Raw genomic sequence first — 55,122 nt, forward strand, 5'->3', positions numbered from 1 at the left:
GAAGCAATCTCGCTTTTGACCGGCAGTATGGCGCTGGCGGGCAGCTTTGGTGACGGTAAGGTCAGCGACGAAGACGTGGCGGCAGGCTTACAGGGGGCCATCGTGAAGGACGAGGAGAAAGATCAGGCCGCTTGGAAGGAGTATTTGGAGAACGTGATGAAAAAACGGGGTGCCTCATGGCGGAGTCTGTACGGTGCATGCTCGGAGATCAACGGGTGAGCGGGGAGCGGGAACCCCATTATTTCGGCATTCGGCATTTGTCTCCAGCCGGAGCTTATCATCTTCTCTCGCTTCTTGACGAGGTAAAGCCGACAGCCGTACTGATCGAAGGGCCAAGCGATGCCGGCGAGTTGGCTAACCAGCTTGTGTCCCGCGGTGTCGTGCCTCCGGTCGCCTTGCTGGCCTATACGGAACAATTGCCCGTGCGAACGGTGTTATATCCGTTTGCCGATTACTCGCCCGAGTACCAAGCGCTTAAGTGGGCAAATCAGAATGGAACACATATCGATTTGATCGATCTGCCCACGGAAGTATCCCTTGCTCAGCTCGAACGTAAAAGGAGATCTTCATCGCCGATCGAAGAAGAGCGGCCGGATTTGTATATGCGGATCGCAGAGCTTTCGGGTGAGCCGGATTACGAAGCTTATTGGGAACGCCATTTCGAGCATTGTCTTGAGCCAGGTGTCTATCGAAGCGCCATCGCACACTTTTCCTCGGAGATGCGGGCCTTGACGGAAGAAGATGAGTTTCGGCTCTCTCCAAAGGAATGGGCTTATAACGAGATTCGCGAATCCCACATGCGGCGTAAGATCCGGGATACTATCGAAGCCGGTCACTTACCTGAGAAGATCGTGGTCATTACAGGGGCGCACCATACGTCAGCCCTATCTTTGAAGTTTCCCGTAATGATGGACGAGGAGCTTGCGCTCCTGCCTCGAGTATCGACAAGAATGACGGTCATGCCCTATTCGTATTACAAGCTCTCCTCGCATTCCGGCTACGGAGCGGGCAACATGGCGCCTGCCTATTTTGAACTGCTCTGGCAGTGCATACGGCAAAGGGAACCGGATCGGCTCCCGGCGTTGTATATGTCCTCGGTCGCGACGCGGCTGCGGGAACAGGGAACATGGCGTTCGACCGCATCCGTCATCGAGGGCGTGCGGCTTGCCGAAGCATTGGCATCTTTGCACGATGGCGTTCGTCCAACCTTGAAGGATCTGCGAGACGCAGCGACAATCCTGTACGGTCACGGGGAATACTCGGTTATCGTGGAGGCGCTGGCGAAGACGGATATCGGCACTGCCATCGGAAGCTTGCCCGAAGGTGTAAGCCAGACTCCTGTACAGGATGATCTTAATCGGGAATTGAAGCGGCTGAAGCTCGAGAAATACAAAACGCTGGTCGCCTCGGATTTGGATCTGGATTTGCGGGAGAACCGCCAGGTCAAATCGGAGGAGTCAGCCTTTCTCGATCTGAATCGGTCTATTCTGCTCCACCGGCTGGCCGTATTGGGAATCCGGTTCGCACGCAAACATCACTCGCGTCAGACGGACGCTACCTGGGCGGAGCATTGGGTGCTTCAATGGTCGCCGGAAGCAGAGATCGAAACCGTCGAATCCACGCTTAAAGGAGAGACCGTCGAGCTTGCCGCTGCTTATGTCATTCACGAGGAACTGCTGGTATGCGCCGATATCTCGGAAGCGGCGAAGATAATCCGCCGCTCCGGCGAGTGCGGACTTCCGCAAGTCGCCGGCCAAGCGGTAGCCGTACTGCAGCAGCTAGCCGTCGATGCCGGTAACTTTGCTCAAATCGCGGAGACAGTCCTAGAGCTATCCATCCTGCTTCAATATGGCTCTGTTCGCCGAATCGATACGGAAGCTTATCTTCCGATTATGAGGCAGCTTTTCCTGCGGGGCTGTCTGATGCTGGTCGAGGCTTCCGGCTGCAATGATGATGCAGCGGCCGATATGATTACCTCGATTCATGCCATGAACGCCGTTGCGCAAGAGCATTATGCGGAAGTTGATGAGGCGCTTTGGTTATCCAAACTAAAGGAGCTTGCTGCTCGGGACGATCGAAACGCGAAGCTGTCGGGCTATGCTTTCTCCATCGTGCTGGAACGAAACATTGCCGGTGAAGAGGATTGTGCGCGTGAAGTAGCTCGCAGATTGTCGCCGGGTATTCCGGCCGATCTGGGCGCGGGTTGGTTCGAAGGGTTATCCATGCGCAATCGGTATGCTCTGTTATCGCGGGATTATTTATGGCGGCACTTGGACGCATATATTCGAGATTTGGAGGCGGAGCCGTTCAAGCGCTCGCTCGTCTTCTTGCGCCGTGCGTTCGGCACCTTCGAACCGCGGGAGAAAGCGAGTATTGCTGAACTGCTCGGAGATATCTGGGGAACGGGAGCGGAAGCTTCCGGCGAAGCTCTGCAGCGCCAGCTTAGCGAGGAAGAAAAGGAGAAACTCGATGAACTTAATGATTTTGACTTCGGAGATCTATAGCCTATGACGACGATGGATTCGGAACAGTTAAAGCGTTGGCGGCTAATCTTAGGAGCCGCAGCGGATGAAAAGCTGCAAGCGGTAAGCGGCACGGTGATGAACGCGCACCTACTTGACGAAGATAGTTTGCTGATGGACGAGGCTTTAGCCGCGATATACGACGGAACAAGCGGCGATTTTGGAGTCAGCGGAGGATCGGGAACGGGGAAGGGGAGTGCTGGAGGCGGTCCGAGATCGGCCGGTCTTGGCTCCTCCTCACCGAAATTGGCGAAGTGGCTCGGTGACGTGCGCTCTTTTTTTCCATCGGATATCGTTTCGGTTATTCAAGCGGATGCCGTTCAGCGCAAAGGATTGACGAGGCTGCTGTTCGAACCGGAGCTGCTTTCGCAGGTGAAGCCGGATATTGGAATGGTGGCCACCTTAATGTCCCTCAGTGGGCAAATTCCGGAACGGACGAAAGAGACGGCACGAGCCCTTGTTCGGGAAGTTGTCGATGAAATCGTGCGGAGGCTTGCCAACGAACTAACCCGTGCGGTGACAGGAGCTCTCAACCGAAGAAGGCATTCCCCACTGCCATCGCTGACTGGACTCGATTGGGACAAGACCATACGAACAAATTTGAAGCATTACGACACGGAGCGCAAGCTGATCATACCGGAGAAAGTCTATTTCTTTGATCGTGCGCGCAAAAGCAAGGAATGGACGGTCATTCTCGATATCGATCAGAGCGGGTCGATGGCGAGTTCCGTTATCTATGCTTCTATTGCCGGTTCTATTTTCGCAAGTATGCCGTCGCTCCATACTCATGTTGTCGCTTTCGATACGGAAGTCGTCGATCTCAGCGAGGCGTGTGAGAATGATCCGGTGGATCTTCTGTTCGGCATTCAATTGGGTGGAGGGACGGATATTAATAAATCCGTCGCCTATTGCGAATCTTTCGTTACAGAGCCGAAGAAGACGATTTTCCTGCTTATATCGGATCTTTACGAAGGCGGCAACCGAACGGAAATGATCCGCAGGTTGAGAGAAATGCATGAATCCGGCGTCCGAACGATCTGTTTGCTAGCACTCTCGGATGACGGTATTCCATCGTATGATGAAGAAGTCGCGCGGAAGCTCTCACAATTCGGCATTCCTTGTTTCGGTTGTTCACCGGATAAACTGCCGGAGCTCATCGAAGGCGCTTTGAAGGGGATGGATCTTCAGCAACTGGCGGAGCGCTTGATGAAAGCTAAGGGATGAGAATCGGATAACAGATAAAGTCGCGGTCATCTATTGATCACCCATGTCACTTCAGAAACACACAAGGAAAGTATGGTCTCTAAAACAGTGCTTCCTAATAATTAATAAATCTAGAAGGCCCAGCGTGTATGTAAATCGCACACACAAGGGCTTTTTTTATTAGGGAGAATATCTATTTTTTAATAAGGAAAACTCACTCACTATAATGTGATACATATAATGGTGTTGTCAGGTGACAAGAACATAGGCCGAATCAGTTCCGCGTAATAAAGGTTATACCAAAATCACTGCGTTGACGAAATACCGAGGGCGTGAGCAATCACGTCCTTTTTGTGGTGAAAAATGGACTTTTTCAGAAAATCGCGAAGAATGAACCTTCGACTAGGCACAAGCATAGTATGAAAAGTAATTATTATGATTTGCGGAGGTCATATCCGTTCGTGTGTCCAGGCATTAGATGGTTAAGAGTTTCAAATCCTTATGGAAATCGCACGGTACTATTCTTGTTTTTGAAAAGGAGAGCAATATCATGCAATATCCAGTCCGAAATCTAAATTCGGGATTTCTAATTGATCAAACAACTGGTTTTTCCAGAAACATATATTTATTAGACTTTAAGCAAGGCGATGTAAACGGAGATGGTATCGTAGATAACATCTATTTATACGGCAATAAACCCGACGGACCATCTGGAGTATTTGCTGACAATATTACACTTAGCATCCAAGATGGATTTTCTAAACAGCATACAACCCTTAATCTTGAGTCCAACTCTGGATATAATGCCAGGCTTTTTCTTGGGGATTTTAACAAGGATCACATAAGCGACATTTTTATTAGCATTGATTCTGGCGGAAGTGGAGGATATGGAATTTTCTATATCTATTCATTTAAGAATAACCATGCACGTATATTGTTCGATTTTAACCAATTCAATCAAGATCATAAATTCAAAGTGAATTATGAAGATTTTTATAAGGTGAGTGTGAGCAGTCCTGAACTCGACGTGCTTTTCATGATCGATATAAGCAACAAAGGCCCTGATTATTTAACGCAATATTACAATGAAAATGGAAAACTAAAACATCCAGTCAGTGGCGAGGTTCTAGCTTTAGGAGGTTTATTTCCGATCGTTACAAACACTAAAAGTATGAGCTATGATTTACTGGCTTTGCAGCGAATTATTGGAACATCAAATGCTGATACTTTAGGTTTTGTCGAAACCCTTTTGACATGGAACGGAAAAAAATTTATTTCCTCAAGAATGACGGTTGCGATATTTAGTACAAAGCTAATTGCACTTTATTAGCATCATTCGGCAGATATGCCGCAGATAGCCTTTCTTATAGGAGCAGCCGACGGTTGGATTGATTATAATTAATCTTTCCATAGATTGTGGATGATCTTAATGTTATGATTATATTGTTATAAAATAAAATGTAACGAGGTGAGGACAATGAAAACAAAAAATATACGTCCTATCCTCATGTTTCTTTTTAGTTAATTTTTTTACGAGTCCATTAGGCTCTGAGGGTAGGATTCACTCTCAGGGCTTTTATATTTAGTCAGAAGGAACGTTTATGCGCTCTTTCTGGTCTATGACAGCCACTTATGGAGTGGCTGTTATTTTTTTGGCCAAAAGGTTGGTCAAGTCAATAATAACTCGATTTGGGGGAATAGGTATTGAACTTGAATTACTTAGGATGGAATCCGTTTCGTCATTACCCTGATCCAAAGGATAAGGGGCCACCTTCTTGAGATATCGTTTCCACTTCGGCCTCGTTTCCCAATATTCGCCGCTTTCCAACTATGAAAGGATGATGCTTTATTAAAAGACTCGCTCACTATTTTCGCTCCTTACAATCCGGACAGTCCTCTTACAGTATGATTTATGAAGGTTCATACTATGATCAAGGGGTGACGATTAGTGACCCAACCTATTGGAATAATGATGTTGCCTTTTACATTGAACGGACACATAAACTCACACTGGATAAACCATGCATCACTATAAGAATACCGTTTGACCGTCTCGGCTTAGATGAAAATAGGGATCCAGTTGTTCTCTCCGATTTTGCATTAAGAGCATGGGTTGATCATATTGAGGCATTAAATGAATTGATTTATAATCGGTCACGTTCTGATAAAGATAATGGTGCTTTTTATTGTTTTCGTCCAACCAATGTGGTGTTGCAACGTAATGTATCCTTTGTCGAAGTCATCTCGGAAAAAAGGTACCTTTGCCTAATGATTACCGTTCAACTTCCTTTCAAGAATAATGATAAAGCTATGCGCATGCTCTGCAAAATGCTTCCAAAAGAAGTGGAGGAGTTTATCGCCAAGTTTGATCTCATCCAATTAAATGCTGCTTATGAATTGGTAAAGAAGCAAAATAGGATTCGCGAATGGTTGAAATCCAGTGATTATTGTGCGTTTATTGCGAATGGCAGCATTTTTCCAAGAAATAAAGATAACAGCGGGCCACTGGTGGGTGCCTTGCCATTTACATCCCCGGAAGATATTGAAGTTGAAATTTGCGGTGTGCGAGGAATGGGCATAAAACAGGGTGTGACGGTCATTACCGGCGGTGGTTATTCGGGTAAAAGCACATTGCTGGATGCACTAAATTCGGGGATTAACAATCACATCATAGGCGATGGACGAGAATTTGTGATTACAGATCAAAGCGCAATGGAAATATCGGCTGAGGAAGGTCGTCCTATAAAAAATATCAATATTACGCCATTCATAAAATGGATACCCAATGGTTCGGCTGAACGGTTTTCGACTGACTACGCCTCAGGTTCCACGTCTCAAGCCGCAAATATTATGGAGGCAATCAACTTCGGTTGTAAACTTCTTCTTATTGATGAAGACAGAAGTGCGACGAATTTTATGATTCAAGATAGCAAAATGCGTTCATTAATCAAGCATGAACCCATTACCCCTTTTACGGAACGTGTCAGGGAGCTTTATGAGGCTGTTGGCGTATCTTCCGTTCTTGTTATTGGAGGTAGCGGTGAATTTTTATCCGTTGCCGATCAAATCATCCTGATGGACAATTTTGTGCCAAAAAACGTAACCCAGGAAGCAAAAAATTTATGCGAACACGACAAACCACGCGAACGTATCCCCCTTACAAAATGGGAGATAGAAAGAAAAATAACTACCGATCACTTTTCGAGCTATCCCCAGGGCAGTGGTACAGAAAAGCTGACGGTTTCAACCATGGGATACATGGTGATAGGTGATGAACAAATTGATATCAGAGGGCTTTACAATATTACATCACACGCCCAGCTTGCAGCGATTGCCTTTTTAATTCGAAAAATCGCGATAAGTAATCAGGATCGTGTCATCTTTCTTCATGAGAAGATCAAAAAGGCTCTCGAAGATATGGAGAGAGAAGGAGTAGATATTGTATTTTCTTCCTTTTTTCCTGGTTTCGAAAGATGGCTTGAATTACCGAGAATGAATGAAGTGTTATCTGTCTTTAACCGAATGAAACATTTGAATTTTATTCAGCTTGAGCCCTCTGAACACCTCTAACGTTTATCCAATTAGGAGACGGGTTGAAGTTGAGGATGCTCCAATTTCCGCTAAAGTCCTCCATATAAAAGCCAGGGCGAAAAGGAACTTCAGGCCAAGTTAGCTCGAAGTAATGTGATTGTGCAATAGAGAAAAATATTGTAAAGTAATATTTGGAATTATGCACATAATTTATATTCTTAGAGGTTAAAAATGGACAAAAAGATTTTATGCGTGTTGGCAGGATATGACGACAATACGGAACAGCACTTGGCTGCTATGCAGAACAAGCTATACGAAAAGGGTTTTGTTGGCACCCATACAAAAGATCTGCCGCAACATATAACATTGGGCACTCTTTCTGTTGAAAAAGAAACCGAATTAATCAATTTGGTTATCCGGGTTTCACAGGAAATCAAACCTATTGATATCACATTTAACCATATCGGAATATTTAACGGTTCCAATGTGCTGTTCGTAGCGCCAGATCCAAACAGCAATCTTTTTAAGTTGAAAGAGAGTTTTGGCGAAAGTTATAATTGGACTCCGCATACAACAATGTTGATTGATAAGCCGGAAAATATATATGCCGCTTTACCGGCTTTGGCAGGAAATTTCAAATCATTCCAAGGCTCAATACAGAACATCCATTTATACGAATTCTGGCCATCTCGCCACATTCTGTCTCGGACATTCATAAAATGAGCATTATAACCCGAAGGAATAATAAAAAGCTCACTGAAAATAAATACAGTGAGCTTTTATTATTAGGTTTCTTGAAGCATACGTTTGTCAGTATCGCAAAGCAGTATGGCCTAGAAAGCGGTGAAATGGTTATCGTTTTGTGGGATATGAGGACCTTGAGTTGTCGACTCAATTGCTACTGAAGGCAGCGGTAAAACGGGGGATATCGATTGAAATGATCGATCACGATGAAAATTCGCGTTGCTAAGCAAAGGAGATATCACGAGTATGTAACGCAAACCATTAAAACATCGTTGGATTCATATAGCACTGTTTGCCTAGTCGACATAAATGGCGCATACTGGGTGCAATCGGAAAGAGTTAAATTCCCGATGGTCTCAATTAATATAGAACTCGCAAAATTGATAATTGAACACAAAAGGTTCATACGAAGAAAATTCCCAGGTGATAAAAATCCGAAGAATCCTAGTTATCATGAAATCTGACAAGATGTTAATCATTTGAAAGAAAATGGAAGTTTTTGAATAGAATAAATATGAAGATGATCAGGTAATAAATTTGTACACATAAGGAGATAAAACTATGGGAAAAAACAAATTACTAAGAATGGACAATGTTGGCATCGCTGTAGAATCCCTTGATGATGCAATTTGTTTCTTCGAGGAAATTGGCTTGAAGCTCGAAGGGCGAGCTACTGTCGAAGGTGAATGGGCTGGTCGCGTAACCGGGCTGGGTTCACAGTGTGTAGAGATTGCTATGATGGTTACCCCAGATGGCCACAGTCGACTTGAACTTTCGCGATTTCTCACCCCACCAACTATATCAGATCACCGAACTGCTCCTGTAAATGCCCTCGGTTATCTACGCGTCATGTTCACCGTTGAAGACATTGACGAAATGGTATCCAGACTCACTAAGTTTGGTGCTCAGCTCGTTGGCGAAGTGGTTCAGTACGAGGACTCGTATCGGCTCTGCTACATTCGTGGAATTGAAGGGCTTCTAATCGGATTGGCGGAACAACTCGGTAATAAATAAGTGACGTTTAAAAGAAGAGTTAACTGAAATATACAGGTTGCATAGATATGTTTGTGTCATTAGAAAACTCACTGATAATGTATCAGTGAGTTTATTTCATTTTCAGAAAGTGTATAAGTTGACACTTCATATATTGCAGTATGGCCAATGTAAATTGACCTTGCTTCCTCTGGTGGGACACTTTATACTCTCTTTTTCCAAATAGTGGATAATGATTTTCTCCGATGCCAAGTCTCTAGTAGAAGGGTGCTGTTCACGTATTCTACACAACTAGTGTGATTTGTGTCACAATCCGCAGTGGGGAGACGAGATAAACTGTCCAAGAACTTACGACCAAAGGAGTGAACGGCTACATGTTATCTACTGAAACTATCCGCATAATCAAATCAACCGTTCCCGTCTTGGGTACGCACGGAACAGCCATTACGAAGCGGTTCTATGAGAGAATGTTCACATCCCATCCGGAACTGCTGAATATCTTTAACCACGCCAATCAAAAACAAGGAAGGCAGCAGACCGCCCTCGCCAATGCCGTCTATGCCGCTGCCGTTCATATCGATAACCTGGAAGCGATTCTTCCGGCCGTTGTCCAGATCGCACATAAACACCGGAGCCTCGGCATCAAGCCTGGCCACTATCCCATTGTCGGCGAGAATCTGCTCGCTGCTATTAAAGAAGTGCTTGGGGACGCCGCTACGGATGAGATCATCAATGCCTGGACTGAAGCATATGGGGTTATCGCCGAAGCATTTATCGGGGTGGAAGCGCAGATGTACAACGAGGCCGTCCTGCAGGAAGGTGGCTGGGAAGGGTTCAGGGAATTTGTAGTCCGACGGAAAGTCCGGGAGAGCGACGTCATCACTTCGTTCTATCTGGAGCCGAAGGACGGCAAGCCCCTTGCGTGCTTCGTGCCGGGACAGTATGTGACGGTCCAGGCAAAAATCCCAGGGCAAACGTACACCCACAACCGGCAGTACAGCTTGTCGGATGCACCGGAGAAACCGTATTATCGCATCTCCGTCAAGCGGGAGGATGCCCTGCAGGGCCGCCCCGCAGGCATCTTTTCCACTTATCTTCACGAGCAGATCGGTGAGGGTGATGTCCTGTCGTTGTCGGCTCCCGCAGGGGACTTTACGCTGGACCGGTCGGGCAATCACCCTGTCGTGCTGATCAGCGGAGGAGTCGGCCTGACCCCGATGATGAGCATGCTGGCCGATCTGGCCCAGTCCGGCACAGACCGGCCGGTTACCTTCCTGCATGCAGCCCTTCACGGCGGCGTGCATGCCATGAAGGAACAGGTAAAGCAATTGACCGAAAAGCGGGAGAATGTTCAGGCGTTCTTCTGTTACGAAATGCCGACGGAGGAAGACCGGGCAGCGGGCTTCTGCTATAAAGAGGGTTATATGGACCTGCCTTGGTTGCAGTCCGTCGCGCCCTACCCGGATGCTGATTTCTATTTCTGTGGGCCGGTTCCTTTCATGAAAGCCGTCTACCAAGCTCTCCAGGAGTGGGGCATTCCCGAAGATAGGGTCCACTACGAATTCTTCGGCCCGGCCGGGAACCTTAATGCCTGAAGAAGGGGATAGAACGACGAAGCGGCTGTTCAATATGCTCCAGTGGAGCTCGTCCAATAAGAGCGATTTGAGATATTGGTACTTTTGCGCGAGTTCGAGACATGCTAGGTATCTATAGAGCTGATCAAAGCATTGAACGTCGACATCGGCTGCATTTCCCTCGTCGGTGCGTATAAGTCAGGGGACAAGAACATGACAGCTTAAAAAAACCGCGTTAATCGCGGTTTTTGTTTTATGTTATGACGTTTACTGTTAAAGTGTTGGCAGATCTCTTTCTTCTATAGTCTGTATGTGCGATAGAAGAAATGTATCAGACTCTACCGCTTCTTCTGCAGAAGATTAATGTTGTATTCCCGCCAGAACCAATGGCGGTTTTTTTATGTGATGGGCAGGAGCGACTTATTTTTTATCATCATAAAAATCGATCATTTAGTTTATGGCATTAAATACATGTATATACGGCAACAGAGAAATGTATAAGTGGAGAGGCTTGGTGCAGCTTTTCGGATTTATGGCCAAGTGAATGGAATATTGTTAAACAAGCAAGTTCAAATCAATTCTCTGGATATATTCGCTTTTTATTTACTTCCGTACTGGTCTGATATACTTAAAAAACCGTTCCGGATTAAAATAAAAGTAAATTATTCTACCGGGGGAAGTATCAAAGCAGTAACCAGTTCCTGCAAAATCAAAAGTTGCCATTGCCTTTTCAATCTTTTCCTCCACACTACGATTTTCCTGCTCATAACCGAATGGTCCATGTTCAAAAACAATATACTCGGCTTCGGGAACATCAATCATAAGCATTTGTGGTGGTACTTCTCCATTATAATCAAAAGGAAGACGTGCACCATAACACTCTGTACGTGGAATACCCCAATCGCAGAGTCTGCCGTCCGGGTCATTAATGTACGCCATAATCTGACCGCTGCCACCGTTAGATTCGCTCCCGCCATCGTCATCCAATTTGCCCTTGATACTATCGAGTAAGCCGCAAATTGTTTCGCAGTCCTGTCCCGGAATAAGACTTTGCTTTTGCCAAAAATCCCAATACCCATTACTCTCATAGTTTTTAATATGCAAAAATTTGTGTGCGGGAATGGTTACAAAATAAATTTTCACATCATCTGTAGATTTCATCATACCAATCTCTCCAAATCCTAAAAAGTAGCGGTCGAAAGGGTTTATTTTTGTACGAAGAACGACAGGCTTAGGCTTTTTTCTGTATTCACTTGGAGTTACACCATATGTTCCTTTGAAGGCTCTGGTAAAAGCTTCATGTGATGAAAAACCATAATCAAAAGCAATATCCAAAATGCCCTTTTCACTATCCCGAACCTCTTTTAATGCAAAGGCTAATTTTCTATGCCGCAGATAATCCCTCAATTGCATACCCGATATTTCTCTGAATTTTCTCGTTGTATGAAATTCAGAATAACCCAACCTGCGAGAAAGAAAGCGTAGTGTCAAGGCTTCATCATTATAATTTTTAATACATTTGTCAATTTCATCAACGATTATTTGAATTTGCTTCTGCCACTCGTACATTCGTCTGTTCACCTCGTTTCAACTACCCTACATTTATTATAAAAAAATAGAGAGATTACCACTTGATTTTACTTGCTGTTATTTCATTTTACTCTTTTTAGTTCTGCAATCATCTTTTCAATTTTGCAGCCACCATAAGTTGTTGGTATGTCAAGTACAGTTAAAAAGGTTGCTAACAACAATTATTTCTTCAATAGTAGCGTATACCTCAGCAAACGTAGATGACATTTTATTCATATGGTTTTATTTTCACAAGTTAAGGCATTGAATGCTTATGGAGAAAAGTACCACATTGCTTATTATCGGCAGCTTTCATGCAGCGGCCGTACCTGCCGTGAATGTCGTCGCTACGGCTCAGGCGTTAGCCTGCATGTATGCATCACTGATTGGCCACGGTGTGGATGGTGGTAGACGCCTGCTCGAGCCAGCTTCCGTAGTGGAGGCGACGTCACTGCATTTTGAAGGCATCGACGAAGTTGCGCTCGCTCCTATAAAATTGGGGTTTGGCTATAGCCTTAGTCAAGATGGTGATACCATGGGTGGCAACCCGATGGCTTTCGGCTATGCCAGTTTGGGTGGCATGATTGGATATGCCGATCCATCGAAATGCCTTGCCGTGGCGGTACTGTGTAATCGTATGAAGGGTGGAAGGGGAAAGCGGTCCCCTGATCGACTTGTATCTGATCTAATCCGTGAGAAACTAAGTAATGCTGAATCATAATTTTTTGCCTTAAAAAGAATGGCCCGACTTTAAAACGATGTCGGGCCATTCTTAATTCGTGCCGACAGGCAATATGATTATTTAGTATACAGCAGACATTTTACCGGGGTGTAAGCCATCCGTTGCGAAGTAAATAACTTTGAATCGGTCCTTTTTTTGTAATAGTACCAATAAAACAATAACAATTGGATATAACTCAATATATATCTATCGTTAGACTTCGCGAGTGGCTTCCTTTGCTACAATTGGAGAAAAAAAGGAGGATTTGTATGCATGAAGCTAATTGCATCCGCAGAGGAAAAGCAAGATAATGCTCGGCGGGTTATTAGACCTTCTCTTATGACGACACAACAGAATGTTCACTATCGAATTAAAGATATAGTACAAAAGAAAAAGGAGCGATAACAACTCCATGCTGACTAGAAATAACCAATTTGTAATCTGGTGGTTTTTAATAAGTCTTATTGGTTATATTGCCGCTGGTTTTTTAACCCACTTCCCCTCCGGAACCAATGCGCAAACAAGTTGGAACCTGGATGAAGCGGGAGGCGGTTTGGCCGCGGGTACGATAGGCGGCATTTTAATAGGGGGTCTTCAATGGATCGCTCTAAAGATCGGTGGGTATAATTTTGGGGGCAGATGGATGCTCGCTGCTGTGGTTGGATTTGCGCTAACCCACTTTGTGGGGGACATAAGGCCGATATCTGTTCATTTTTCATGGCTCGGTATATTTTGCGGGACTTTAATCGGCGCCCTTTTTGGATTAGTACAGAGAAGAAAAGGAAACGTAATTTATTGGATGATTATCGGCGCAGTAACAACTTATGTCGCCTTTTACATTAGCGATTATGTCGCAGATGCTGTGATACCACCGGGTTGGACGCCTGGATCTGGACAAAAGCGACATACGATCTATGGATTCATCATTGGCTTAATTCAATCTTCGGTTATGCTGTATCTTTTAAAGCTGCCCCTGAGCAAAAAAACAATGGCCTTTAGAGGATTCGACTATCGGAAACGATAGTTCAATAAATAGAACCCACCCTACCAGCCGTGAATGCTGGTGGGGATTTCATTTTTTTGGTACATTTCCTGTTCTCTATAACCGTTAAGGTGAACGTTAATACCGAATGGTAGTAGTCATCAGACCGCCGGCTTAAAAATTGGCGGTTTCGAGACGCTGGACTGGAGCTCACATTTCTGTACAGCGATTTCCTCAAGATCTTCTTGCAGCAAGGCTAAACCTTCCTTATCCAACTGAGACTTGTTATATTTGTTTTCCTCTAGGTGAACAATATAGAATGAGCTAAAGTAAACTTTAGCATAAAGGGGGTTTTTACGATGTACACAATAAATGAAGTTAGAAAAATGTTTGATCTCTCCACTTCAACATTACGGTTTTACGAAAGCGAAGGAATCCTCCCTAAAGTCGGTAGAGATATTAATGGACGAAGGGTATACGACGATTCTCAAATAGAGTGGCTGAATCTTCTTGTCGCCTTAAAAGACACAGGAATGCCTTTAGAACAGATAAAGGAATACCTTCAGATGGCGTATGAAGGAGATAATACCTTGGAACAAAGAAGAGAAGTTCTATTAAGGCATAAACAAAGCGTTGAGGCGAAATTAGCATTAACGTTGACTCATCTTGAAAAAATAAACAATAAAATTATCCTATATGATGTGCTTGTTCTCAAAAAGGACCCTCAGAAATTCACTATATAATTTTCAAACTTGACTTAAAGAATACTTTAACTTTTATAGTTTAAGGTGTGTAACCTAGAAGGGACGTGAACTTATGAGAACAAGATCATTAGGAAATTCTGATATAACCGTTTCATCTATTGGATTAGGATTGATGGGAATGTCTCCAGGAGTATATGGAAGTGTCAACGACGATGATTCGATTAAGACTATTCATCGAGCCCTCGAACTCGGAGTCACTCTGCTGGATACTGCGGATACTTATGGCAATGGTCACAATGAGGAACTTCTAGGTAAAGCCTTGAAAGGACGCAGAGAACAAGCTATCGTCGCCACCAAGTTCACCTTTGGTCCGAATTGGGAATTCATCGGTGGCCATCCCGATTATGTTAGGAAAGCGATCGACGAAAGCTTACGGCGCCTTCAGCTCGATTATATCGATATTTATTATCAGCATCGAGTCGATCCAAGTGTTCCCATCGAAGAGACTGTAGGGGCAATGTCGGAGCTTGTTAAAGCAGGTAAAGTGCGACATCTCGGTCTGTCGGAGGCAGGGGCATCAACTATTCGTCGTGCTAATTCCGTTCATCCTATTTCCGCTGTGCAGACTGAGTATTCATTATGGAGTAGAGATGTAGAAACTGAAGTAATCCCCACATTAAATGAACTAGGAATCACTCTTGTCGCTTACAGTCCATTAAGCAGAGGTTTTATCTCCGGCGAATTACGCACATTTGAAGATCTGGCCACTGATGATCTTCGCAGGTGGATGCCACGTTTCCAAGGGGAGAACTTCCAAAAGAACGTGGAGATCGTCGACAAGATCAAAGAGATCGCTCAGGAGAAAAATTGCACGCCGTCCCAATTGGCAATCGCCTGGACAATAGTCAATGGAGCACTGCCGATTCCTGGAACGAAGCGAATTAAGTATCTGGAGGAAAATGTAACTGCGGCGGATGTCCTTCTTACAAAAGAGGACCTGGAACGTATTGAAGCCGTTAGCCCTAAAATTGCAGTTGCAGGGGAACGTATGACTGCAGAAGGCATGAGTGCAGTTAATCTATAAATGACCAGAGTTGATTCATGAAATTTCATTAGATTAAGCTAACGATGAACGTTAGTTCAATCAAACAGCAGCAGTCTCGGACTTTATCTTCACGTCCATGACTGCTGCTTTTTCGAAGTTAGGATCAGTCTAATTCTTAATTCTCGAAGCCTGACAGTTTGCAATTCGAAAAACTGCGCTGAGAGTTTGGAAAATTGAGAATGAAAATAGGGACAAGTCTTAGTATAATGGTTTGTAAGCGGATTCTAAGGAGGTGGTTGTATGAGTGAAAGCGATATTAGTGATATTACCCCGATTATAAAACCAAAAATTATAAGGAGATGCTTTTATGAGTTACAACCCCGAAATTCCAAGAAGCCGATATGATAACTATGGTGACCGTGAATGGACACGTCTTGAAAAAGATGGGCATGGCGAACTTTTATATCAGGTACATCTTGATATTTTGAAGCGTTATATAAAACGAACCGATAAAGTTTTAGAAATTGGTGCGGGTTCAGGAAGATACACAAAGGATATTGTTGCAATGTGTGCTGAATTGACCATTGCAGATATATCTAGTCATCAAATTGAGTTCAATAAGTCCAAAATGCGCGAGCTATCATTGATTGACAGAATAGAAGCATACCATGTTTTAGATGTTCTTGATATGAGTGTCTTTGAAGATTCCTCTTTCGATTGCGTTGTCTGTATAGGTGGTGTAATCAATTACCTTTTGGACAAAGAGAAAGATGGAATACAAGAAATTCTAAGAGTGTTAAAATCGGATGGCATATTGATTGTTGGGTCCATGAGTTTCATTGGCGCTTCGCTTTATTATCTTGAAGGTATAAGGTATGAAAAAGACCAATTCGGGCTTGAAGCTACAAGGTGGGTTTTTGATACAGGTGTTCAAGACGAAGAGCATTATCCAGTTGAAAGCAAGCATTACGTCCATATGATGAGAAGCACCGAAATGGATGCTTTATTTGCTCAGTTTCCTGTAAGAGTTCAAGAGAGAAGCTCCGCTGGTTTATTTACGCAAGCAGGAGATTCTGCTTTAGAAAATGCTCGCAACGACAAAGAATTTTGGAAGCTAATTGTCGAAAAAGAAATTGCGTTTACCAAATTACAGGGCACTCTTGATTGTGGAATGAATATCATCTATGTTGTGCAAAAGTTGTAATTTCCGCCACTAATAAGCATTTTCTACAGTCTACATATGAAAACGGCGGCGCGATAAAACACTTTGCCGCCGTTTTCATATGAGCACTGCCCGTTAGTTAAATAAAACAGCGACCGCCTAGGACGTGAAAATAAAGTCCTAAGTGCCAGAAACCCAGTCCAGAAGCGGCTTCACGCCATCCACTGGGCTACTTTGTGCCCCCGTGTTACCAGACGGGAACCCAGATTTATGTTCCGTCTTGCTGGTAATCATCCTTCGTACAACCAGCATATTTTATAGTAAAACAGAAGCATCCCGTTTGCTTATATGGGCAGGCGGGATGTTATCATTTACGGCATCACTAACTTAAAGCGAAGCAGGTTAAAAGCTTCCTGGCCTCTAAGTAGGCAGTGAGATGAGGAAGGCGAGTATCTGCCGATTCCTGATTATGCCACTGGCTTTATTATCGATTGGGTATTCTGGTTAGAGACCGAGCTATTTTTCGTTTCCTTATTATGAATTGCTTTCATTGGGAACTCTCGGACGACGGGAGATTAACCAAACCAGCTCCAATAACAAAGTGGGCAAATATAAACCTCTCGGATAGGCAAGATAACGCGGTTCCCATGCCGGCGAAAATTTTTGCTTATATTTACGCAAGCCCTCAAAACCATACCAGTGGCTTCCATATCGAAACACCAAACGCGCTAGCTTCTCTTCTCTCATCGCTCCATGGCTCTGCCCGACTCTCGATAATGGAGCCATGCCTAGGTTAAATCGGGAATAGCCGTTCTCTTTGGCCCAGTCCAGGAGCGAAATGAACAACATGTCCATCGTTCCGTTTGGCGTCTCTTTAAGGTGCCGCATCAGGTCAATGGATAAGGTGGATCCATCGTCATAACCGGGGGCGAGCGTTGCGAACGCGATGATCAATCCGCCGCCATCCTTGAGGATCGCAATCGGGGCCAACTGCAAGTATGTTTCCTGAAACCAGCCAAGTGAATATCCCTTCTCATGTCGACCCTTTAACCAGTCGTTTGAGATCTTTTGCAGCCTCTCGATGACGATCGAATTGAAGGGAGGCTTCAGAACTTCAAAGTGGAATCCTTCGCGTTCGAACCGGTTCTTGACCGTCCGCAAATTCGTATTACGCTTGCCACTTAAAGTAAACGTGTTCAGAGGAACGATTGCGTCTTCTCCGAGCTTGAAAAATCTAAAGCCGTTCTCGTGGTAAATAGGCAGATATTCCGGCGACACCTGGTAAAAGACGACTTTTAGCGCATACCGGTCGGCATATCCTTGGAATTCTTGAATGGCTCCGCTGATCAATTCCGGCTTGCCGATCGGATCGCTGAGTATTGCGAGCTTATTGCGGACCTTAGCGAAGGGGATCAGGACTTGATGCTCGGCAGCCCAGTAAAAACTTTTGTCTCCGGAAAAGAGCATATGCGTCAGCAAGTTGCCTTGGTTAACTTCCAAGAAGCTTTGCAATTTCAGACGCTGTCCTTGTGTTGCGCCATATCTTCCCATGCGAACCGGACGCAACACCCATAGCATCGAAAAAATGAGCCAAGCGATAGCTAAACCGAGTATGATGGTGGTCTGTTGTTCCTGTGGGGTGAATAACCAGCGAATATCCGCATTGGGTGGTATGCGGCGAGTGGAACCGGGATGAGTACGGCTGGCAATAAGGTCATAGATCCAGAAGAGCAGGAAGGTAGCCAACCCCCATTTGGCGATTTGTTCTCTGCTGAAGGGAACGCCAATGCGATAAAATCGATCTCTAGATAACCATAGCAATACGGCTACGATCAAGAGGAAAATTGCTTCCTCGAAATCGAACGCTTTGATAAGCGTAAAGATAGCGCCGGCGACGATTAGAAACAGGGTCCATCGATAAGCGCGTTTGATTCGCAGGGATATGCCTCTCGACAGAACGATCAGCATAATGCCAATGATGACACTCAGTTGAAGGGACAGCTTCATCAATGGAATGGACAAGATCTCCTCGGCGACGTGCAGGCGACGCCATAACCCAGGCGTTGCAGCCGATGACAGCAGAGTGAGACCGCTCAAAAAAACGAGCTTGCCCAGAGACCATGCGCCGAGTTCTCCAATGAAACCTACACGCCCCGGCCAATTCCATATTTTTTGCCAGCCGGTTAATGCTTTTTCCATCTCTTCAGCATCATCATCGTCCTTTGATCCTTGTACGTTGCGGTTGTTCGAGAACTCGAAAGCGGAGATAATCAGACCGATGAACCAGGGAACTAGGTAATAAAACATGCGAAACGTGATCAATACAGCAGCGGCATGGTCCGGTCCATATCCGAATCGACGGAAACCAATCAAAGCAGTAAGATCAAATCCTCCGAGGCCGCCCGGAACGAGACTGATGATTCCGGCGATAGCCGAAACCGTATAGATGCTATAAGCATGACCTATGGAAATGGGGGAAGGGAGCATAGCTAGCGAGATCAACCAGAATGTGATTCCTGCGAAAAACCACTCTATGAAGGAAGAGCCTATCCCGTATCCGATCATTTTCCATGTGAACCGGCCTTCGTCTCGCCTGAACCACTTCGCGAATAACGGCGTTCTCTGAAAAAATGCGAAGGCCGGCAAATAAAGTGCAACGGCCCAAGCGGCAACGATTTGCCAAGAATAGGAGGGATAAGCGGATCGCATAGGGATGACCTCGAAGATACCCAACCAAGCCAACACGGACAAGCCGGTTATGGAAATGGGCGACAGAAACGCGACAGCGCGAAAAAGTGTCTTGGACGGAACTTGCTTGTTCCGGTACAAAATCATTCGTAAACTCGCACCTGTCACCCCTGCAAACCCGACCAAGTTATTCGTCGTATTCGCTATCCATGCGTAACGGAAGGTATCGGATGCACGGAGAGGCAACCGATACAGCCCTCGAATCAAGAAATCGTATACGCTCATTGAAGCGACCGCTAGGAGCGAAATGGTAAGCAGCCAAGCCCATTCGCCTGTTGGCAAGCTTCGAAATAGATGAAGTGCTCTGCCGAAATCGACTTGTCGCAACTCCTTCTTGGCTTCCCAATAGATTAACCCGATGACGGCCGCCGGAATGAAAAATCGAAGAAGCCGAACACGATATAGGGATGCGAGTATATTGACGATTTTCCATTCCTTGGGCGAACCCCATGATTTCCGCATACACATTCAGCTCCGAATAGCAAAATCATTCAGTTCTCTATCATGCAGAGATTGGCGCGGCGATTATCATGTTTTTTGTACCTCTGATCATCGCATGGTGAGGCGTCAATGCCTTCGAAATGTACCGCGATTACATGCCGGGTATTACCATTACGACACTTATGATATCCTTACGCGCTTCACCTTATTAAACGAACAGGGGAGTTTGAAAATATGGTGATAGTACCTTTACGTCGTGCTCCAGTGTAGGTGAAAAGGGCATATCGCTTTATTGGGTGAGATAGTTGAATTCTTCGACCACACATTTTGACAAACAATTTTGATGCCGTAATAATGGCGTGGGGATCGTTTTGCAAAATATCCCGTTGCTCCATGAAAATCGAACCTCCAAACGGAATGTAATAAATGGGGGTGGTTGTACAAAAAAAGCCTGAGCAACGGATTGACCGTAACTCAGGCAGCGTAAGAAAGCTGATTTGCACATATGTACAAAATACGAGTTTTGTGAAGAAGTATTAGCGTAGTTATTAGAGATATTTCAAACGCTTTTGTTCAGCCCGGTTTTAGATCTTGTTTTGAATCGTCCGATCATCATGTTAACTGTTTTCATTTTCGTATTTGATGACTTTATTTATCGCTACTTAGTTACTATTAATCCCACACAATTCATATTGTTTTTACTTTACTCGAACTCGCTCAATTTTTTTACGCACTAATCTTTTTCTACGAATTTATTTTAATCTAATCTCATTTCTACGAATCTTCGAACTTGTTTGATTTCATTAAACGATTCGGTTCATTCATACATCTCAGGTTGTCATTTTAGTGCATAGTCGGTCTCTAGGATTATTTCTCATTATTGGCTTCATGATTATGTGTTTTTATCGAATTAATGTATTTGATCAACCTTTATTTAATTGATCACATAAATCATGAATTGCTTTTTATCCTTGATATCAAATCAGTTTGTACTTATGTATCTCATTATTTACTATAATAATATTATGTAAACATACAATTTTACTATTAGCACAAAATGGAAAAACCAAAACGGCTGAGAAAATGATCATCCTGGGACAACCATCTTCTCAGCTCGTACGTCAACTTTTTTGCTCCTCTTCCCCACTTTTATATTGCATACCAGATCGCTTAGTCAATCACTCCCGTTCGATCGCGATATTCTTGGGGTGTCATGTTTGTGTATGCCTTAAATAGCTTAATGAAATGCGGCACTGCCTGATATCCGATAATTTGGGTGATCTCGTATATTTTCTTCTCGCTGCTCCTGAGTAAATACGAAGCCAATTCCATCCGGTATCGAAGGATATAATCGGTCAAGTTGTTCCCCGTTTCTGCCCGGTAAGCTCGGGATAAGTAAGCTGGATGGAGACCGACGTATGCTGCGATCGTTTGTAGCGACAAATTATCGTTCAGGTTCTGTTCAATAAAGCGATGGACTTTGTCGACTAAACCTGTTTGCTTCTCGGTGGAATCTTCCGATTGTTCTCTTAAGCAGCGGAAAAGGCAAAACGCCCACTTCTCCAGTTGTTTAAGGGAAGGAGCGGCCGGCATGAGACCAAATGAGGACGCGCCAAACTCACTCAAAAGCTTACCCTTCTTGTGCGCCGTATACTGGTAGGCGTTGGCGATTGCAAAATACGCTTCATTGGCATGCTCGGGCGGGTAGTTCACGCTTTTCAGTTCAGCGAAGATTTCGATGAGTTTGGCTTCAGCATGAACCCAATCTCCCGTATCGAGCAAATGGATCAGGAGTGGCGGTCGATATAGCGAGGTTAGCGTTCCGATCCGAACTGGATCGATATTGCTATTGCCCGCGATTCGTACATATTCACCTTGCCGTTTCTCATCTATCAATCTCATGCCATCGATGACGGATCGGTACAATTCGGGAATGCCATCGGGAAAATAGGCTCTGTTTTCGGCCAGCACGATGGAGATTCCGCCATTTAGCAGTGATTCCGCCTTTTTCTTCAATGCAGCAGCTTGAACGTCCATCATATTCCGGAAGATCTGCTCTCTCGTGTTCATGCATTCTTTGGCAGAAACGAGAACTAGGAGATATTCATTTGCATCACGGCAGAACCATAGGTGAAAATTTTCCTGAAACAGCTCCTCCGCCATATTCGCAACGGCATATTCGATAAGCTCTCTGTCCATTTTTTCGTATTCTTGCAGCTTGCCTTCCAGCCGAACGGCGAACATCCCTACGGTCTGCTGCGCGGAAAACGGCAAATTTAATAGGAAAAGCTTCCGTTCCAGTTCCACTTTAGGAATCCGGTTATCGTACAGTAGACGATTAAGCAGTTCCCCTTTAAGTGTAGGCAAATTTTCGCGGAACGCATAAACGTCGCGATGCTGCTGCTCTTGCTGCTTCATTTCGGAAGCCAATTCTTCTACTAATTTGGCCAGGATGTTCTGAAGCTGATCGGGGTTTACCGGTTTCATCAGGTAGCCGGATGTATTATAAGGAACAACGCTTTGCGCATATTCAAAATCGGCATATCCCGAAATCACGATGATTTTGGCTTTACGCCCCATTTCGCGAATTTCCCTTACCAGTTCAACCCCGCTCATTTCCGGCATGCGGATATCCGTTATGACGATGTGGATTGTTTGTTCCCGATAGAGCTGCAAGGCTTCTTCACCGGAAAAGGCTTTGTGAATTCGGCCTATTCCAAGTTTGTCCTTCGGAATCGAAGCGGCAATGCTGTCCACTTGGGAGGGAATATCGTCTACGACAAGAACTTCAAACATCGGAATCGCCTCCTGTATTCATCATCAGCCCTACGCGAAGCCCTCCCATAGAAGAACGTTCAATAAGAAGCCCGGAGGATGGTCCATAAAAATGCCTGAGTCGCTGATGAACATTACTCAATCCAACGCTTCGATTCGTACTCGTCTGGAGCTGCAAGGAGTTTTTTAAAACTTCCATATCCTCTTGCTTCATACCAACTCCGTTATCATCCACGATGAGCGTCCAACCGCCTTCTGCCCTGCTGCCGGTGATGATGATCTCGAATTTCCCCTTTTTTCCTTCCATGCCGTGCACAATCGCGTTTTCAATTAACGGCTGAAGCAACAGCCGGGGCATTAAAATTGACATCATGTCCTCTTCGATCTGTTCATGATACTCCAACCGTTCGGACTGCATCCGATGGATTTCCAAATAATTACGGATTAAATCCATTTCTTCGGCGAGTGAGGTCAGCTGTTGCTCCGTACGCGTTGTATAGCGGTAATACTGGCTCAGGTGCTGAGTGAAAGCGACGATTGCTTTCGTCCGATCAAGCTGGGCCATGCTTTGAATATAGGCAAAGTTATTATACAAAAAATGCGGGTTGATCTGAGCCTGGAGGTGCTTGAGCGATGACTCTTTGGCCTGGAGCTGCTCTGCATATACCTTGTCGATCAACGTCTGAATCTCTTCGGACATCAGGTTGAACTGCTCGATCAAATAATGAAACTCGTTATTCGATCCTCTTTTGATCTGATGCCCATATACGCCCCTACGTAGCAATCGGACTGCGCGGATTAAAGCGTTGATTGGCTTTTGCACGTTGCGGTATAGCAGAGCTGCGGTGGCGACGCCCATCCCCATCAAAAGTAGGCTTGCCGCATAAAACATCCGTTTGCTGTGATTGATCGGTTCCAGTACCTTATTCATTGGCTGAAAATCGATTAAATACCACCCAAGGGAGTTTGAGGTTACGTAATTGACTAGATAAGGTTGATTCCGCAGCGTTATTTTGACAGAGCCCTCAGTCGGATTCTGCGCTTTGATGCTATCGAATTGTGCGGTCATGGCGCTGATCAACTCGGAATTCACCCCTTGCGGCGCAATCGGTTCAAAGCCCGGCCGGTATAGAAAAGGCTGTCCGACACTACCCTGCATAAAGCTCTCCAGCATTTTCTTGAGGTTTTCGGACAAGAACGTGACTTCGACAATCAGATTGGGCTCTAATTGTTTGGCAAACGTATCCAAAGGCGTCATCAAATGCCGCACGAATGCTTTCTCTGGTCCCCGCTCCGTCGAAATAACACGGTAATCCCATTGCTGTTGGCTTGTGTTCTGGAAGTATTTCGCATCATAATTCTGTTTCAGGTTCGTGGAAACGGCAACTCCGGAAAGCGGTGAATAAACGGTAAAATCATTCGCCCACTCGAAGGATGTTGATTGCATATCCAATTTCTGCAGTAAAAGCTTTTTGGAGGTCAACATGGCATAATCGAAATCGGCTGAGGATTGAAACTGCATCTGGACCGCATCCGAGTCGGATGCAATAACAAAGGCCGCTCTCCATAACCGGTCCGCTTCGACGTCCATTTGCTCCACGAAAAATCGGATCCGGTTCAGGTTGACTTGAAGCAGTTCCTGCTCGACGACGGCGGTGCTGGTCTTGTTTGACGAATTATACAAGAACGCGATGGGAATGAGCGTCAGAACGATCACGATCACGACTTTCGTGAAGATATTCATTTTGCCGACCGTTCCGTGTCCGATTTTCGCCATGCTGCTCCTCCGATACGATTGCAGAATCCTTACGGCTGTTTGTCTAGGATTTCACAGATCCCAACACAATTCCTTTTACGAAATACTTTTGCAGAAATGGATATACAAGTAATATCGGAAGTGCACCAATGAAAATTTGTGCCGTTTTGACGGTACGGTTGGAAAAGTTAGCGACGCTCTGGGATGTTACACCGATTCTTGATAAATTATCGCTCACGATCATGGAATGCAAATACGTCGCAAGTGGATATCCGTTGGGATTGGACATGTAGATTACGCCGTCAAACCATGAATTCCAATGAGTAACCATCGTAAACAAAGATAACGTCGCAATGGACGGCATCGAAACGGGTAAGTAAATGCTCCATAGCACTCTCAGATGCCCGGCTCCGTCAATATAAGCAGCCTCTTCCAAATCGAGAGGTATCGTCCGAAAAAAGTTGAGCATCAAAATCATATTCCATACGCTGACGGCTGAAGGCAAAACCAACGACCAAATCGTATCGATCAGATGCAGCTTGCTCACCAATATATATGAGGGAATCAGCCCACCAGAGAATAGCATCGTAAACACGAAGATCCAGATGTAAAGTTGTCGTCCCGGGAATTTATGAACGGACTTCGACAAACTGTAAGCGGCCATCGTGACCACGGCCATCGAAATCACCGTGCCTAATATGGTCCGCTCTGCGCCGATCCACAAGGAGCGGATGAAACTCGCGTTGCCCAGTGTCTTGACATAGGCATCCGTAGTAAAGCCGACCGGCCAGAAATTGACGATATTCGCCGTTGCCGCAGCCCGTGAGCTGAATGACACCGCAAAAACGTGAATGAGCGGAAGAACGCAAATCAGCGACAGCAGGCATAGGAAAATCGTGTTGAAAACCGTAAAGACGGTGTACCCTTTTGAACGGTAATGCATGGTCGCCCTCCTTAAAATATCCGGTAGTTGGCCAACTTGTAAGCCATTCTGTAGCTAATGACAATCATGATAAAACCGATCGCCGACTTGAAGAGTCCAACCGCTGTTCCGAAGCTGAACTGTCCGTTGTTCAATCCTTCTCGGTAGACAAAGGTATCGATGATATCTCCACGGGAATACACAAGGGGATTGTACAGATTCAAAATTTGATCGAATCCGGCATCCAGAATACGGCCTAAGGACAACGTCGCGACGACGATGACGATCGGCATCATGAGAGGGATTGTAATCGATATGACCTGCTGCCACCGGGAAGCTCCATCAATTTCGGCCGCTTCGTACAAAGCCGGATTGATCCCTACCAACGTGGCCAGAAAAATAATCGCAGAGAAACCGAATTCCTTCCATACGTCGCTCACAACGACCGTTAACCGGAACCATTCGCCTTTACCCAGGAAAAAGATGCTCGGGATGCCGAAGGAATTCAGCATCCGATTGACGATTCCGCCTTCCGTTGACAGAATATCGATCAGGATACCGCCCAAAATAACCCATGACAAAAAGTGCGGCAAATAAACAAGTGTCTGCACGACCCTCTTAAAGTAGATTCGGCTCACTTCATTGAGCAGCAAAGCGAAAATAATCGGAATAATCAAGTTCATGATTAGCTTCAACCCGGCAATGATTAAGGTATTCAAGATAACCTGCTTGCCGTCCGGATAACTGAACAAGTATCGGAAATGTTCCAGGCCGACCCAAGGCGAACCTTTAATCCCTAGCCATGGCTCATAGTCTTGAAATGCAATAACGGCCCCGAACAGCGGAATATACTGAAATACGATGCACAAGATCAAGGCCGGCAATAATAACACGTGAAACGGCCAAGTTTTTCGCCAATACGATGCCATTACACTCACTCCTATCATCGAAAATTAAAGAAGGAGCGAGCCAAGGATGCCGCTCCTTCGTCTTCAATTATTTCTTCTATCAGTTTCAATACATGAGTGTATTTTTATTTGTTATTCGCATACCATTCGTTGACTTCGTCCGTGATCTTCTGACCGCCGTTTTTCAGCCATTCTTTAACGAATTCGTCGAAGTAATCGACTGGTTTTTCTCCATAAATAATCTTGAGATAGCTTTCGGTAGCGAGCTTCTTCAGCAATTCGCCTTTTGATTTCATGGTTGGGGTCGTCGGACCGGTATAATAGTTTTTGCCTTCGGTGATATTTTGGTTGATCCGAACGCCCTGGGCAGCAAGCTGCCGCGGTTTCAGTTGCTTAACGTCTATCTCCATTTGCGTTGTCGCCTGTGCATTGGGATCGGCTAAAAACTTCTTGATCGCCGATTCATTGGAATGCGGGATGCTCGTAAAGTTGCCAAGAATATTGGTCATCATGTAGCGGATGTCAATGGAACTGCCGTCTTTCAGAGGCCATTGATCAGCCGGCACGCCGGCTTGTTCGAAATTGCTCTTGATGATTTTCCCATTGTATTTCACGTAGTCGTATCCTTCGTGATAGCCGTCCTTCCAACGCGGATCGTAATATGGATCCCCTTGTTGCTCCAGCTTTTTGGCGAAAATTTTATTGAAGTATGCGAACCAGGCGTCGATATGTTCAAAATCTTTGCTGAATACCGTGTAGCCCTGTGACAGCGGCTTCTCTGCGCGTCCTACCAATCCGGTTGGGCCGGTTGGAAGTGGATAAGGCTCGAAATCAGCTTTCGGATCGTTCTTGGTGGCGTCTCCTAATGGCCAGTCACCCATCCAGGCAGGACCGAACATGATACCCGCCTTGCCGCTGGCTGCCAATTCGGAAGATTTGGACGGGTCCTTGATGCCGGCTTCTTTATCCAGGTAGCCCTTGCTCATCCAATCTCTCATCTTCTGTAAATAGAGTTTGGCGTCGGAATTGATCGCACCGTAGCTCAGTTTGCCGTCTGCGCCTTTGTTCCAAAACAAGCGCACATCGTACGTGTTGATCATTTGGTCGGTGAGGGCGCTGAAAATTGCGTCCGTCTGCCCCATCCAAGTCCAAGGACCTTCTTTCAACGGTACAGTCAAACCGATCGTGTCGTTCTTGCCGTTACGGTCGGGATCGTTTTCCGTGAATTGCTTGAGAACGTTCTCAAATTCGTCGAGGGTTTTAGGCGCCTGAAGGCCAAGGGTATCAAGCCAATCCTTGCGGATCCACATGACCGTGCCTTCGTCTCCCATGAAAAATGACGGTAATCCGTAAATCTTGCCGTCCTTCTTCACTTCACCCAATGTGTAACTGTACTTCTCTATCAACTTTTTATACTCAGGATGCGCATATTTGTCGATGGCTTCGTTCAAAGACATCAGTTTGCCGGAGGCAACCAAGCTTTGCAGCGGATCTCCGCCAGCTGCGAATGAATCCGGAAGTTTGGCACCGCTTGACAGCAGCAGGCGCAGCTTCGTATCATAATCTTCCGGTTTCGTTACGATAAAATCGAATTTAACATTGATGCCCATATTCTCTTTCATCCAGCGGGTATTGGCGTTATCCTCCATGGATTCGCCGGGCTTGAACGCGTTACCCCGAGAAGTGCCGTCGTCGACAATGGCAGTCGTAATCGTAACCGGCGGATCGAACTTCTGATTCCACAGTTCTGCTGTCGCTTCCGGCTTGCTGGTTTCCGACGCGGACGGACTCACGGACTCACTTACCGAACTACTAGGCGATTGACTTGCCGTGCTTTTGTTGTTACTGCCCGAACAAGCGGATATCACCGGCAATAACCCAATCACAAATGAAAGCACGCATACTTTTGCTACATTCGCAGATCGTCTCATAGCTTACCCCTTTTAAAATAGAATGTCGGTACATTTCTCATTTTGTCGTTGCAAAAGGACTATGTATATAATTGGATTTTAACCTCATATAGAAAAACGTACATTCGCTCGAAGCCGCTAACCACATACCCATATGACAATCGCCCCCCACTTAGCCGAGAAGGCTTCCTGGAGGGCGATTGCTAATCTTCAGCCGCAGGTTGAATTACGGCTCAATACCCCACACGAGCGTACCGTTTTGATATAACGTGATCTTGTTCCAGTCCGTGAGCGTAGTCGTAGTTCCGCCATAGGAATAGTCGTTGGCTTCATTGAAATTCGACCAATCGCTCTTAGCGATCCGCAGTTGAATGTCTCCGGTTTGACCTCCTGGCGCAATCGAACCTGCTCCCGATGTGAAGGAAAGCTCCAGGTACGTATCGGCGGTTGTTTGAGCCGTACCCATGGTTACAAATGAACTTGTGATATTCGCATTGCCGATTTGCGCCCAATCACACCAGAAGTTTGGCTGCGAATTGGTGTCTTTCGTGAAGTAGTAGCGCAGCTTAAGTGAGCTGAGTGCGACTGCAGATGTGCCCGTGTTTTTGATATTGAGTACTGCGCCGATGGTGTTATCCGTCGCATTGGTATTGCTTACCCGGTATTGGGCAACCAGCGTACCGGGAACGGTCACTTGCGGCGTCACGCTGACTTGGGCGGAGTTTGCGCTCGTTCCCGCAGTATTCACTGCGTTGACGACATAATAGTAGGTCGTGCCGTTCGTCAGTCCCGTATTCGTGTAACTGGTCGAAGTCAGTCCGGTAGCAACAGCCGTATAAGGGCCTCCACTTGTCGTGGAACGTTGCACCGTATAGCTTGTTGCCCCGCTTACAGTGCTCCAAGCGAGCGTCGCTTGCGCATTACCCGCCGTAGCTGTAACACCTGTTGGAGCAGCCGGTACGGCAATCGTATCGGTCGTGACGGTTACGGCATTGCTTGCCGTCGAAAAATTGCCGGCCGCGTCTTTAGCCTTCACCGTGAAGGTATAGCTGGTCGCCGCCGTAAGGCCCGTCACCGTAAAGGTGGTCCCGCTGGTTGAGCCGGCCAGAGCCGTACCGTTATAAATGTTGTAGCCGTTTACGCCGACATTATCGGTAGACGCTCCCCATTGCAGGGTAACCGTTTGGCTGGTATGACCGGTGGCGGTCAGGTTGGTTGGAGCCGTCGGTGCTACGGTATCGGGGGGTTGCGTCGTTGTTCCGGTTGCAAATGCAGCGACAAACACCAAACCGGAATTCCAATAAATCGTGTGTTCGTTGGTTGTCCACTCTTGGAAGTTATCGGTATAGTTTTTGGCTGCAAACCGCGAGATCTGGTTTCCTACCGCGATGTCGTTGGAGTCTTTGTTCGGTCCGCCGACTAAATATCCTTTCGGTACTCCCGGCAAGTTATCCGTTCTGTACATGATGCTGAACGGATACTTGACGCTATTATCGCCATATCCGGTCACAAAGGATTTGCCTACCGGATTTTCACCGAGAATCCAGTTCAATTGACTGTTCGTGATGGTATTCAAAACGCTCTTGTTGCTTTCATAGGTGCCCAGCAGTTTCGAGCCGATGATCATTTCCATTGGAACATCCGTGACCTGCATGTTGATGCCCCAAAAATAGTTGCCCTCACTTACGATGCTTTTCCAGGGGCTGCCGTTATAGCGGGTCACTTTGTTGTTGAACCATGATTGAAATTTCGTGGTATACCAGCTTACCACCGTTGAATCCGGATTAGCGGCTTTCAAATAACTGAAGAAACCGGTGTTCCAGGTAAGATCCCAACCGCTTCCAAGACCGGTAGCATCGTCGAAATAGGTGCCCGTTTTCGTGTAATTGGCAAGGAAATAAGTATTGTATTTGGCATCGCCCGTTGCTCGGTAAAGGGAGCCTGCCGCCCAAAGACGGTTTGTCGTATCATCGGGAACATCGTATGGCCATCTGCCTGTATTTGGAGTCCTGATATTCTCCGGATGCGCCTCCAAATAACTCCATGCTTTTACTGCTGCGGTTAAACAAGTTTGAGCAAAGGTTGGATCAATACTTTGATAGATCAGATAAGCATGTGCCAATGCTGCGGCTGCAGTAGCCGTGTCAGCGGTGGTTTTGATATTGGTTCTTGAACCGTCCGAATCGGCATCCATAATCATTCTGTTCGTCATGTTGTCGTCGTCTTGGAAGGTGACACGTGCATAGAAACCGCCGCTGGCAGAATCCTGCATTTTCAGCATCCATTCCAGTTCCCACCTTGCTTCATCCAGGATATCAGGGATGCCGTTTCCGCTCTCCGGAATATTAAACTGGCTGTCTGTAAATTTCTCCGGCAACAGCTCGTAGGCCCAGAAAAGGTCCGACAAGGCTTTAGCGCCGGCATTAACGTACTTGCCTTTATCGCCCGCGTCATACCAGCCTTTGGAAACATCCTTCTTAACGGAAGGGGTAGACATTAAAGGTACGGAAGTATCCGGTGTAAAATCGGATCTCTGATAGCTTGTTGTATACGGGCTGGTAATATTGATGCCTGTCCGCTGATAGTAATAATACCGGGCTGAATCAGCTAACAGCGCTCCGTAAATATCCTTCGCGTCGCCAATCGTAAATTTCGGCGAATTTTGCAGTCCTGATACAGCGATATAATAGGTCCCCGGAGTGGTCAAACTTGTAAAATCAGCGGTAAAGATACGTTCCCCGCTGTCAACGGCATCATAATTCTTTTTGAGAGCTAGTTTTCCCGAAAAAGCCGTCGCACTCGTTGTAGAATTAATGACATTAAACGACGTATTCTCGTCAACTGTGAGAACATCTTCAAAACCGGTGACAAGCGCCTGCTTTTCAGCATTTGCCGGATAACCGGCTTGATTGACCTTTATCGGAGCATAATCCTTCTCCTTGTCAGGCGAAGTGACCCGGATATCATTGAACCAAACCGTTATTGGCGTTGAACCGTCGTTTTTGAGGGACAAACAATCAATGGATGTAGGATCAATGCCTTGGGAGACCTGCATAATCTCTTTTAGCGGGATTTTCACGTGGGTCCAATTCGTGGTGACCGTTGTGTAGCTTTTAATATTGACGGTCGTGGTAATTTCACCACCGGCAGCCCTTTCAAATACTCTGTCCTTAAAGCCAATCAGAAAGGACTCTCCGCCTACTTTCCCCTTAATATTGAACTCAAGATAACCGTTCGTATAATAAGAGGTAAAGTCATAGGCTTTCCAGCCGGCTACTGTAACCAAAGCGTTAAACCAAGAAGGAGAAGTAGGAGATTTTGCATCTAATTTTAGGGAAGGCAAGCCATTCAGCGTAACCGTACTGTCAACCGGCAGAAAGCTGTTTACTAAATCCAAACCGAACCCGCTATCGCCGGCCCAGCCGCCAGCCGTATTGCTGAATATTTGGTAATCCACCAAGTTTCTCCACCCTGCAGGCGCTTCGGGAGTCGGAGTTGCAGCGTTAGCAGAGAGCGGGAATGAGATTACTGTTGAAAAGACCATTGTTAATGCAAGAAGCAAGCTCATTTTTTTCTTCCTCATTATGGAACCTCCTTTACATAGGTCATGCTCTAGAAAACGCCAACAGCTTTCCGAGGTAGGGGTTGTCCATACCATCCACATGCTTGCATCTCTTAAGCTACCTCATTTATATGGGAATTGGTCCCGATATGCCCTAGCCCCTCCCTTCTCAACTAAAACGAAATACCAATTGTTGGTCTTGTAAGTGTTTTCTTCCGGTATTTCTATCAACAGGTTAATTCTGGAAACGCTTTCATGCAATATAAGAATCATTGGATTTCTATCGTTTTGATTGGAATCTGCCAAAAATGATCTCTTTACTAATGGAGTAGTTTGTGTATAATGAGGTTCAATGTCATAAAAAACGTTATCTAGGGTTCCGCGGCAGCTTGCCGGCCTGGTCCGAGAGAGAACGGCAGTCTGCGGACTGTGCCACGGAGGGACAAAAGCCCGGGAGTTTAACTGCTATGCAGCAGTTCATTCTCCCCGGCTTTTTTTGTTTTATGCTCTTAATAAACATCAAAGGAGTGAAAAGCATGAATAAAACATGGGGTTCGGTAGTCATTGCAGCTTGCTTTGAAGTGGCCTGGGTTATCGGTCTTAAACATGCGGAAGGTATTTGGGAGTGGATCGGCACGTTGATCGCCATCGGCGTCAGTTTTTACCTGATGATTATGGCATCGCGGCATCTGGCCGTTGGCACGGTTTATGCGGTCTTTGTCGGACTCGGCACCGCAGGAACGGTTCTGGCCGAAATCATATGGTTTGACTCCCCTATCAAGCCGACTAAGATCGTCTTGATTGCTCTGCTGCTGGCGGGCGTTATCAGCTTGAAACTGTTGGGGAATCCGAAAAAAGAGGTGAGCTAAGATGAATTGGTTATTCCTCGTGACAGCCGGCATTTTCGAGATGTTCGGAGTCACCATGATTAATAAATGGCATAAAGATCGAAACTGGAAAGCCTTTCTCTTGCTGGTTGTTGGATTTGGGCTAAGTTTCGCGTTTCTTTCCCTTGCCATGAAGACACTGCCCATGGGAACCGCTTATGCGGTATGGACCGGAATCGGAGCGTCGGGGGGCACGATTCTCGGGATGTTGCTGTACGGCGAACCCCGAAATTTGCCGAGAGTCATTTCCATCGCTGTTGTCCTCAGCTGTGCTGTCGGTTTGAAGTTGGTTGGGTAAGGAAATTAACTCAACATAATAAATATTATGTAAACTCATGAGAAAATCAAAAGACGCTACGCCAACCTGTAACGTCTTTTGATTAATCTCATTAACTATCGGAATAGTCGCTACCCGCTCAAGCAGACGACCCGTGTGCTGCCTTTATGCTGACCATCGCAGCTTTCTGTTGCTATATAGATATATTAATGTCATTAACATTAAACTCCGGTAAGAATTCGCATCAAGCGTTCCTCGAGTGCTCAATTCCACTTGGTTTTAATTCGGTTATATTCCTCGATGGTGATGGGTAAAACGGTTCCGTGTTTGAAGCGATACGGGAAGTGAAAGCTCTCATCGGAACGGATAAAGCGGCCGCTGGCGATATCGTCGGCGACGAAGGGAACGTAACCCTGCCCTTCTCCCCTGACTCCGAAGTAATCCAGCAGCAGGCACCACTTGCCGTTCGGAAGCTTGAAGGCGGTTGGGGCTTCATAAGCGGAAGAACCAAGTTTGGCCATCTCTTCATCAAAGGCTTCGATCCGCTCATATTCTCCGGTCAGGGTGTTTCCTTTTTGCAGGATGACGCCTTCCGGGTTGCGTTCGCTTTTTATAAACCGGTAATAGACACCTTTTTCCTGGTAGATCGCGGAATCGATTATGCCGCTGTCATCCTTGCGGCAGAGCATTTGCGGCGGCGTGAAGCTGGTGAAATCTTTCGTCCGCGTGTAGTAGATCGCTTTGTTGCCAAAGTTGTTGGAAGCGTGGGACGACGACCAGTGCAGAACGTAATCGTCGTGAACAGAGTCATACAGGACATCGGGTGCCCAGAGGCAGCCGAAATCTTCGTCGCCCAGCGGAATCATCCGTTGCTCGGACCAATGCACAAGATCATCCGACTCCCACAACACCAGGCATTTACTGCCTTCCCGGCTGATGTTGGCCCAGCTTGCCCGGTATTTGGATTGAAAGCAGCCGGCCAAGCTCAAATCCGTGGATAGTATATAAAATTTCCCGTACTTGGTTCTGACAATGGTGTGGTCTCGGACACCCTTCTCCCCTTTTTCACTCCAAAGCACAGGTTCTCCGCCGTTTACGGTTTCCCAGTTGAAGCCATCGGTACTCAGCCCAAAGTAAACCTGTTCCCCATCGGTTGTTTCCTTTTCTTTAAAATGTACGAATAAATAGGCATCCATTGAAAAAGTCCTCCTCGGCTTGTTCCTTCCTATCATTCGTATCCTACTCCTCAAGGCGGTAAACGGGAATGACGGATCGTCGCCCTTTACTGAACGATTGTCTTTTAGCAGAAAAAAGAACCGCATCTCTGCGGTCCTTTTAAAACTGGTATCGTAATTATTTCAATTCAACGACCCAGTTGAAGGGATCTTCAATAGTGCCGTATTGAATGCCTGTGATGGTGTCGTAGACTTTGGATGAGATTTCGCCGGTTTCCCCGTTGTTGATCGGGATGACTTTATCGCCCCAGCGCATCTCTCCGATTGGGGAAATAACCGCAGCCGTACCCGTGCCGAAGGCTTCCTCCAACGTACCGTCGAGATGAGCCTTGTAGAGTTCATCAATGGAAACTTGACGTTCCTCTACGGGTACTCCCCACTCCTGCAGCAGATGGATGACGGAATCCCGGGTGATGCCGTTCAAAATGCTGCCGGTCAGCGCCGGAGTGACCACGATGCCGTTTATTTTAAAGAAGACGTTCATGCTTCCGACTTCTTCGATGTATTTGCCGTGCAGGGCGTCGAGCCACAACACTTGCGTATAGCCAACTTTGTTGGCTTCCTGTTGAGCGACAAGGCTCGCGGCGTAGTTGCCAGCGGTTTTGGCCATACCGGTGCCGCCTTTAACGGTTCGGACATACTCGGATTCCACGAAGATTTTAACCGGATGAATGCCTTCGGCGTAATAGGAGCCAACCGGCGACAAAATGATCATGAATCGGTATTTGGTGGAAGGCGCGACGCCCAGATTGGGTTGGGTCGCGATAACAAACGGACGGATGTATAAGGATGTGCCCTCAGTCGATGGAATCCAATCTTGATCAACCTGCAAGAGCGCTTGCAGTGCTTCATGGAACATCTCTTCATCGATGGGCGGAATGCACATCCGATAGTTGGATTGATTCAAGCGTTTCGCGTTCATATCTGGACGGAACATCAGAATGCGGCCATCTTCAGTACGGTATGCTTTCAACCCCTCGAATATCGATTGGCCGTAGTGAAATACTTTCGCAGCCGGGTCCAAAACTAAGGGTTGGTATGGAGTAATTCTCGGGTCATGCCATCCGTTTTCTGTGTCATAATCGAGGATGAACATGTGATCGGTATAATACTTGCCGAAAACCAATTGATCTTCTGACGGTTTCGATTTTGCTGCTTTGGTTCGTTCTACAGGAATGGTGTAAGCCATTGCGATTTTGCGCTCCCTTCGCGATTAACTGTCTAGTTGAATAGTACCACTCTTTTAATTATATTTAAAATATCTATTTTATTAGATTCGCATACTTTTCAGGTATGGGTCAAGGGGGATTCCAATGGATATCCGGCAGATTCGCTACTTCTTAACCATTGCACAAGAAGGTCAAATCACTCGTGCGGCAAAAGTGTTGAACATGGAGCAGCCGCCCCTAAGCCGTCAGCTTAAGCTGATGGAGGAAGAATTAGGCGTAACGCTGTTCGACCGCAGCGGCAACCGCCTGAACTTAACCCATGCCGGTGAACTGATGCAGCAAAAAGCCGAAGCGCTTCTCTTGCAGCTACACGAGTCGATTCAGGAGGTTAAAGAGCTGGATAAAGGCATCCGCGGCTCCCTCTCTATCGGATCGGTTGTTTCCTGCATCTCGCTATTGCCTGAACGCATCCGTCTCTTTCGGGAACATTATCCTCTTGTTACCTTTATTATTCGCGAAGGTGACCATTTTCTTCTGGACGAAATGCTGGATAAACGAAATATCGAATTGATTGTCGCCAGGCTTCCTTTCGAAGCCGCAACCGTATCGAAATCCTACGGAATCATGCCTCTTCCCTCCGACCCTTTTGTTGCTATAGTCCCCAGCCAATGGAATCTCAGTCCGATGCAGGATACGATCCTCATGCGGGAGCTGATGGATTATCCTTTTTTAACGTTGAAATCAGATAAAACGACAGGCATGCATGAAAAAGTGATGCGGGAATGCCGGCGTCACGGGTTCGAGCCCCAGGTTATCAGCGAATGCTCCAGCGTGGCGATTATTATCGCCTTGGTAGCGGCAGGCATAGGGGCAACGGTTTTACCGAAATCCGTCATGGCATCCTTTCCTCTCGCTTCTATCCGAGTATTAGCCTTATCCGATGTAGAGCTGCAATCTGATGTTGGTATTGTGTGGTTAAAAGACCGCTACCTGTCCAAGGCCGCTCGACAATTTATCGCAGATTTCGCAGAAATAACACCCTTTAGCAGCTAAAAACTTGGTATAATAGGTCGTTGCAAAATCTACAGAGAATCATTTTCATTTATACAGGAAGGCAGGATTAGCATGAGATTAGTATCTACTCCCTATTTGCAATCCGGTCAACAGCTAGCTCGAACGATCTACAGCGAGAATGGTACCGTTCTTTTGGGTGTAGGTGTGGAACTGACTGACAGAATGATTCAACGGCTTGCCACTTATGGCATACCGGGGGTTTATATTGAGGATAAAGTCTCGGAGGGGATCATTCCGGAAGAAGCGATATCGGAAAAAACCCGCAGCTTCGCCATCAACACCATCTATTCGACGATGACCAAATTGATGGATGAACCAAAAAGCAGGCAAGCCATTCTTCCCTTATCCATAGGCAAGCAGTACAGAGATATGATTAAACTGATTATGGATGAGCTGCAGGCGAAGCCGAATTCGATGATCAACCTCACTCATATTTTTTCCAAGGACTCCTATCTCTATCACCATTCGGTAAATGTTGCCATAACCTGTATTACAATGGGCATGTCCATCGGGCTCAATCAGCCTCAGCTTATTGATTTGGGGCTCGGCGCCATTTTGCACGACATCGGTAAAGTTTCTGTTCCTTCCTCCATCTTGAATAAACCGGGCCCTCTGAATGCGGAGGAGTGGGAAGTTATGATGGAGCATCCTCGCACGGGGTTTGATATTTTACGGAAAAACGATGAGATTTCCCTTCTTGGCGCCCACATTGCCTTGCAGCATCATGAAAAAGAAGACGGCTCAGGGTATCCGCGGAAAATGACTGGCGAGGACATTCATCTGTATGGTAAGATCGCCGCGATTGCCGATGTATACGAAGCTCTGACGGCATCGCGCCCTTATAAGCCGCCCCTGCCGCCTCATGAAGCCATTGAATACATCATGGGCAATGGCGGACATCATTTCAATTATGAGATGGTAAAAGTGTTTTGCCGTCGCATGTCCCCCTACCCGATTGGCTCGACGGTTCATCTGTCCACAGGTGAGACAGGGATCGTCACGGAAGTGAACCCTGAGCACCCGTTGCGACCTATCCTTCGCATTATTAAGAACGAAAACCAGGAACCGTTAACGGTACCGTTTGACCTTGATTTACGAAAAAGATTGACGGTGTTGGTGACAGGCGTCTCGTAGATCTCCCACATCAGAATGGCAAGAGCGTAAAGAGAGCTGAAGGGCTCTCTTTTTTGTGCAACATTTTAAAGTTAACATAATAAATATTATGTTAACTTTAGAATAATAATATAAGGATTATTGGCTAAAGGTTCTCTTACCCGCTTATTTCCATTACATCTGCATAGGATTGGGGGCATTGGAAATACTTTCGGAGGTATCCAGGAGGTGACGGGGATGGAAGCTCTGACCGGACGTTTGCCGGAAGATATCAGCGAGCTTAAAACGCGGATGGGTGAAAGTCCGGATTTTATCGTCCGGGAGCTGGTGCTGGTCAGTCAACAACATATGGCCATTTTTTATGTGGATGGTATGGTGGACAAACCTGCACTTCAAGATAGCATCCTCCATCCTCTACTCCACCGGATCGCGGAAGATAACGTTACCCTCACCCTTCTGCAGGAAAGCATTCTCGATACCGGCGAAATCAATTTGGTTGACTCCTATCCAAATGCTTTGGATCAGATCGTTGCAGGGGATGTACTCCTCTTGCTGGAAGGCAGCGCTTCCGGCTTGCTGGTGGCTATTCCCGGTTGGAAGGATCGTTCCATCGAAGAATCGAAAACCCAATCCCTCGTCCGCGGCCCCCAGGATGCCTTCACTGAGACGCTGCGCACCAATACGACGATGATCCGGCGGAGAATCCGCGACACCCGGCTGCGCCTAACCAATTTCAAAATTGGAAAAATTACGAAAACCTCCGTTACGGTTATGTATCTCGAAGGGTGCGCCGACGCCACTTTGATCGCGAACCTCACGACTCAGCTTAACCAAATTAAAGTCGACCGCATCATTGAGGGGCAGTATTTGGAAGAAATCTTGCTTTTGGACATGAAACCTCTAACCATTTTCCCGAGAATTTATAACACCGATCGGCCTGATGTCATCGCCTCCGGCATCATGGAGGGGAAGATTGCCATTCTGACGGATGGCACCCCCTTTGTATTGATGCTTCCTGCTCTTTTCACCGATTTTATCCAATCCGCGGAAGACTATTATCAAACTGCCGTATACGGCTCGTTATTGCGACTCTTGCGATACATGTCATTGTTCATCGGCCTGCTGGCGCCGTCGATCTATATCGCTCTTACTACCTTCCATCAAGATATGCTGCCGACGCAGCTCCTCCTCAGTCTGGCAGCCCAACGGGAAGGCATCCCTTTCCCTGCTTTTATCGAAGCCATGCTGATGGAGATCACCTTTGAAATTCTGCGCGAAGCCGGGATCCGCATGCCCCGCGCCGTCGGGTCAGCCGTTTCTATCGTCGGTACCATCGTCATTGGACAGGCAGCTGTCGATGCCAGTATCGTCTCTCCTGCCATGGTGATTATTGTATCGATTACGGCCATCGCCAGTTTTATCATTCCGGCCTATACCATGTCTGTACCGGTTCGTTTATTGCGCTTTTTCTTTATGGGAATGGCCGCTATATTGGGCGTATATGGCTTGACGATCGGTTTCATCATTTTGACGGTTCATCTATGCTCTTTACAATCCTTTGGCATTCCGTACATGAAGCCCGTGGCACCCTTTCGAAAAAATGCGAATCGGGATGCGATCTTTCGGTTTCCTTATCGCAACCGCAAACAGCAAACCGCAACCGCAAAGGGAAACAAGCCATGAAGCCAATAGGACGCTTGATGAAGACGTTTGTCGGGCTTTGCGTTCTACTTTCTACCGCCGGGTGCTGGAATGCCAGAGAGCTTAACGAATTGTCCGTCGCTCTCGCCATGGGGATCGACAAAGACGGAGATGGCCAATATATCGTTTCCTTCCAAAGCGTAGACCCAACGCAAATGTCTTACCGCAAGACCGTTGAGCGGTCGCCGACTATTCTATATTCCGAAAAAGCCTCTACCATCTTCGAGGCGATTCGCAAGATGTCGACTAAAGTGTCTCGCCGAATCTATGTGGCCCACCTCCGGCTTATCGTATTTAGCGAGGAAGTAGCTCGGGATGGGCTGAAAGCCCCCCTCGACCTTCTTTTTCGCGATCATGAGGTTCGCCCGGATTTCTTTATCACCATAGTGCGAGGGAAACATAAAGCGCGTGATGTCATGGGCTTTGTTGCGCCAACTGAGGTTTTACCCGCCATGGACATGTACAAATCGTTGAAGGTTTCGGAAGCGGCGTGGGCGCCGACGGTGGCCGTCAATGTAAAAGACTTTTTGGAAATGCTGGTGAAGGAAGGTCAAGATCCGATTCTCACTGGAATGACGTTTATCGGAGATTTGAAGAAGGGACTACGGAAATCAAACGTAGCGCAACCACTATCGATAGCGGAATACAAGTATATGGGGATCGGCGTAATGGAACAAGACCGTTTAGTCGGGTGGTTGAACGAGGATGAGAGCAAAGTTTACAACTATATCACCAATAATATTACCAGTACGATCGGGAAAGTAAAATGTCCTCATGGTGAACACGAGATCGCACTAGAAATCACTCATGCCCATGTTAAAATGGTGCCTTCTATCAAGGATGACAAACCGTCCATGAAGCTAAAAGTGACGATTGACGCAAACGTAGGGGAAGCCGGATGCAATATTGATTTATCCAAGGAAGCCACCCTTGTCGAGCTTCAGGAGGCCGGCAAGGAAGTCGTAAGGAAGCTGTTTACTGGATCGATTCGCAAGGTGCAGAAATACGGCCCCGATATTTTCGGTTTCGGCGAAGCCTTCCACCGTAAGTATCCCTCCACCTGGCATAAGTGGAAAGACACTTGGCAGGAGCGGTTCAAAACGATGCCGGTGGAGATCGAAACGGACTATCATATCCGCTATATTGGCAGAATCATCGATCCTTTCGGACCGGAAAAGGAGTGACTGGAATGCTGATGCTTATCATGTTGATCGCCGTAGCGGCGGCGTTTTGGGAATACAAAAGCTTGCGAGCTGAGAAACGAAAGCGGGAAATCGCCGTCAGCGCTTGTTTTCTTGCAATTGGCGTCATGTTTGGGACGATCAGTTTAATCAAAAAAGAGCTGCCCAGTCCGATGCGCGCCCTTGAGCATTTACTTCAACCGGCCAGTGATTTTCTTACGAGCATGCTATCTTGAACTTGAGGCTGGGTGACTATGGAACGACAACTGACGGAAAGACAAGCGGTTGCATGGTTCATCATGTTCCAAACCGGGAGTTCCTTTTTGGTGATTCCGGCTTCGATTGCGGTTGAAGCGAAGCAGGATGCCTGGCTTTCCGTTATATTGGCGGTTGTCCTGCAGTTGCTAATTCTTCCCTTGCTCGTCGCCATCGCTCGTCAGTTCAAAGAGAAAAACTTCGTCCAATATTTGCAGGGGATATTCGGCAAGTGGGTTGGACGAGGAATCGGTTTTTTCTTTATCCTTTTGTACCCCTATCTCACGTCCGCTCTGACCCTGCGTAACCTCTCCGATTTCGTCAATACGACGCTCATGCCGGAAACGCCTGCTGAAGTTCTCTATTTTTTCATGATGCTTGCCGTCGCTTACTCCGTTTTAAAAGGAGTTACCGTCTGCGGTCGTGCGGCTGAATTGCTCATCTTCATCGTTTTTGTCATGATTTTGTTGGTTGCGGTGAGTCTGCTTTCCAGCCTCAAGATAGAGAATGTCCTTCCTGTTTTTGAATTCGGATGGAAGCCTGTTATGCGTGGAGCCATCCCTCTCCTTGCGTTTCCCTACCTGGAAAATATCTTCCTCCTATTTTTCGTTCCGCACATCGGCTACGCCCATTGGAAAAATGTCGTCATTCGCAGTTCTCTATTCAGCGGGCTTATCTTTTTCCTCGTCACCTTCTTTTGCATAAGCGTCCTCAGCTATGGCACAACGACTAATTTAAGCTTTCCAAGCTTCTTTATCGTCCGCACCATCACCATCAAAATGTTTTATGAGCGCTATGAGGTGTTGATTACCGTTATGTGGTTCATCACGATCTTTATGCGCATCTCGCTGTGCATGATTGTAACGGTTGAAGGCTTCGGCGATCTGTTTCAACTCAAGAAACCGCAGGCTCTGGCTATTCCATTATCCCTACTCACTCTCTTGCTGGCACGCATCGTTTGGCCGAATATCGCTTTCATTATCGGCTTTCTGCAAGTATGGCCGGTGCACGCCATCCTGCTCGGCCTAATCTTCCCCATACTTCTTTGGATTTCAGGACGCATAAAGCGGTTGAAGCCCGACGGAAACAACAACCTGGCGCAAACGAGGGGGGCATCATGAAGAAAGATCTGACCCGCCGTCAAATTGTCCTATGGTTTGTCATGTATCAGTTGGGTGACGCCTTTTTGCTTACCCCTCGATTTATGACGAAGATGGCGAAGCAGGACGCTTGGATGTCCATTTTGGTTGCAGTCGGCTTTTTCCTCTTGCTGACCCCCTTATACGCCGCCATTGCCAAGATGCAGCGAGGAGAATCCCTTCCCGCATTTCTAAACCGTCGGTTCGGGAAAATTATCGGCAAACTGTTCACCTTTGTCTTCGTTATGTGCTTTCCGTATCTGATCTTTGTCCTTTCCTTGACCGGTTTAAGCGAATTTATTGAAACGGTCATTTTCCCCGAAACTCCCGGCTTGGTCATTCGAGCCTCTATGCTGTTAGCTGTATTTTACGCACTGCGTAAAGGGTTAACGGTTATTGGCCGATCTGCTGAAATTTTATTCCCGGTCGTCATCGCTTTGTTTTGCTTAGGGTATTTATCGCTTTTTCCCAGCGGACAGTTCGTAAACTTGTTGCCCCTATTCGAAAACGGCTGGAAACCTATAGTCGGAGCATCCCTCGATCTCCTTGCCTACCCCTATGCAGAAGCTGTACTATTCCTATTTTTGGTGCCATCGGTTGAGTCGTCGGAAAAATGGAAGTCTCTACTGATCAAAAGTGCGTTGACCAGTGGCGGCATATTTTTGATCATGACGATTCTCTCCATCGCCGCGTTGAGCGACGGAGTCATTGCCAACCTGATGTACCCCAGCTATTTTGTCGTCGGCATCATCAGCTATAAGGACTTTTTTGAGCGATTTGAGGTCATAGTTTCCGTGCTTTGGTTTATAACGACCTTCTTCCAAATGACGCTTTTAGCGTATGCCGCTTCCCATGGAATTGCGGAAGTCTTTCAGATGAAAGACAACCGATCGCTGCTCGTTCCCCTCTTGCTTATCGCACTGGTCATGTCCATTTCGATATTGCCGAATGCGTCGATGGTCATCGAATCTCTGCAGGCTTGGCCTGTCTATGCATTGTTTTTCGGAATCGTGTTCCCGCTTTTTCTCTTGTTAATCGGTAAAAAGCCTAAAGCCAACGGGATAAAACAAAACGGGTAAACAAATAGGCTCCTGTGAGATAAGCGGCAAAGGCGACTCCGTCCACAATCAGGGCGTTCCAGATGAGGCTCAGCTTATCTGTACCGGCAAGAGCAATGACGAGTCCGGCGGATTGAGCGGCTAACACGAGGAAAGAGTCCAATAGCGGCCTGTACCACCCGGAGCTCTTGCGCCAGTAACCGCCGAATAAGATGAACATAAGGATATTAGCGGCAAAAAAAGCGAGAATCCACGAGGTCTCCACAAAGGTATCGCCGACCGTTTCGATATGCCAGTCCGGAATCCACAACCACCCGGCAAGACCGTTAACCGCGAGTAGTGCGAAGTAACCCCATTTACGCACGCCGTTTACAGCAGCAAGTTTTTCGGTTCTGGCTGTTTTGAGCTGACGCCGCCACATCCGTGGCGGATTGGTTTCACTGTAGCCGACGTGTCCATCGAGATTTTCCTCATACGTATGCTTGGCGATCTGCCCATAGCAGTGTTTATATTCTTCGGCCGGCATTGTTCCGATATATTCGTCGCTTGCGTAGACCGGAATGCCGTGTTGTCGGTAAATAGTCAACCATTCCTTAAGCCGGGCGGGATCGTCCTCTTGAAAAAGGGCGAACTGCAGCCTGCCACCCTTATCCGTCCATTTCATCACCAGACTGGCGCCGATCCAGTAGTCTCCGGGGCGTTGGTCCGCATTCACCCGATAACGCGCTGTTTTAGCCAACAAGATTTCCTTCATGCTGCTGTATGGGATAAAGAGTTCCCGGGCATTACCCGTTCTGCGGTTGATGAGAGAGGTAGAATAGCCGTCTTGACGCATTTCGTTTTTAAACGAGAGGGGATCAGGAGATTGAAGCTTGCCGAAGGTGTACCACCCTAGCCCAGCCATGACCAGGCCGAATATAAACAACAGGAAAGCCGGCATCCGCCCATCCTGCAAGAACCAGACATAGGCCGCTAAGCCCCACAACCCGAGTGCAGTCAATGCGGAAGCGATAGCTACACCTTTCATGATGTTTTTTTGCTGAGAGGATCGGGGTGGAGCCTCTTTGCCTTCTTTTCCTTCACGCATTTCCATCATCTTCAACCGCGTCCCTTCCAACGTCTCATCGATTGAACCCAATCCCTTTAATCAGGTGCAAGCGAATCTACCTCCATCATTACCCTAAATCGCCAAAAAGTAAAACCCCCAATCCAAATTTAACATCTGAATTCGAAAAAAAGTAAGATTTGGACATTAGTTGCTTTGACTTTGTGCAGCTTTTTCCACCGCGCGCAAGATCGGTCCATAGCCGGTGCAGCGGCAGAGATTGCCGCTTAAAGCATCGATGATCTCTTCTCGGCTCGGATTAGGGTTCTCATTCAGGAGCGAAACAGATGAGATCAGCATCCCCGGGGTGCAATACCCGCATTGAAAAGCTCCTTCTTCGAGAAAAGCCTGCTGGACAGGATGAAGGGCTTCCTCTTTGTCCATATCGGATAATCCCTCAATGGTAATGATCTCTCCGCCAACGCATTGATAAGCCATGAGCAGGCAGGAATTGACAGCAGCACCGTCCAGCAAGATCATACAGGAGCCACAACGGCCGATTTCACAGGATACTTTCAAACCGTTCAACCCAAGATGATCCCGAAGCAGTTCAGAGAGCCGCATAGCTGGGGGAATATGCATTTCCCTTTCAACGCCATTTACACTACCCTTCCAGATCATTGCGTTGTTCGCCATTTGCAGAATCAGCTCCTTTCCGGACATGCGGCACAAAACTTTGAATTAGCGTTTCCGGAGAGAGCGGCAGACGATTTACCCATGTTCCGGTTGCTTGGCGGACGGCAGCGGCTATAGCGGGGGCTAAGCCGACAGAACCGATCTCCCCAACGCCCCGGGGACCGTACGGGTCTCCCTCCACTAAATCTTCGATCGCCTCCACGGAAAAGCCTTCCGGCATATCGGCGGCAGTCGGCGCCAAATAGGTGTCCAGGTTGGCAGTGGCGTATCTTCCATCTGTGATGACGGCATCTTCGAATAGAGAGAAGCCGAGGGCCATGGAGCTTCCGCCTTCAATCTGGCCGATGTAGCCCATGGGATTGACAACCGGACCCGCCGCTACAGTGTGGTAGTGGTTGGTTACCTTCACTTTACCCGTTAGGAGGTTCACTTCAGCTTCCGCTACGACTCCGGCAAAGCCATATAGGAAATGGCCACCCACAACGGCATCGGGGGTAGTTGGATAGTGAAATTCGCTCTGGCAAAGGATTTCATTCGAGCTGGCGGCGGCGATGTCGCGATAGCTCAGGAACGGCTTCGACTCATTTGCTGTATCTTCTGTTATCCGGTAGATGCCTCCTGGTCCCAATTCTAATGCATCTGCAGATAAACCGATCAGGGTTGACGCCGCCTCCAGAAGTTTGCGGGTAAACGGCTCTTTCATCCGCGTCAGCGCCGTCCAAACCATAGTCGTCACTCGCGGAAGCGGTGCTGGAGCCGCTGTGGGGTACTCGGGCTGTGTCGCCGATCACGATTTCCAGGTCCTCGACCCCACAATGATAGAGATCGATAGCCAAAATTTCCATTGTAGACAGCAGCCCCTGGCCGAACTCTTCATATCCGAAAGATAGTCGGATTTTGCCTTCCCGGGTTAGAGAGATGCATCCGCCTGCCGGATCTGGGATGCCGAAGCCTAATCCCGCCCCATGCATGACGATGGCTGCCCCGATCCCTCGCCTGATCCAAGGAGCTTCCAGTGCAACGATTCCGGCACAGGACTCCAGTTTCAGACGTTTATGCCAAAGGGGACAGGCGTCGATCGCTTTCCATATCTGCAGAGCGCCATCCGTAGGCGCAATCCGCTGTCCAAGGGGGCCGGTGTCCTCGAGTCCGCGCAGATTTTTCCTTCGCAGCTCCCAAGGGTCGAGTCCGGCGGCGGCTGCCAGACGGTGGATTTGTCCCTCCATAGCAAAAACAACCTGGTTCCCGCCGAAACCGCGGAATTCACCGGACACTCCATTGTTTGTGTAGACGGAAATCCCTTCGATATCTACATGATCAATCTGATACGGCCCGCTGGCATGTTCCGTGGCGAATTGTAATACAGGCCCGCCTAAAGTGGCATATGCGCCCGTATCAGCTGTTATACGGACGCGATGGGCAATAATATGCCCATTGGTATCCATGCCTGTTTTCATTTCAATCGTCATCGGGTGGCGTTTCAGCCCGGCACGGACCGACTCAGCTCGAGAATAATGCATCTTCACCGGGCGGCCGCTTTTCAGCGCCAGCAGACTGCCGCAGGGCTGAACGTTCAGCTCGTCCTTTCCTCCGAAGGAGCCGCCGATGGGGCTGGAAACGACGCGTATCCAGTCTTGGGGAATACCGAGAATGCGGGACAGCTGCATCTGGTCCTTATAGCCATGCTGGGTGGCGGCATACACTGTGAGTTTTCCGCCTTCCTCGGGAATAAAGAGCCCACCTTCCGTTTCCATATAGACGTGCATCTGCCTTGGAGTATGATACGTCTCTTCGGCGATATAGCGGCAGCGGGCGAAGGCGTCCTCCGCATTCCCCCGCATATAGGCGGTCCGGTGCAGTACGTTACCGCCGAGATGCAGTTGGGGTGCATCCTCCTGCAACGCGGCATGAGGGCTGTCCAAGACCGGGAGCGGCTCGTAATCCACTTCGATCAGGCTAAGGGCGTATTCGGCTAGTTCCGGACTATCCGCCGCCACGGCTGCGACGGCGTCACCCACATACCGTACCCGGTCCTCGCACAAAGCGGGCTGATCGGGAATGACGATACCGAAGCGGTTTACCCCGGGAACATCTTTGTGCGTAACAACTGCATGAACTCCGGCTAGCTGCTCCGCTTTATCCGTTTGGATTGCCTTGATGACGGCATGGGGATAGGCGCTGCGCAGCACTTTGCCATAGAGCATGCTAGGCATGCGGCGGTCTGTTAAATAAGCGAGGACGCCGGTTACTTTCTCCTTGCCGTCTAACCGGATGCGCCATCGTTTACCGCTAGCTTCACGAGTAAGCAGCATAGCCTGTCTCTCCTCTCCCCATTTGGTTTGCGATAGCCCATAACTCAGCGGTAATGAGGTTGGCTGCGGTTATTCGCCTGTATTCGGCTGAGCGAAACGGATCGGTGCAAGCCTGGTACTGCCGTTGGATATGGTTATGGATAGCGGGAAGATTTTCCGACCAATGATCGTCGCTTAAAAGAATTTCTTCCGCATCCGTCAACCGTTCCGCTTGGGTGGCTCCGCCTCCTGCGGCAAGCCGGATATTCCGCAGTTTTCCGTTCTCAGCCAGCCCTCCCGTTCCGGCGACGGCAACCACCGCGGGGATAAAGGCTTCCCGTCTCCCGATTTTTCGGTAGAAGGCGAAGCTCATCTCCGGATTCCGACGGGGTTGCAGAGGCTGGATGGGAATGTGAATCCGAATGAGCAGCCTATTCCCCGGAGCTGCACCGGAGCGCACGCGCTCCAACCATGAGCCGACAGGCTCAAGTTCTTCCCCTTCGCTGCCATACCATTCCAAGCGGGCCTCAGTGACTAACAGAGCGGGCAAGGTGTCGCCAACCGCCGATACAAGGTTGCCGCCGAGGGTTGCCAAACGGCGTACGGAAGGTGCAGCAATGGATTTTACGGCAGCGGCAAGTGGGCGGCAGCGGTCGCCGATAAGGGGATGGCGCTCAAGCTCCGCCAATGTTACCGCCGCTCCGATGACCGCCGTCCCCTGGGCTTCCTCCAGCTTCCGCATGGTTGGAATAGCATCCAGGCTCACCAAATGGCGGGGCATTGCCGCCGATCCCGCCTGCCAATGGGTGCGCAGCAAGGTTCCGCCGGCGACGATTCGGCAGTCTGCAGCCAATTCGGCTTTTAGTTTCCAAGCATCTTCAACGCTTTTAGGCTGCCAAACGTGAATATCCGATAAGGCGATCATGTTCGCCCTCCTCCTTTCTGCTCCGTTTTTCTTTATCAGCATCTCCCCCCAATCCGGTCATATGAGGGTACACCACGGTATAAGCGGCGCTTACGGCGATGGCCGCGTCAAAGGCATTCCCGCCTTCCTGCAACAGTAGGCAGCCGGCCCCACTCGCCAGAGAATGAGGAGATGACCATTCCGCAGTCGCTAGGGGCAGAAAACCGGTGCATCCTTATCCCTCTTCATATATCGCCAGAGCGGCTTGAACCGCTGCACCCGCCGGCAGTTTGAAGTGATGATGAAGCAGAGCCGCTTCCAATGCTCCAAGGAGCAGCAGGACATTGCGCTCGCTGGCGCTGTAGCCCATGGTGCCGATGCGCCAGATTTTCCCTCGCAGCGGGCCGAAGGATGCGGCGATTTCCACTCCGAAACGCTGAAGCATCAAGCTTCTGACGGAATCGCCGTCGATCTCCTCGGGGATGTGCACGCAGGCGACCATGGGCATCTTGTTGACCGAATCTCCGAATAGAGTCAGTCCCATCGCCGCAAGACCGGCCAGTAGCGACTGCTCGTGAAGGCGATGGCGGGCAAAACGGGCTTCCAGCCCTTCTTCTAACACAAGGCGGATGCCTTCCCGCAGAGCGTACAACATGGAAGTTGCTTCCGTGTGATGGTTAAGCCGGGCCGGGCTCCAGTAATCCTGGAGCTGCCCCAGATCAAAATAGTTGCTGCGAACCGGTGGAGCGATCCCATTGGAAGATTGGGATTGTTCAATTATTGCCGGGTCCGGCATGAGCCCCCGTTCGATCTTTTTGCGTTGGAAGATCACGGCGGCGACCCGTTCGTTGTAGGTGATAGGCGACATGCCGGCCGGAACGGACAAACACTTCTGGGTCCCGCCGATGACCGCATCCAACCGCCATTTGTCCGTTTCTACCGGCGCGCCGCCGATGGTGGCGACAGCATCGACAACGAGCAGAACGTCGTTTTCCCGGCAAAATGGTCCGATTTCGTCTAACGGTTGCATTTGACCCGTGGAGGTTTCGCCGTGGACGATGGCGACTGCTTTCGGCCGATGGACGCGGATGGCGGCGATGATCTCTTCCGGAGCAAAAACGCGTCCCCATTCTTGCTCCAGAGTGATTACCTCCGCACCGCAGCGTTCGCACAGCTCCTGGAGCAGGTAACCGAAGCGGCCGAAAATCGGCACCAGTACTTTGTCACCTGGTTTAATAATGCTGCACAAAACGGCCTCAATTCCGGAGCGGGAGGTTCCATCGATGGGAAACGCCCATTGGTTGCGGGTTTGAAACAAATCCCGCAGCATAGCCATCACTTCATTCATCAAGCCTGTGAATTCCGGGTCGAACTGGCCCAAAATTGGGTACGACAGCGCCCGCAGCACCCGGGGATCGACCTCAACGGGGCCTGGAGTCATGATGGTCCGGGGCGAAGGAGACAGATCGCTATATCGTTTCATGGGTTTTCTCTCCATACGCCAGTTTATAAAGAAATTCGATGAGGGCGATGATGCCGTCCGCCAGTTGTTCCGGCTCGGTGTACTCACCGGGAGCGTGGCTTATTCCTTGACGGCTGGGCACAAAGAGCAGCGCGGAAGGCACAATGGCTTGAAATATCTGGGCGTCATGACCCGCGCCGCTCACCATTCGGCGAGTGGTATAGCCGCAGCTGCGGGCTGCCGTCTCCCACGCATCCGTTAAGATCGGGTCCAGTTGGACCGGCGGTGAACTCATCCATGGTCGAACGTCGAGAGTTAATCTCCGGCTGGATGCAATGCGCATCAGCTCCGCCTCCATACTTTGGCAGAAGACATCCAGCGCATCGGCATCGGCATGCCGGACATCGAGGCTAAAGGTGGCGCAGCCCGGAATGACGTTGACGGTGCCGGGATGCGTCTGCAGGCTGCCGACAGTGGCCACAAGAGGGGCGCCGCGGGATACTGCCATTTTTTCAATGAGGTTAATCATCTCTGCAGCTCCAGCAAGAGCATCCCGGCGCAGCACCATCGGTGTCGTTCCCGCATGTTCAGCCCTCCCGTCGACGGTAACGGTAAAGCGCCGCTGTCCAGCGATGGTTGTGACGATACCAAGCTGATCACCGCTTGTTTCCAGAAGTCTCCCCTGCTCGATATGCACTTCAAGAAATGCGTACAGGCGGCCGCTTCTATCGGCTTCAGGCTGATCGGATCTGCCGAAGCCCGCATCGTCCATAGCTTGCTCCAGAGTGACACCATTACCGTCCGCGAATCCGGCTGCTTGTTCGGGGTGGTAAAGGCCGGTTATGGAGCCAGAGCCCCAGAAGGTTAAAGGGAAGCGGCTTCCTTCTTCTTCGCAAAGAGCTACCGCCTCCAAGGTGCGAACAGGCGGACCAAAGGCGCTGCGCAAATAGGAAATGGCGATGACGGCCGCCACTATGCCATAGGCGCCGTCGTAACGACCACCGCATTGGACGGTATCAAGGTGCGAGCCTACGAGAATCGGATGGATTGGAGCAATTGGAGAAGCCGCAGAAGCTACTTCTGTTGCTGAAGCCGAATAGCCGCTTGGTGAGGTACCGAACAAATTGCCGACACGATCGGCGTAGACCTCCAACCCATACTGCCGCATCCGGTCGGCCAAGCTCTTGTGGGCATCCTGCCAGCTATTGTCGTACAAGAACCGGGTAACGCCACCCTCCGGGCCGCAGCCGAACTGTGCTATTCCATCCAACCAATCCTCAATCTGAGATGAAATCCATTTGCGCAGCTCTGTTCGATTTTCTTTATAGGGCATATTATTAATGTAATTAATCATTGGCCGAATCTCCTGTTCCAAGAGCTTAAGATACGATAACCATTGGCTCGCAAGGGCGGATCCACTCTCCCGCTCCGGTGCGTACGATCCCCCGTTCCATCTCATAAATGAGCATACCTCGGCAAAAGGTCGCTTTTATCCGGCAACTCATGGTTTTCCCGATATAGGGGCTATGGGCATGCCGATAGAGCAAATCTTCCTTTTTCAAGGTATAGCCGGTATTCATGTCCACCAGCACCAGATCGGCATCTGCGCCTACAGCGATTTCACCCTTGCATGGATGCAGGCCGAACCGTTTAGCCGGTTCCGTTGCCAGCATCTGCGCAATATAAGGCAGTGGAATTCCGCGGCGCACGGTTCCTTCCGTAATCATCAGCTCCATGGAGCTCTGGGCACCGGAAATACCGCCCCAAATGGCGAAATAATCATCATTTACTTTGAGTTCTGTCGGACATGGAGAGTGATCGGAAGCGATAAAATCGATGCTCCCGGTCTCCACGGCCTCCCACAATTTCGCTTGCTCCCTCTCATTGCGCAGAGGCGGAGCGCATTTAGCTACCCCGCCAAGGAGCACCATATCCTCTTCTGTCAGTGCTAAATAATGGGGGCAGGTTTCCGCGGTTACGTTCAAGCTGTTGTTTTTTGCCGCATTGATGAGCTTTAAAGCAGCATGGGAGCTGATGTGGACAAAATGCAGAGAACATCCTGTTCGTTCCGCGAAAAACAGCGCCCGATTCACCGCTTCCTCTTCAGCGATAACGGGCCGAGTCGCTGCATAATCCAATGCGGATCCCTTGCTTTCCAGCCTAGCCCGGGCGGTGAGCTTTCCAGTGATCACGTCGCTCTCCGCGTGCAGGGCGAGTATGCTGCCCAGCTTCGCGATTTTCTTCATCCCTTCATACAAGGTGACATCGTCCGCTTGGCGAAATGCCATCTCCCCTCTTCCACCGGGATCCGAAAGAAAAGCTTTGAAACCGACGACGCCTGCAGCAGCTAAACCCTCTATTTCTTCCAGATTGCCGGGAACAAGGCCGCCCCAGAAAGCATAATCGACGGCGGATTGAAAAACAGCCGCTTCCATTTTCTCGTGGAGAGCGGCGACGTTTATGGTAGGAGGTATACCATTCAAAGGCATATCGATATAAGTAGTGCAGCCTCCTGCAGCTAAAGATGCCGAACCGGATGCGAAGCCCTCCCATACTCTAAAGCCCGGTTCGTTAAAATGCACATGGGCATCCACCATGCCCGGCATCACGACATAATCTTTCGCCTCAATGGGGGGTTCCTTCGCAAATGAGCTAGGGATGGAAGGGGCAAGTTTGGCGATACGTCCGTCTTTTATGCCGATATCCAGCTGTTTCACTCCATCCGCCAGCACAACTTGACCACCGCGGATGATTCGGTCCAGTTCCGGAATCATGGATTCGCCTCCTCCCGATTGCCTCGATCACCATTACCTCGATCAACCTTGTCAACTGCCCCGGTAAGTGGAATAGCCGCCGGGAGCGATCAATAGCGGGATGTGCAAGCATTCTGCCGCGCTCAGGATACGGAAACGTATGGGGATATCCTCCCAAATGCCGGGAGCTGGATCGGGTACATTGTAAAATTCGCTATTGCGGGTTGCGGTCCTTTGGAAGTATGGAGTGGTGTGGAAAACAAGCTCATATCTGCCCGGGACCATCTGTTCCTCTGTAAGCAGCGGGGCATCTAATCTTCCGTCGTCATTGGTGACGGCTTCACGAAGAAGACGGGTATAGGACTCGCCGTCAGCTGTACCGACCTCCCCAAAGTTTTCCCAGTCATCCAGTTTGTAAAGGGAAATGCGCATGCCCTCTGCCGGCTTGCCCCGGGACAAATCGAGAACGTGGGTCGTCAGTTTGCCCATCGCGGCGCCCCCTCTATTTATTCATTTTCCACATCGCTGCGGGTCATGGAAAAGCCCTGAAAGCCGTAAGGCGGGCGAGGTTCGGTGAATACTTTTCCTTCACTTGCGGGAATGTCGTCGACGATGGTTTCCCAAGTGCGGTTATTGGACTCGAATCGGACTTCCGCAAGTTGCGGGAAGCGGATCAGGATGCGTTTGCCGACTTCAAAAATGAGATTTTGGATCGAAGGGGTGTTGAATTCGTGGAAAACACAGTGGGCGATATCCCGCACCTGTTCGGGGGGAACGTATTTGCCGGGCTCTCCCTTGAGGGAATCTGCCAAATCGCTGTAAGTCCAGCCGATGTCCAAGTAGATGTACAGCGGCCGGTCTTTCGCTTCCGGCAGCGTCGTGTATTCGTCCCGGACAAAACCGTAGAACGAGCTTCCCTTCACCTTGATCAAGTGCAGGTTGTTTATACCGCTGCTGCATTCCGCGAGTTCGATGCCCGTTTCGGTGCGGCAGGCCGTGATCGCGGCCGAGGCGTGCTCATTACGGGAGTGGCGGTAAACAAGGCCGCTTTCGGTCGGGCCTGAGCCGTTTTCCCCGGGTACCCAGGTAGGCTCGAACTCCAGACGGTTAGCGCTGATGCAGACGGAGTCCGCCTGCGTGTAGGTTTCGAGAAAGCGTCGGCTGACAAAAGCGAGATAGCCTTCCATGGTACAGCCATCGTAGAGGGCGGCGTGGCGGAGAATGAAATTTTTCATCGAATCCGTGGCAACAACCAAGCGGTTGTCTCCTTCGGCGAATGATGCAAAGAAGGCATCGCCATATACGGAAAAATGGACATTGAGGGCAAAAATGACGTTATCCCTTCCGGTGAATGCCGACTCCGGGATGGTTGGCAGGCCTGCTAGTTTTCCGGCATAAGTCCGGTAGACAAACACATCGCCTTTTCCGTAAAACAGGGTCCGTTCCTTATTCCCCATGGACTTCAGCCTCCTGCCTATTTAATTGGTTGATCTGCGAGGATTAAGTGACGGTATGCGAAGATTCAGCAATGATTTCTCGCAATCGGAAATCCGCGATCTTTGCCGTTTCATCCAGAGCCAGTCGGAATTCAAGTTCGGGATTGTTGGCCAGCCGGCGTTTCAAAGCATCTGCAATGGAATCTGACGTATGTCCGCGAACAGCCAAAATGAAAGGGAAGTCAAATTTCTTCTTATAGAGGTCATTTAACTCCACGAGTTCTTCACAAAGTTCGGTAGAAAGATTGCCGAGCCCGGCGCTCTTCTGTTCCTCTTGGGAGGAATCGCTCATGATGAGTCTGGAACCCAGCTCCGGATGAGCCGTCAAAAGGGCAAGCTGCTCCCAAACCGCAGCCTGATTGACTACATCGACCATTTCGTGATGGAGGTGCACCGCCGATTCGAAGGGGCCTCTCTCCCATACCCGAGCCGCAACCCAAGGGGAATGCTCAAATACGCCGCCCAGAACCGATATAAACGCTTCGCGGGTGATCCGATTTAATGCGTATGGCGTGATCAACGGATACTCCTCCTCTCATTTACGCTGAATCATCGTATGGCGCTGGTTTTCAAACCGAGTTAATGCTTATCCAACGCTGCTGATTCGTCGGATTTGGCGGTATTCGCCTTGGGATGTTTTCCAAAAGCCATTCAGAACCGATACCGTCGCTTCCTCGACTTCTGGGAAAGGACCTATGAGTTTGATCGGTTTTTTGCCTCGGGCGAAGACTTCGCTGCAGGGCAGATCGAAAGCAGGTTGGACCGGCCCTTGTCCGGTCAGTTGGGCCAGCCGCTTCTCGGTAATGCCGAAAACGACCCGACCCACATTGCCCCAGTAAATCGCCCCAGCGCACATGGCGCAGGGTTCCGCAGTTGTGTAGAGGGTGCATTCCCATAAAAATTCCTTGGGGTACATCTGGGAGGCTGCCTCCATCAGCATCGTTTCCGCATGTCCGGTGCATTTACCATCGGTAATCTCGCTGTTTTCCCTTTCCAATAAAATGGTTCCGTCCGGTCCGGCCAGTACCGCCGCGAAGGGACAGTTGCCGGAGTTCCGGGCAAATTCGGCTAATTCTACACACCGCTGTAAATATAGGAGATGGTTGAGCTTCGGCATAACGTTCCCTCCTTTGATCATTTTGGTTAGGGTAAAAGCTTTGCAATGGCTGCCAGATCTTCTGGCGTATCGGCGTCGAGGAAGAGGTTCGGGTCATCGGCTTCCAGGATGACCCCGGAATAACGGCCGCCGTCCAGGAGCGCGCGGGCTCCGACGTCACCCCGGAGCTGCAAAAGCTCCGGGTACAGGCAGCGCGCCAGAATCAATGGCGGCTTTGGTTTTCCATTGTCGCCGCTTGCAACGTAAGCGGCGGCGGGGTTGGCGGCGAAAGCCTCCAGCAGGCGGTTCAAATGCCCCGTGGTCACCAGGGGCTGGTCCGCCAGCAGGATCAAGACGCCGCCAGGCCCGTTTTTGATGCCGCCAAGGGCGGCGAGCCCGCATTGGAGCGAGCGGCTCATGCCGCTGGCGGCATCGGCGCAGGCAACCGGCAACAGCGCCGGTTGCCCCGGGCGGTTCGGCTCCCCGGCCTCGGCGGGGAGCCAGCCGAGCGAATCGTC

General features: G+C 48.4%; 45 protein-coding genes, 2 pseudogenes and 1 riboswitch (1 of these 48 cut by a window edge). Of the genes and pseudogenes, 24 read left to right on the forward strand and 23 right to left on the reverse strand.

Annotated features, from left to right (window positions below; all coding sequences use genetic code 11):
- From TJ79_RS04305 to hmpA, 9 genes are all read left to right on the forward strand, one after another.
- On the forward strand, positions 1-219 hold the 3' end of the coding sequence (locus TJ79_RS04305; protein ID WP_040949034.1) for an ATP-binding protein. Its footprint begins 873 nt before the window's first position; 219 of the gene's 1,092 nt are visible here — the last part of the coding sequence; its start codon lies beyond the left edge, outside the window; it ends in the stop codon at positions 217-219.
- Positions 177-2,504, forward strand: coding sequence for a DUF5682 family protein (locus tag TJ79_RS04310; protein WP_238322776.1), 2,328 nt, complete (start codon positions 177-179; stop codon positions 2,502-2,504). The genes TJ79_RS04305 and TJ79_RS04310 overlap by 43 nt, the downstream gene beginning before the upstream one ends.
- Positions 2,505-2,507: 3 nt before the next feature.
- Positions 2,508-3,746: a VWA domain-containing protein gene (locus TJ79_RS04315; RefSeq protein WP_040949036.1), complete on the forward strand. Its 1,239-nt coding sequence runs from the start codon at positions 2,508-2,510 to the stop codon at positions 3,744-3,746.
- Positions 3,747-4,275: 529 nt separating this feature from the next.
- Positions 4,276-5,055 carry a spore coat protein gene (locus TJ79_RS04320; protein WP_052339254.1) on the forward strand — a complete coding sequence of 260 codons (780 nt, stop codon included), beginning with the start codon at positions 4,276-4,278 and terminating at the stop codon, positions 5,053-5,055.
- A 575-nt stretch (positions 5,056-5,630) separates the two neighbouring features.
- Positions 5,631-7,295: a P-loop domain-containing protein gene (locus TJ79_RS25695; protein ID WP_052339255.1), complete on the forward strand. Its 1,665-nt coding sequence runs from the start codon at positions 5,631-5,633 to the stop codon at positions 7,293-7,295.
- A 192-nt stretch (positions 7,296-7,487) separates the two neighbouring features.
- Positions 7,488-7,979 (forward strand): 2'-5' RNA ligase family protein, encoded by a 492-nt coding sequence (locus tag TJ79_RS04330; protein ID WP_040949037.1) that lies wholly within the window; start codon positions 7,488-7,490, stop codon positions 7,977-7,979.
- 139 nt (positions 7,980-8,118) lie between these two features.
- Entirely contained in the window at positions 8,119-8,226 is a 108-nt protein-coding gene (locus TJ79_RS27935; protein WP_238322778.1) for a hypothetical protein, read from the forward strand.
- 335 nt (positions 8,227-8,561) lie between these two features.
- Positions 8,562-9,014, forward strand: coding sequence for a VOC family protein (locus tag TJ79_RS04335; RefSeq protein WP_040949038.1), 453 nt, complete (start codon positions 8,562-8,564; stop codon positions 9,012-9,014).
- Between the two features lie 353 nt (positions 9,015-9,367).
- Positions 9,368-10,588: an NO-inducible flavohemoprotein gene (hmpA, locus tag TJ79_RS04340; protein WP_040949039.1), complete on the forward strand. Its 1,221-nt coding sequence runs from the start codon at positions 9,368-9,370 to the stop codon at positions 10,586-10,588.
- A 582-nt stretch (positions 10,589-11,170) separates the two neighbouring features.
- Here the strand turns inward: hmpA and TJ79_RS04345 are convergent.
- Positions 11,171-12,136 (reverse strand): helix-turn-helix transcriptional regulator, encoded by a 966-nt coding sequence (locus TJ79_RS04345; protein WP_040949040.1) that lies wholly within the window; start codon positions 12,134-12,136, stop codon positions 11,171-11,173.
- 274 nt (positions 12,137-12,410) lie between these two features.
- On the opposite strand from TJ79_RS04345, the gene TJ79_RS04350 reads away from it, so the two are divergent.
- From TJ79_RS04350 to TJ79_RS04370, 6 genes are all read left to right on the forward strand, one after another.
- A complete protein-coding gene (locus TJ79_RS04350; RefSeq protein WP_162162912.1) occupies positions 12,411-12,857 on the forward strand; it encodes a serine hydrolase in 447 nt (148 codons plus the stop codon).
- Positions 12,858-13,130: 273 nt separating this feature from the next.
- The gene (locus TJ79_RS28400) at positions 13,131-13,262 is read left to right on the forward strand and encodes a hypothetical protein (RefSeq protein WP_272944734.1); all 132 of its coding nucleotides are present in this window, start codon (positions 13,131-13,133) and stop codon (positions 13,260-13,262) included.
- Positions 13,263-13,269: 7 nt separating this feature from the next.
- On the forward strand, positions 13,270-13,881 hold the full coding sequence (locus TJ79_RS04355) for a hypothetical protein (protein WP_040949041.1): 612 nt from the start codon (positions 13,270-13,272) through the stop codon (positions 13,879-13,881).
- A gap of 317 nt (positions 13,882-14,198) precedes the next feature.
- The gene (locus TJ79_RS04360) at positions 14,199-14,582 is read left to right on the forward strand and encodes a MerR family transcriptional regulator (RefSeq protein WP_040949042.1); all 384 of its coding nucleotides are present in this window, start codon (positions 14,199-14,201) and stop codon (positions 14,580-14,582) included.
- Between the two features lie 73 nt (positions 14,583-14,655).
- Positions 14,656-15,627 (forward strand): aldo/keto reductase, encoded by a 972-nt coding sequence (locus tag TJ79_RS04365; protein WP_040949043.1) that lies wholly within the window; start codon positions 14,656-14,658, stop codon positions 15,625-15,627.
- 328 nt (positions 15,628-15,955) lie between these two features.
- Positions 15,956-16,792: a class I SAM-dependent methyltransferase gene (locus TJ79_RS04370; protein ID WP_040949044.1), complete on the forward strand. Its 837-nt coding sequence runs from the start codon at positions 15,956-15,958 to the stop codon at positions 16,790-16,792.
- A gap of 492 nt (positions 16,793-17,284) precedes the next feature.
- Here the strand turns inward: TJ79_RS04370 and mprF are convergent, their stop codons facing one another.
- From mprF to TJ79_RS04405, 7 genes are all read right to left on the reverse strand, one after another.
- A complete protein-coding gene (mprF, locus tag TJ79_RS04375; RefSeq protein ID WP_040949045.1) occupies positions 17,285-19,960 on the reverse strand; it encodes a bifunctional lysylphosphatidylglycerol flippase/synthetase MprF in 2,676 nt (891 codons plus the stop codon).
- 1,149 nt (positions 19,961-21,109) lie between these two features.
- Positions 21,110-22,735: a response regulator transcription factor gene (locus TJ79_RS04380; protein ID WP_040949046.1), complete on the reverse strand. Its 1,626-nt coding sequence runs from the start codon at positions 22,733-22,735 to the stop codon at positions 21,110-21,112.
- Positions 22,728-24,491, reverse strand: coding sequence for a sensor histidine kinase (locus TJ79_RS04385; protein WP_040949047.1), 1,764 nt, complete (start codon positions 24,489-24,491; stop codon positions 22,728-22,730). Before TJ79_RS04385 ends, TJ79_RS04380 begins: the two co-directional genes overlap by 8 nt.
- A gap of 43 nt (positions 24,492-24,534) precedes the next feature.
- Entirely contained in the window at positions 24,535-25,413 is an 879-nt protein-coding gene (locus tag TJ79_RS04390) for a carbohydrate ABC transporter permease (RefSeq protein WP_040949048.1), read from the reverse strand.
- 11 nt (positions 25,414-25,424) lie between these two features.
- Entirely contained in the window at positions 25,425-26,321 is an 897-nt protein-coding gene (locus TJ79_RS04395; RefSeq protein WP_238322780.1) for an ABC transporter permease, read from the reverse strand.
- Positions 26,322-26,425: 104 nt separating this feature from the next.
- The gene (locus tag TJ79_RS04400) at positions 26,426-28,231 is read right to left on the reverse strand and encodes an extracellular solute-binding protein (RefSeq protein WP_081756695.1); all 1,806 of its coding nucleotides are present in this window, start codon (positions 28,229-28,231) and stop codon (positions 26,426-26,428) included.
- Between the two features lie 205 nt (positions 28,232-28,436).
- Entirely contained in the window at positions 28,437-31,793 is a 3,357-nt protein-coding gene (locus TJ79_RS04405) for a glycoside hydrolase family 9 protein (RefSeq protein ID WP_052339257.1), read from the reverse strand.
- 339 nt (positions 31,794-32,132) lie between these two features.
- Positions 32,133-32,231, forward strand: a riboswitch (guanidine-I (ykkC/yxkD leader).
- A 77-nt stretch (positions 32,232-32,308) separates the two neighbouring features.
- Between TJ79_RS04405 and TJ79_RS04410 the strand changes: the two genes are divergently transcribed.
- Both TJ79_RS04410 and TJ79_RS04415 read left to right on the forward strand, forming a co-directional pair.
- Positions 32,309-32,641: a DMT family transporter gene (locus TJ79_RS04410; RefSeq protein WP_040949105.1), complete on the forward strand. Its 333-nt coding sequence runs from the start codon at positions 32,309-32,311 to the stop codon at positions 32,639-32,641.
- Between the two features lies 1 nt (position 32,642).
- On the forward strand, positions 32,643-32,957 hold the full coding sequence (locus TJ79_RS04415; RefSeq protein WP_040949051.1) for a DMT family transporter: 315 nt from the start codon (positions 32,643-32,645) through the stop codon (positions 32,955-32,957).
- A 242-nt stretch (positions 32,958-33,199) separates the two neighbouring features.
- Here the strand turns inward: TJ79_RS04415 and TJ79_RS04420 are convergent, their stop codons facing one another.
- Both TJ79_RS04420 and TJ79_RS04425 read right to left on the reverse strand, forming a co-directional pair.
- On the reverse strand, positions 33,200-34,132 hold the full coding sequence (locus tag TJ79_RS04420; protein WP_040949052.1) for a glycoside hydrolase family 43 protein: 933 nt from the start codon (positions 34,130-34,132) through the stop codon (positions 33,200-33,202).
- Between the two features lie 157 nt (positions 34,133-34,289).
- Positions 34,290-35,360, reverse strand: coding sequence for a branched-chain amino acid aminotransferase (locus TJ79_RS04425; protein ID WP_040949053.1), 1,071 nt, complete (start codon positions 35,358-35,360; stop codon positions 34,290-34,292).
- A gap of 124 nt (positions 35,361-35,484) precedes the next feature.
- On the opposite strand from TJ79_RS04425, the gene TJ79_RS04430 reads away from it, so the two are divergent.
- From TJ79_RS04430 to TJ79_RS04460, 7 genes are all read left to right on the forward strand, one after another.
- A complete protein-coding gene (locus TJ79_RS04430; protein WP_040949054.1) occupies positions 35,485-36,393 on the forward strand; it encodes a LysR family transcriptional regulator in 909 nt (302 codons plus the stop codon).
- 72 nt (positions 36,394-36,465) lie between these two features.
- The gene (locus TJ79_RS04435; protein WP_040949055.1) at positions 36,466-37,548 is read left to right on the forward strand and encodes an HD-GYP domain-containing protein; all 1,083 of its coding nucleotides are present in this window, start codon (positions 36,466-36,468) and stop codon (positions 37,546-37,548) included.
- Between the two features lie 216 nt (positions 37,549-37,764).
- Positions 37,765-39,210 carry a spore germination protein gene (locus TJ79_RS04440; protein WP_040949056.1) on the forward strand — a complete coding sequence of 482 codons (1,446 nt, stop codon included), beginning with the start codon at positions 37,765-37,767 and terminating at the stop codon, positions 39,208-39,210.
- Positions 39,207-40,412, forward strand: a complete 1,206-nt coding sequence (locus TJ79_RS04445) for a Ger(x)C family spore germination protein (RefSeq protein WP_040949057.1) — start codon at positions 39,207-39,209, stop codon at positions 40,410-40,412. Before TJ79_RS04440 ends, TJ79_RS04445 begins: the two co-directional genes overlap by 4 nt.
- A 5-nt stretch (positions 40,413-40,417) precedes the next feature.
- On the forward strand, positions 40,418-40,645 hold the full coding sequence (locus tag TJ79_RS04450; RefSeq protein ID WP_040949058.1) for a hypothetical protein: 228 nt from the start codon (positions 40,418-40,420) through the stop codon (positions 40,643-40,645).
- Between the two features lie 18 nt (positions 40,646-40,663).
- On the forward strand, positions 40,664-41,785 hold the full coding sequence (locus TJ79_RS04455; RefSeq protein ID WP_052339258.1) for a GerAB/ArcD/ProY family transporter: 1,122 nt from the start codon (positions 40,664-40,666) through the stop codon (positions 41,783-41,785).
- Entirely contained in the window at positions 41,782-42,882 is a 1,101-nt protein-coding gene (locus tag TJ79_RS04460) for a GerAB/ArcD/ProY family transporter (protein ID WP_040949059.1), read from the forward strand. Before TJ79_RS04455 ends, TJ79_RS04460 begins: the two co-directional genes overlap by 4 nt.
- Here the strand turns inward: TJ79_RS04460 and TJ79_RS04465 are convergent.
- The 13 genes and pseudogenes from TJ79_RS04465 to TJ79_RS04520 all read right to left on the reverse strand — a co-directional run.
- Complete coding sequence (locus TJ79_RS04465) at positions 42,851-43,999, reverse strand: hypothetical protein (RefSeq protein ID WP_040949060.1); 1,149 nt, start codon at positions 43,997-43,999, stop codon at positions 42,851-42,853. The genes TJ79_RS04460 and TJ79_RS04465 overlap by 32 nt on opposite strands.
- 114 nt (positions 44,000-44,113) lie before the next feature.
- Positions 44,114-44,602, reverse strand: coding sequence for a (2Fe-2S)-binding protein (locus tag TJ79_RS04470; protein ID WP_040949061.1), 489 nt, complete (start codon positions 44,600-44,602; stop codon positions 44,114-44,116).
- Positions 44,571-46,914, reverse strand: a pseudogene (pucD, locus tag TJ79_RS04475) (xanthine dehydrogenase subunit D). The gene TJ79_RS04470 and the pseudogene pucD overlap by 32 nt, the downstream one beginning before the upstream one ends.
- Positions 46,898-47,818, reverse strand: a complete 921-nt coding sequence (locus TJ79_RS04480; RefSeq protein WP_052339259.1) for an FAD binding domain-containing protein — start codon at positions 47,816-47,818, stop codon at positions 46,898-46,900. The pseudogene pucD and the gene TJ79_RS04480 overlap by 17 nt, the downstream one beginning before the upstream one ends.
- A gap of 37 nt (positions 47,819-47,855) precedes the next feature.
- Positions 47,856-48,017, reverse strand: a pseudogene (locus TJ79_RS27055) (gamma-glutamyltransferase); the annotation flags it as partial.
- Positions 48,018-48,032: 15 nt separating this feature from the next.
- Positions 48,033-49,280 carry a pyridoxal-phosphate-dependent aminotransferase family protein gene (locus tag TJ79_RS04485; protein ID WP_040949062.1) on the reverse strand — a complete coding sequence of 416 codons (1,248 nt, stop codon included), beginning with the start codon at positions 49,278-49,280 and terminating at the stop codon, positions 48,033-48,035.
- Positions 49,267-50,613, reverse strand: a complete 1,347-nt coding sequence (locus TJ79_RS04490) for a Zn-dependent hydrolase (RefSeq protein WP_052339260.1) — start codon at positions 50,611-50,613, stop codon at positions 49,267-49,269. Before TJ79_RS04490 ends, TJ79_RS04485 begins: the two co-directional genes overlap by 14 nt.
- A 25-nt stretch (positions 50,614-50,638) precedes the next feature.
- Positions 50,639-52,033: an allantoinase AllB gene (allB, locus tag TJ79_RS04495; protein ID WP_040949063.1), complete on the reverse strand. Its 1,395-nt coding sequence runs from the start codon at positions 52,031-52,033 to the stop codon at positions 50,639-50,641.
- 51 nt (positions 52,034-52,084) lie between these two features.
- Positions 52,085-52,501 (reverse strand): hydroxyisourate hydrolase, encoded by a 417-nt coding sequence (gene uraH, locus TJ79_RS04500; RefSeq protein WP_040949064.1) that lies wholly within the window; start codon positions 52,499-52,501, stop codon positions 52,085-52,087.
- A gap of 17 nt (positions 52,502-52,518) precedes the next feature.
- Entirely contained in the window at positions 52,519-53,469 is a 951-nt protein-coding gene (gene pucL / locus TJ79_RS04505; RefSeq protein ID WP_040949065.1) for a factor-independent urate hydroxylase, read from the reverse strand.
- 43 nt (positions 53,470-53,512) lie between these two features.
- Complete coding sequence (uraD, locus tag TJ79_RS04510) at positions 53,513-54,028, reverse strand: 2-oxo-4-hydroxy-4-carboxy-5-ureidoimidazoline decarboxylase (protein ID WP_052339261.1); 516 nt, start codon at positions 54,026-54,028, stop codon at positions 53,513-53,515.
- 66 nt (positions 54,029-54,094) lie between these two features.
- Complete coding sequence (locus TJ79_RS04515) at positions 54,095-54,625, reverse strand: nucleoside deaminase (protein WP_052339262.1); 531 nt, start codon at positions 54,623-54,625, stop codon at positions 54,095-54,097.
- Positions 54,626-54,651: 26 nt separating this feature from the next.
- The coding region (locus TJ79_RS04520) for a nucleotidyltransferase family protein (protein WP_040949066.1) at positions 54,652-55,122 on the reverse strand (471 nt) is incomplete at its 5' end.

The sequence above is a fragment of the Gorillibacterium massiliense genome, assembly GCF_000455485.1.
GTDB classification, from domain to species: domain Bacteria; phylum Bacillota; class Bacilli; order Paenibacillales; family NBRC-103111; genus Gorillibacterium; species Gorillibacterium massiliense.

What these genes read in the sequence shown, in the direction of transcription:
- TJ79_RS04335 (WP_040949038.1), top strand. Translation starts at nt 8,562, where the DNA reads ATGGGAAAAAACAAATTACTAAGAATGGACAATGTTGGCATCGCTGTA.
- TJ79_RS04355 (WP_040949041.1), top strand. Translation starts at nt 13,270, where the DNA reads ATGCTGACTAGAAATAACCAATTTGTAATCTGGTGGTTTTTAATAAGT.
- TJ79_RS04440 (WP_040949056.1), top strand. Translation starts at nt 37,765, where the DNA reads ATGGAAGCTCTGACCGGACGTTTGCCGGAAGATATCAGCGAGCTTAAA.
- TJ79_RS04420 (WP_040949052.1), bottom strand. Translation starts at nt 34,132, where the DNA reads ATGGATGCCTATTTATTCGTACATTTTAAAGAAAAGGAAACAACCGAT.
- allB (WP_040949063.1), bottom strand. Translation starts at nt 52,033, where the DNA reads ATGATTCCGGAACTGGACCGAATCATCCGCGGTGGTCAAGTTGTGCTG.
- TJ79_RS04350 (WP_162162912.1), top strand. Translation starts at nt 12,411, where the DNA reads ATGGAGAAAAGTACCACATTGCTTATTATCGGCAGCTTTCATGCAGCG.
- TJ79_RS04445 (WP_040949057.1), top strand. Translation starts at nt 39,207, where the DNA reads ATGAAGCCAATAGGACGCTTGATGAAGACGTTTGTCGGGCTTTGCGTT.
- TJ79_RS04395 (WP_238322780.1), bottom strand. Translation starts at nt 26,321, where the DNA reads ATGGCATCGTATTGGCGAAAAACTTGGCCGTTTCACGTGTTATTATTG.
- TJ79_RS04425 (WP_040949053.1), bottom strand. Translation starts at nt 35,360, where the DNA reads ATGGCTTACACCATTCCTGTAGAACGAACCAAAGCAGCAAAATCGAAA.
- TJ79_RS04320 (WP_052339254.1), top strand. Translation starts at nt 4,276, where the DNA reads ATGCAATATCCAGTCCGAAATCTAAATTCGGGATTTCTAATTGATCAA.
- TJ79_RS04370 (WP_040949044.1), top strand. Translation starts at nt 15,956, where the DNA reads ATGAGTTACAACCCCGAAATTCCAAGAAGCCGATATGATAACTATGGT.
- TJ79_RS04385 (WP_040949047.1), bottom strand. Translation starts at nt 24,491, where the DNA reads ATGGCGAAAATCGGACACGGAACGGTCGGCAAAATGAATATCTTCACG.
- uraH (WP_040949064.1), bottom strand. Translation starts at nt 52,501, where the DNA reads ATGGGCAAACTGACGACCCACGTTCTCGATTTGTCCCGGGGCAAGCCG.
- TJ79_RS04315 (WP_040949036.1), top strand. Translation starts at nt 2,508, where the DNA reads ATGACGACGATGGATTCGGAACAGTTAAAGCGTTGGCGGCTAATCTTA.
- TJ79_RS04405 (WP_052339257.1), bottom strand. Translation starts at nt 31,793, where the DNA reads ATGAGGAAGAAAAAAATGAGCTTGCTTCTTGCATTAACAATGGTCTTT.
- TJ79_RS04410 (WP_040949105.1), top strand. Translation starts at nt 32,309, where the DNA reads ATGAATAAAACATGGGGTTCGGTAGTCATTGCAGCTTGCTTTGAAGTG.
- TJ79_RS04435 (WP_040949055.1), top strand. Translation starts at nt 36,466, where the DNA reads ATGAGATTAGTATCTACTCCCTATTTGCAATCCGGTCAACAGCTAGCT.
- TJ79_RS04400 (WP_081756695.1), bottom strand. Translation starts at nt 28,231, where the DNA reads ATGAGACGATCTGCGAATGTAGCAAAAGTATGCGTGCTTTCATTTGTG.
- TJ79_RS04490 (WP_052339260.1), bottom strand. Translation starts at nt 50,613, where the DNA reads ATGATTAATTACATTAATAATATGCCCTATAAAGAAAATCGAACAGAG.
- TJ79_RS04330 (WP_040949037.1), top strand. Translation starts at nt 7,488, where the DNA reads ATGGACAAAAAGATTTTATGCGTGTTGGCAGGATATGACGACAATACG.
- TJ79_RS04360 (WP_040949042.1), top strand. Translation starts at nt 14,199, where the DNA reads ATGTACACAATAAATGAAGTTAGAAAAATGTTTGATCTCTCCACTTCA.
- TJ79_RS04390 (WP_040949048.1), bottom strand. Translation starts at nt 25,413, where the DNA reads ATGCATTACCGTTCAAAAGGGTACACCGTCTTTACGGTTTTCAACACG.
- TJ79_RS04345 (WP_040949040.1), bottom strand. Translation starts at nt 12,136, where the DNA reads ATGTACGAGTGGCAGAAGCAAATTCAAATAATCGTTGATGAAATTGAC.
- TJ79_RS04415 (WP_040949051.1), top strand. Translation starts at nt 32,643, where the DNA reads ATGAATTGGTTATTCCTCGTGACAGCCGGCATTTTCGAGATGTTCGGA.
- TJ79_RS04485 (WP_040949062.1), bottom strand. Translation starts at nt 49,280, where the DNA reads ATGAAACGATATAGCGATCTGTCTCCTTCGCCCCGGACCATCATGACT.
- hmpA (WP_040949039.1), top strand. Translation starts at nt 9,368, where the DNA reads ATGTTATCTACTGAAACTATCCGCATAATCAAATCAACCGTTCCCGTC.
- TJ79_RS04460 (WP_040949059.1), top strand. Translation starts at nt 41,782, where the DNA reads ATGAAGAAAGATCTGACCCGCCGTCAAATTGTCCTATGGTTTGTCATG.
- pucL (WP_040949065.1), bottom strand. Translation starts at nt 53,469, where the DNA reads ATGGGGAATAAGGAACGGACCCTGTTTTACGGAAAAGGCGATGTGTTT.
- TJ79_RS04365 (WP_040949043.1), top strand. Translation starts at nt 14,656, where the DNA reads ATGAGAACAAGATCATTAGGAAATTCTGATATAACCGTTTCATCTATT.
- TJ79_RS04380 (WP_040949046.1), bottom strand. Translation starts at nt 22,735, where the DNA reads ATGTTTGAAGTTCTTGTCGTAGACGATATTCCCTCCCAAGTGGACAGC.
- TJ79_RS04480 (WP_052339259.1), bottom strand. Translation starts at nt 47,818, where the DNA reads ATGATCGCCTTATCGGATATTCACGTTTGGCAGCCTAAAAGCGTTGAA.
- TJ79_RS04515 (WP_052339262.1), bottom strand. Translation starts at nt 54,625, where the DNA reads ATGCCGAAGCTCAACCATCTCCTATATTTACAGCGGTGTGTAGAATTA.
- TJ79_RS04430 (WP_040949054.1), top strand. Translation starts at nt 35,485, where the DNA reads ATGGATATCCGGCAGATTCGCTACTTCTTAACCATTGCACAAGAAGGT.
- mprF (WP_040949045.1), bottom strand. Translation starts at nt 19,960, where the DNA reads ATGCGGAAATCATGGGGTTCGCCCAAGGAATGGAAAATCGTCAATATA.
- TJ79_RS04455 (WP_052339258.1), top strand. Translation starts at nt 40,664, where the DNA reads ATGGAACGACAACTGACGGAAAGACAAGCGGTTGCATGGTTCATCATG.
- TJ79_RS25695 (WP_052339255.1), top strand. Translation starts at nt 5,631, where the DNA reads ATGATTTATGAAGGTTCATACTATGATCAAGGGGTGACGATTAGTGAC.
- TJ79_RS04470 (WP_040949061.1), bottom strand. Translation starts at nt 44,602, where the DNA reads ATGGCGAACAACGCAATGATCTGGAAGGGTAGTGTAAATGGCGTTGAA.
- TJ79_RS04310 (WP_238322776.1), top strand. Translation starts at nt 177, where the DNA reads ATGGCGGAGTCTGTACGGTGCATGCTCGGAGATCAACGGGTGAGCGGG.
- TJ79_RS04450 (WP_040949058.1), top strand. Translation starts at nt 40,418, where the DNA reads ATGCTGATGCTTATCATGTTGATCGCCGTAGCGGCGGCGTTTTGGGAA.
- TJ79_RS28400 (WP_272944734.1), top strand. Translation starts at nt 13,131, where the DNA reads ATGAAGCTAATTGCATCCGCAGAGGAAAAGCAAGATAATGCTCGGCGG.